The 56,751-nt window shown below is 60.8% G+C and carries 40 protein-coding genes and 1 pseudogene; 20 read left to right on the forward strand and 21 right to left on the reverse strand.

From position 1 onward, the window contains the following. Window positions 1-164: 164 nt before the first annotated feature. From PMI30_RS10365 to pvdM, 6 genes and pseudogenes are all read right to left on the reverse strand, one after another. Entirely contained in the window at window positions 165-4,307 is a 4,143-nt protein-coding gene (locus PMI30_RS10365) for an amino acid adenylation domain-containing protein (protein ID WP_008011470.1), read from the reverse strand. Between the two features lie 38 nt (window positions 4,308-4,345). Then, the gene (locus PMI30_RS10360) at window positions 4,346-6,004 is read right to left on the reverse strand and encodes a cyclic peptide export ABC transporter (protein ID WP_008011473.1); all 1,659 of its coding nucleotides are present in this window, start codon (window positions 6,002-6,004) and stop codon (window positions 4,346-4,348) included. An 80-nt stretch (window positions 6,005-6,084) separates the two neighbouring features. After that, complete coding sequence (pvdO, locus tag PMI30_RS10355; RefSeq protein ID WP_008011474.1) at window positions 6,085-6,972, reverse strand: dihydropyoverdine dehydrogenase; 888 nt, start codon at window positions 6,970-6,972, stop codon at window positions 6,085-6,087. Between the two features lie 34 nt (window positions 6,973-7,006). Next, window positions 7,007-7,123 (reverse strand): annotated as a pseudogene (locus PMI30_RS31735) (metal ABC transporter ATP-binding protein); the annotation flags it as partial. 10 nt (window positions 7,124-7,133) lie between these two features. Then, entirely contained in the window at window positions 7,134-8,414 is a 1,281-nt protein-coding gene (gene pvdN, locus PMI30_RS10350; RefSeq protein WP_008011475.1) for a pyoverdine-tailoring periplasmic protein PvdN, read from the reverse strand. Then, window positions 8,411-9,781, reverse strand: a complete 1,371-nt coding sequence (pvdM, locus tag PMI30_RS10345) for a pyoverdine-tailoring dipeptidase-like protein PvdM (RefSeq protein ID WP_008011476.1) — start codon at window positions 9,779-9,781, stop codon at window positions 8,411-8,413. Before pvdM ends, pvdN begins: the two co-directional genes overlap by 4 nt. Window positions 9,782-10,049: 268 nt before the next feature. Here pvdM and pvdP point away from each other — a divergent pair, with 268 nt between their 5' ends. Continuing rightward, the gene (gene pvdP, locus PMI30_RS10340; RefSeq protein ID WP_008011478.1) at window positions 10,050-11,678 is read left to right on the forward strand and encodes a pyoverdine maturation tyrosinase PvdP; all 1,629 of its coding nucleotides are present in this window, start codon (window positions 10,050-10,052) and stop codon (window positions 11,676-11,678) included. A gap of 126 nt (window positions 11,679-11,804) precedes the next feature. Here pvdP and PMI30_RS10335 read toward each other — a convergent pair whose 3' ends face one another. From PMI30_RS10335 to PMI30_RS10325, 3 genes are read right to left on the reverse strand one after another with little or no spacing between them, the layout of a single operon-like run. Then, window positions 11,805-13,199, reverse strand: a complete 1,395-nt coding sequence (locus tag PMI30_RS10335) for an efflux transporter outer membrane subunit (RefSeq protein ID WP_008011479.1) — start codon at window positions 13,197-13,199, stop codon at window positions 11,805-11,807. Between the two features lie 7 nt (window positions 13,200-13,206). Beyond that, entirely contained in the window at window positions 13,207-15,180 is a 1,974-nt protein-coding gene (locus PMI30_RS10330) for a MacB family efflux pump subunit (protein WP_008011481.1), read from the reverse strand. Beyond that, window positions 15,181-16,353: an efflux RND transporter periplasmic adaptor subunit gene (locus PMI30_RS10325; protein ID WP_008011482.1), complete on the reverse strand. Its 1,173-nt coding sequence runs from the start codon at window positions 16,351-16,353 to the stop codon at window positions 15,181-15,183. Between the two features lie 332 nt (window positions 16,354-16,685). Here PMI30_RS10325 and PMI30_RS10320 point away from each other — a divergent pair, with 332 nt between their 5' ends. The 5 genes from PMI30_RS10320 (at window position 16,686) to PMI30_RS10300 (ending at window position 23,432) form a co-directional block, all read left to right on the forward strand. After that, on the forward strand, window positions 16,686-17,168 hold the full coding sequence (locus PMI30_RS10320; protein ID WP_032835718.1) for a sigma-70 family RNA polymerase sigma factor: 483 nt from the start codon (window positions 16,686-16,688) through the stop codon (window positions 17,166-17,168). A 144-nt stretch (window positions 17,169-17,312) separates the two neighbouring features. Beyond that, a complete protein-coding gene (locus PMI30_RS10315) occupies window positions 17,313-18,650 on the forward strand; it encodes a lysine N(6)-hydroxylase/L-ornithine N(5)-oxygenase family protein (RefSeq protein WP_008011486.1) in 1,338 nt (445 codons plus the stop codon). A 327-nt stretch (window positions 18,651-18,977) separates the two neighbouring features. Beyond that, window positions 18,978-19,415 (forward strand): hypothetical protein, encoded by a 438-nt coding sequence (locus PMI30_RS10310; RefSeq protein WP_008011488.1) that lies wholly within the window; start codon window positions 18,978-18,980, stop codon window positions 19,413-19,415. Window positions 19,416-19,568: 153 nt separating this feature from the next. After that, a complete protein-coding gene (locus PMI30_RS10305; RefSeq protein WP_007907668.1) occupies window positions 19,569-20,189 on the forward strand; it encodes a response regulator transcription factor in 621 nt (206 codons plus the stop codon). A gap of 12 nt (window positions 20,190-20,201) precedes the next feature. Continuing rightward, window positions 20,202-23,432: an ATP-binding protein gene (locus PMI30_RS10300; protein WP_008011490.1), complete on the forward strand. Its 3,231-nt coding sequence runs from the start codon at window positions 20,202-20,204 to the stop codon at window positions 23,430-23,432. A gap of 3 nt (window positions 23,433-23,435) precedes the next feature. On the opposite strand, the gene dkgB is transcribed toward PMI30_RS10300, so the two are convergent. Next, window positions 23,436-24,239 carry a 2,5-didehydrogluconate reductase DkgB gene (gene dkgB, locus PMI30_RS10295; RefSeq protein ID WP_008011493.1) on the reverse strand — a complete coding sequence of 268 codons (804 nt, stop codon included), beginning with the start codon at window positions 24,237-24,239 and terminating at the stop codon, window positions 23,436-23,438. Between the two features lie 253 nt (window positions 24,240-24,492). Further along, window positions 24,493-25,401 carry a LysR substrate-binding domain-containing protein gene (locus tag PMI30_RS10290; protein ID WP_008011494.1) on the reverse strand — a complete coding sequence of 303 codons (909 nt, stop codon included), beginning with the start codon at window positions 25,399-25,401 and terminating at the stop codon, window positions 24,493-24,495. Between the two features lie 105 nt (window positions 25,402-25,506). Between PMI30_RS10290 and PMI30_RS10285 the strand changes: the two genes are divergently transcribed. The 3 genes from PMI30_RS10285 (at window position 25,507) to PMI30_RS10275 (ending at window position 28,829) form a co-directional block, all read left to right on the forward strand. Continuing rightward, window positions 25,507-26,373 carry a pirin family protein gene (locus tag PMI30_RS10285; RefSeq protein WP_008011496.1) on the forward strand — a complete coding sequence of 289 codons (867 nt, stop codon included), beginning with the start codon at window positions 25,507-25,509 and terminating at the stop codon, window positions 26,371-26,373. Window positions 26,374-26,499: 126 nt separating this feature from the next. Next, a complete protein-coding gene (gene ycaC, locus PMI30_RS10280) occupies window positions 26,500-27,126 on the forward strand; it encodes an isochorismate family cysteine hydrolase YcaC (RefSeq protein ID WP_008011497.1) in 627 nt (208 codons plus the stop codon). 260 nt (window positions 27,127-27,386) lie between these two features. Continuing rightward, the gene (locus PMI30_RS10275) at window positions 27,387-28,829 is read left to right on the forward strand and encodes a mechanosensitive ion channel family protein (RefSeq protein ID WP_008011498.1); all 1,443 of its coding nucleotides are present in this window, start codon (window positions 27,387-27,389) and stop codon (window positions 28,827-28,829) included. Window positions 28,830-28,862: 33 nt separating this feature from the next. Here the strand turns inward: PMI30_RS10275 and PMI30_RS10270 are convergent, their stop codons facing one another. Beyond that, window positions 28,863-29,747, reverse strand: a complete 885-nt coding sequence (locus PMI30_RS10270; protein ID WP_238542003.1) for an isocyanide synthase family protein — start codon at window positions 29,745-29,747, stop codon at window positions 28,863-28,865. Between the two features lie 472 nt (window positions 29,748-30,219). On the opposite strand from PMI30_RS10270, the gene PMI30_RS10265 reads away from it, so the two are divergent. Beyond that, window positions 30,220-30,660, forward strand: coding sequence for a carboxymuconolactone decarboxylase family protein (locus PMI30_RS10265; protein WP_008011502.1), 441 nt, complete (start codon window positions 30,220-30,222; stop codon window positions 30,658-30,660). A gap of 9 nt (window positions 30,661-30,669) precedes the next feature. On the opposite strand, the gene PMI30_RS10260 is transcribed toward PMI30_RS10265, so the two are convergent. Together PMI30_RS10260 and PMI30_RS10255 are read right to left on the reverse strand one after the other, a co-directional pair. Further along, on the reverse strand, window positions 30,670-32,262 hold the full coding sequence (locus tag PMI30_RS10260; protein WP_008011504.1) for a DHA2 family efflux MFS transporter permease subunit: 1,593 nt from the start codon (window positions 32,260-32,262) through the stop codon (window positions 30,670-30,672). Continuing rightward, the gene (locus PMI30_RS10255; RefSeq protein WP_008011506.1) at window positions 32,259-33,380 is read right to left on the reverse strand and encodes an HlyD family secretion protein; all 1,122 of its coding nucleotides are present in this window, start codon (window positions 33,378-33,380) and stop codon (window positions 32,259-32,261) included. Before PMI30_RS10255 ends, PMI30_RS10260 begins: the two co-directional genes overlap by 4 nt. Window positions 33,381-33,619: 239 nt before the next feature. Here PMI30_RS10255 and PMI30_RS10250 point away from each other — a divergent pair, with 239 nt between their 5' ends. From PMI30_RS10250 to PMI30_RS10230, 5 genes are all read left to right on the forward strand, one after another. Then, on the forward strand, window positions 33,620-35,347 hold the full coding sequence (locus PMI30_RS10250) for a ShlB/FhaC/HecB family hemolysin secretion/activation protein (RefSeq protein WP_008011508.1): 1,728 nt from the start codon (window positions 33,620-33,622) through the stop codon (window positions 35,345-35,347). Window positions 35,348-35,439: 92 nt separating this feature from the next. Then, on the forward strand, window positions 35,440-39,951 hold the full coding sequence (locus PMI30_RS10245) for a hemagglutinin repeat-containing protein (RefSeq protein WP_008011510.1): 4,512 nt from the start codon (window positions 35,440-35,442) through the stop codon (window positions 39,949-39,951). 276 nt (window positions 39,952-40,227) lie between these two features. Further along, complete coding sequence (locus PMI30_RS10240) at window positions 40,228-40,728, forward strand: sigma-70 family RNA polymerase sigma factor (protein ID WP_032835720.1); 501 nt, start codon at window positions 40,228-40,230, stop codon at window positions 40,726-40,728. Window positions 40,729-40,768: 40 nt separating this feature from the next. After that, complete coding sequence (locus tag PMI30_RS10235) at window positions 40,769-41,743, forward strand: FecR family protein (protein WP_008011514.1); 975 nt, start codon at window positions 40,769-40,771, stop codon at window positions 41,741-41,743. Window positions 41,744-41,840: 97 nt separating this feature from the next. After that, a complete protein-coding gene (locus tag PMI30_RS10230; protein ID WP_008011518.1) occupies window positions 41,841-44,264 on the forward strand; it encodes a TonB-dependent siderophore receptor in 2,424 nt (807 codons plus the stop codon). Window positions 44,265-44,321: 57 nt separating this feature from the next. Here the strand turns inward: PMI30_RS10230 and PMI30_RS10225 are convergent, their stop codons facing one another. Both PMI30_RS10225 and PMI30_RS10220 read right to left on the reverse strand, forming a co-directional pair. Continuing rightward, window positions 44,322-45,836: a hypothetical protein gene (locus PMI30_RS10225; protein WP_008011520.1), complete on the reverse strand. Its 1,515-nt coding sequence runs from the start codon at window positions 45,834-45,836 to the stop codon at window positions 44,322-44,324. Window positions 45,837-45,928: 92 nt separating this feature from the next. Next, complete coding sequence (locus PMI30_RS10220; RefSeq protein WP_008011521.1) at window positions 45,929-47,080, reverse strand: MFS transporter; 1,152 nt, start codon at window positions 47,078-47,080, stop codon at window positions 45,929-45,931. 168 nt (window positions 47,081-47,248) lie between these two features. On the opposite strand from PMI30_RS10220, the gene PMI30_RS10215 reads away from it, so the two are divergent. Beyond that, window positions 47,249-48,238: a diaminopimelate epimerase gene (locus PMI30_RS10215; RefSeq protein WP_008011524.1), complete on the forward strand. Its 990-nt coding sequence runs from the start codon at window positions 47,249-47,251 to the stop codon at window positions 48,236-48,238. A 104-nt stretch (window positions 48,239-48,342) separates the two neighbouring features. Here the strand turns inward: PMI30_RS10215 and codA are convergent, their stop codons facing one another. The 5 genes from codA to PMI30_RS10190 form a co-directional block, all read right to left on the reverse strand. Further along, window positions 48,343-49,587, reverse strand: coding sequence for a cytosine deaminase (codA, locus tag PMI30_RS10210; protein ID WP_008011526.1), 1,245 nt, complete (start codon window positions 49,585-49,587; stop codon window positions 48,343-48,345). Window positions 49,588-49,600: 13 nt separating this feature from the next. Continuing rightward, window positions 49,601-50,872 carry a cytosine permease gene (gene codB / locus PMI30_RS10205; RefSeq protein ID WP_008011528.1) on the reverse strand — a complete coding sequence of 424 codons (1,272 nt, stop codon included), beginning with the start codon at window positions 50,870-50,872 and terminating at the stop codon, window positions 49,601-49,603. Window positions 50,873-51,121: 249 nt separating this feature from the next. Then, the gene (locus PMI30_RS10200) at window positions 51,122-51,952 is read right to left on the reverse strand and encodes an alpha/beta fold hydrolase (RefSeq protein WP_008011531.1); all 831 of its coding nucleotides are present in this window, start codon (window positions 51,950-51,952) and stop codon (window positions 51,122-51,124) included. A gap of 276 nt (window positions 51,953-52,228) precedes the next feature. Beyond that, on the reverse strand, window positions 52,229-52,585 hold the full coding sequence (queD, locus tag PMI30_RS10195; RefSeq protein WP_003173033.1) for a 6-carboxytetrahydropterin synthase QueD: 357 nt from the start codon (window positions 52,583-52,585) through the stop codon (window positions 52,229-52,231). 75 nt (window positions 52,586-52,660) lie between these two features. Next, complete coding sequence (locus tag PMI30_RS10190; RefSeq protein ID WP_008011533.1) at window positions 52,661-53,740, reverse strand: patatin-like phospholipase family protein; 1,080 nt, start codon at window positions 53,738-53,740, stop codon at window positions 52,661-52,663. Between the two features lie 254 nt (window positions 53,741-53,994). On the opposite strand from PMI30_RS10190, the gene PMI30_RS10185 reads away from it, so the two are divergent. From PMI30_RS10185 to PMI30_RS10170, 4 genes are read left to right on the forward strand one after another with little or no spacing between them, the layout of a single operon-like run. Next, entirely contained in the window at window positions 53,995-54,303 is a 309-nt protein-coding gene (locus PMI30_RS10185) for a PepSY domain-containing protein (RefSeq protein ID WP_008011535.1), read from the forward strand. After that, window positions 54,303-54,623, forward strand: coding sequence for a PepSY domain-containing protein (locus tag PMI30_RS10180; protein WP_008011536.1), 321 nt, complete (start codon window positions 54,303-54,305; stop codon window positions 54,621-54,623). Before PMI30_RS10185 ends, PMI30_RS10180 begins: the two co-directional genes overlap by 1 nt. A 3-nt stretch (window positions 54,624-54,626) precedes the next feature. Next, window positions 54,627-55,295: a response regulator transcription factor gene (locus tag PMI30_RS10175; protein WP_008011538.1), complete on the forward strand. Its 669-nt coding sequence runs from the start codon at window positions 54,627-54,629 to the stop codon at window positions 55,293-55,295. After that, the gene (locus PMI30_RS10170; RefSeq protein WP_008011539.1) at window positions 55,292-56,605 is read left to right on the forward strand and encodes a sensor histidine kinase; all 1,314 of its coding nucleotides are present in this window, start codon (window positions 55,292-55,294) and stop codon (window positions 56,603-56,605) included. The genes PMI30_RS10175 and PMI30_RS10170 overlap by 4 nt, the downstream gene beginning before the upstream one ends. The last annotated feature ends 146 nt before the right edge of the window (window positions 56,606-56,751 follow it).

Here is a 56,751-nt window from a genome sequence, read left to right on the forward strand (position 1 = left end):
TGCTCGCGAAGACGGCAGCACAGTCAACATTAATGTCGCCTGACATACCGCTTTCGCGAGCAAGTCGGATCGCCGCACCGCCGCTCCCACAGGTTTTGTGCCTTGACTGACTGGCATTAAAGGCAACCCGCCGGCGTCTGCCGGAGGGTTGCCATGGGGGAAGATCAGCGAGGGGCGATGCTGGCCAGGAAGGCTTCGATCAGTGAGTCGATCAGTGCGTCATCAAAGATCATGCTGCGGTGCAACAAGGGTGAATGGACCGAACATTTCAGCTCGCCCGCCGGGCTGTAACGCTGGATCAATGCCTCGCAGAACGCCAGTTCCTGCACGGTTTTTTCCGGCACGGCCCACCAGCAACTGGGCTGGACCTGCACAGGTTTGAAGGTATAGGCCTTGAAGGCCTCCAGCAAACGGTCATGCACCGAGAACGCCTGGGCATTCATGACTTCGTTCTTCACGCTTTGCACGATCGACAACAAGTCGCCCTGGCCCGGTTCGACCAGGCTTGCTGCCCAGTCATAGAACTGCTTGACCGAGCTGTGTGGCGAGTCTTTCAAATACACCGCCGTACGGTCTGTCAGGGTCGGGAACAACAGATCGAAATAGTGAATGGCATCGAGGATTTCTTCCGAGGCCTCGCGGCTCTGTTCAGCACTGGGCAAACGTCGATATCGGGGCAAATCCTCGGGATACAGATGGTCCGGGATGGTGCTGTCCACCAGGCCGAGAAAGGCCACCTGATGACCCAGGCCTTCCAGCGTGGCGGCGATATCCAGTGCAATCGCGCCCCCCAGCGACCAGCCCATCAAGTGGTAGGGGCCTTGAGGTTGTGCCTTGACGATTTCGTGGCTGTAATCGGCCACCATCTCGTCCCAGCTTTGGCTGCCATCGCCGAAACCGCGATGCATGACGCCACGGACCGAGGCATGGGCCTTGAGTTTCTTCGCCAGCGGCTGGTAACAGAACACGATGCCGCCGCTGGGGTGCAGGCAGAACAGGGTGGGTGCGCTGGCCGGGGCTGCATTCAACTCGACCACGCACTGAGCCTGCTCCCGATGCTTGCGCGAAATAAACGCCGCCAGCTCGCCGATGCTCGGATGGGCCAGTAACTCTTGCAGGCGCAGCTCGATGTTCAGGCGTGTCTTGAGCGTGGAAATGAACTGAATGGCCAGAATCGAATGCCCACCCAATTCAAAAAAGTTGTCGGTCACACCCACGCGCTCGATGCCCAGCGATTGCTGCCAGAGCTGGGCGAGTGCCTCTTCCAGCGGGTTGCCGGGCGCGACGTAGACTTGCTGCCACAGGCTGATATCCGGCTCGGGCAGGGCTTTGCGGTCGAGCTTGCCGTTGGCGTTGAGCGGGAAGTGATCGATAAACAGCAGGTGGCTGGGCACCATGTAATCCGGCAACTGCGCCTTGAGGTCGCTCAGCAGTTGTTCGCGCAGCTCGGCGCTGGCCGGCTCGCTGGCGATCACATAACCGACCAGTTGCAGACCACTCGGGCCTTCGTGGGTCAGGACCACGCAGTCCTGCACAGCTGGCAGGCTCTGCAAGCGTGCCTGGATTTCCCCCAGTTCAATGCGGAAACCACGAATTTTTACCTGATGGTCGATGCGTCCGACGTACTCGATGCTGCCATCGACGCCGTAGCGCGCCAGATCGCCGGTGCGATACAGACGCCCGCCGGGTAGCGGGTCGAACGGATCGGGAATGAAACGGGTGGCGGTCAGGTCGGTGCGTTTCAGATACCCACGTGCCAGGCCGGCGCGGCCGATATACAACTCACCGATGCAACCTTTGGGGACCGGGTTCAGATGAGGGTCGAGCAGGTACCACGACAGGTCGACAATCGGCTCGCCGAGGGGGCTGGCCGCGTCCGAATTCAGATCGTTCAGTGACAACGGTCGGTAGGTCACATGCACGGTGGTTTCGGTGATGCCATACATGTTGATCAACTGCGGCGCGCGATCGCCGAAGCGTTCGAACCATGGACGCAGGCTTTTCACATCAATTGCTTCGCCGCCAAAAATCACATAACGCAAGTGTTGCGTCAGCGACTGCCCGGGTTCGCAGGCGACCTGCATCAGCTGTTTGAAAGCCGACGGCGTCTGGTTGAGCACGCTGACTTTTTCCTGGCAAAGCAGCGCGTAGACCTCCTGTGGCGAACGGCTGACCGCGTGCGGCACGATCACCAATCGGCCGCCGTGCAACAGGGCGCCGAAAATTTCCCACACGGAAAAGTCGAACGCATACGAGTGAAACAGGCTCCAGACGTCGTCCTGGTTGAAGTTGAACCAGTTCGCCGTCGCCTGAAACAGCCGCATCACGTTGTGGTGCGGCAGCAGCGCGCCTTTGGGCTTGCCGGTAGAGCCCGAGGTGTAAATCACATACGCCAGGTTATCCGGGTGTACCACCACCTCGGGATTGTGCTCATCCGGGTGGCTGGACGGAGGCTGGTCGAGTAACAGGCAGTGAACTTCGGCCGGCAGCGGCAACTGTTCGCGCAGATGTGTTTGCGTCAGCACCAGTGCGATGGCGCTGTCCTCGATCATGTAGGCCAGGCGTTCGGCCGGGTAGGCCGGGTCCAGCGGCACGTAGGCGCCCCCGGCCTTGAGGATCGCCAACACGCCGATGATCATGTCTGGCGTACGCTCGACGGCGATGCCCACCAGCACATCCGGGCCGACGCCCTCGCTGATCAGCCGATGGGCCAATCGATTGGCCTGGCGATTGAGCTCGGCGTAACTCATGTGCTGCTCGCCAAAGCTCAGGGCGATGGCCTCACCGGCCTTGCTGGCGTGGGCTTCGATCAAGTGATGCAGGCAGTGTTCGCGAGGGAGGCGGGTGGGCTGACGATTCCAGTCGGCCAGGGTGTGTTGACGCTCGTCCGGGGTCAGCAGTTGCAGTTCGCCGAGGGCGCGATCAGGGGCTTCGATGAGGCTCTGCAACAGGTTCTGCCAATGCCTGGCCATGCGTTCGATCGTCGCCGGGCTGTAGAGGTCGCGGCTGTACTCGAAGGTGGCGACAAGGCCCTGGTGCGAGTAGTCGATGTCCAGTGAGAGATCGAATTTGGCCTGGTTCTCCCCTGAATCGAGAAACTCCAGCGCCAGCCCGCCCCAGTCCATCGCGGGTGGTTCGGCGGTGCCGGTGCGCCAGTTGAACAACACCTGGAACAATGGATTGGCCGTCTGGCCACCCGGTCGTTGCAGTTGATCGAACATCAGCTCCAGCGGGTAATCGGCATGCTCAAGTGCCGCCAGGGATTGCCCGCGCAGGTCGTGCAAAAAATCCACGGCGGTGCGGGTCGAATCGATCCGCGCCCGGTACACCTGAGTGCCGACGAAAAACCCCACTAGTTCTTGGGTTTCGCCACGGTTGCGGTTGGCGTTGGGCACGCCGACGGTGAAGTCGTGTTGGTTGCTGTAGCGGCCGAGCAGCAATTGCCAGGCGCCCAAGGCCAGCACAAACGGCGTCAGCCCCTGGCGCTGGCAGAAGGCGTTGAGCGCCTGGGACAGTGAGGTGGGAATACTCAATGTCCGGCGCCCGGCGAGATGCTGTTGACCAGCTGCGCGGGCAAAATCCTGGGGCAGTTCGAGCACGGGCAATTCGCTGCCCAGGTACTGGCGCCAGTAATCGCCGCTGCGCGCGCAAGCGGCACTGTCGAGGTATGCACCGCGTTGCCAGGTGGCATGGTCGGCGTATTGCATCGCCAGTGGCGGCAGTTGCGCGGTGTCGCCGAGGCGGGCCTGGCCGTAGGCGCGGGACAGGTCTTGCATGAGAATCGCATTGGACCAGGCATCGGAGACGATGTGGTGCATGTTCAGCAGCAACACATGTTCCCGGGTGTCGAGCTTGAGCAACGTGGCGCGGATCAGCGGCGCTCGGCTGAGGTCGAACGGGCGCAGTGCCTGGTTCTGGATACGCTGCGCCAATTCATCGGCACGGGCCTGGCTGTCGAGGGCCGAGAGGTCTTGCTTGTGCAGGGTCAGATGGGCGTGACGCTCAACGACCTGGATCGGTACGCCGTCGATTTCCTTGAACGCGCTGCGCAAAATGTCGTGTCGATCTATGACCCGGTCAAGCGCCACTTCCAGCGCCCGGGTATCCAGTTCGCCGGTCAGTCGCAAGGCGCGTGGCAGGTTATAGGCCGAGCTGGTCGGAGCCAATTGTTGCTCCAGCCACAGTCGTTGCTGGGCAAACGACAGCGGGGCTCGATCCAGGCGGCTGCGGGGCGACAAGGCCTGTACATCGTCTGCGGCATCGGCCAGTAAAAGCGCCAGCAGATCATCATCAAGAAGTTCGTTCATGGGGTTCTCGCAAAAGGCGGCAATGCGTCGGGCAGGGCTCAGGCCGTGGTGGCCGGAGCTTTTTCACTGATGACCTGACCCGCTTCCATGCGCACCAGTTGGTCGGCGACATCGAAGTAACGGTCGTCGTGGGAAATGACGATGATGGTCTTGCCCAGGTACTTCAGTTCCGGCAGCAGTTCGGTGTAGAAAATTCGCCGGAAGACCGGGTCCTGATCGGCCGCCCACTCGTCGAACACCAGCACCGGGCGTTCCTCCAGCCAGGCGTTCAACAGCGCCAGGCGCTTGCGCTGGCCGGTGGACAGATCAGTGGTGCTGAACGCGCCATCGCGGATGCTGACTTTGTGGGCGATTTCCAGGCGTTCCAGGTAACGGTTGGCGTCTTCGGGAACCTGCTGGTCGCCTTGCACCAGTTCGTCGAACAAGTAGTAGTCGGCAAAAATCGTGGTGAACAACTGGCGATAATCGTCGCGATTGCTGGCCTGCACCGGCGCGCCGTTGAGGATGATTTCACCGCCCTGTGGTGCGTAGAGGCCCAGCAGCAACTTGATCAGCGTGGTCTTGCCGCCGCCGTTCTCGCCGACGATGAAGACGATTTCGCCCTGGGCGATGGAGAGGTTGACCGGCCCGAGGGTGAAGGGTTTGCTGCCGTCCACCGGAGGGAACGCGTAATGCACGTCTCGCAATTCGAGGTGTTCGACGACTGTTTTGGGGGTGTTCTTGTCACTGAGCAGCAAGTGCGGCTCGGGCGAGGAAAACTGTTCGGCAAGGTCGGCAATCCGCTTGAAGGCGATGTTGGCGCGGCTGACTACCGGCAGGGTGATGACCAGGTATTCCAGCGGGCCTTTCATGTACAGCAACACCAGCACGAAACCGCTGAGGACCGCTTTATCGGTGCCCAGCCAGAACGATTGCAGCGCCAGTGCCAGGCCGATGACCACGAAAAACAGCATCGAACCGAAGGTCTTGGCCACCACGAACGTGTTGATCGAACGGATGTGGGTATTGCAGATGTAGTCGGCGGTGCCTTCGATGCGCTGGCTGAACATGCGCTGGCGGCGTGGGCGATGGATGCGCAGCTCCTTGGCGCCGGCCGCAATCGCGCTGTAGTGTTTTTGCAGTTCGTCTTCAGCCTCGCGAGCGGCTTCGAAGCCCTTGATGCCCTTGGCCCGGGCCACATATTGCACCACGGTGCCGATCACCAGCGCCACCAGCAACAGGGCAAACATCGGCAGCGACAGATAAGCCAGGTAGCTCAGGCAACCAAGGGTCACGGTGAAGGCAATGGCCAGCGGCGCAAAGGAGAAGGCGAAGCTGCTGACGGTGTCGACATCGTGGGTCAGGACCGGAATGAGCCGATGGCTGCGATACCGCTCGATCTGTTCGATCGGTGCCAACAGGACTTTCTCTCCCAGGGATTTACGCAGCCCGGCAATGATGCGCTGCCCGACATGATTGGTGCCGATATCCGACAGAGTCGACGCCACCAGGGCCAGCACACACAGGCCGACAAACGTCACCAGCACACTGGCGGGTGGGCTGCCTTCGGCGTTCAGGGCGTTATTGATGGTCGCAAGCAGGGCGGTAATGCTGAGTCCACCCAGCATGCCAAGCATGATCGACAGCACCACGACGACCCGGAAAGGCTTGAGCAGGCTGAGGACTTCACTGATGGCTCCGCGGGAATTCGAGGTCATGGGGGTTTCCGCTTCAAGTGCCGTTAAGGGCAGAAGTTCAAGGGTTGAAGTTCAAGAGTTGAGCTGTTCCTGGGCGCGCATCACAGGTCCCGCGCGACGCGAAAACCGATCCAGTCGCCACGGGTATCGGGGTAGGTGGCATTACGGTTGCCCGAACGCGAGAACACCGGTGCTTCACCCCAGTCATTGCCACGAATGCGCCGGGCCTTGCAGTCGCCGGTCAACCACGCGCTGCCATCGCTCGGTGCACCTGAGTAGTTCTCGTTGTAGCAATCGGCGGTCCACTCATAGACGTTGCCGTGCATGTCGTACACGCCAAAGGCGTTGGCCGGAAAACTGCCCGCCGGTGAGGTGAAGTTGTAACCATCGGCGGCGCCGTAGGTGTTGGCGTGTTTGGCGATGCTGTATTCCTTGCCTTCATCGAACGGGAAGGGGAACGGGCCGCTGCTGCCCGCGCGAGCGGCGTACTCACGCAGTGATTCGCTGACCAGTCGATAGTGCTTGCCGGTCTTCTTCGAGAGCCAGGCCACGTAGGCATTGACCTCGGGGAAGTCCATGCACACCGCTGGATGCCTCGCGGTGCGTTCATAGCGCGGCACGCCGGCCTTGCACTCGCGGCCCGGTCGGGTGTCGCCGTCGGGCATGACGTAACCGCTGTCGCGCAGGTACGCGTCCCACTCGCCGGCCAACACCTGAAAGCGGCTGATGGCCAGCGGTTTGGCGAAGGTCACCGGGTGCAACGGGCCTTCGTCGGGCTCGCGGCCCACCTCATTGTCCGGGGTGCCCATGGTGAAGGTCCCGGTGGGCAGCACCACCATCTCCGGGCAGTCCTTGCAGTCCTTGAAGACTTTCCCGGGCGGGGCGGGTGCGGCGGCCTGAGCGATGCCCGGCATCAGGCTTGCAACCACGGCGGCGAAGGCCAGTGTGGGGAGCGTCTTCAAGGAAAAACTACGCAGCTCACTGTTCATCATTGCACTCGATAAAAAGTTAAAAGGAAAGGTGCGAAACCTGTGGGAGCGAGCCTGCTCGCGAATGCGGTGTGTCATTTAACGATGATGTTGACTGACTGGACGCCTTCGCGAGCAGGCTCGCTCCCACATGGATTGCGCTATTCATCATGGGGTTGGGATCAGAGCTGTGTGCCGAGCAACGCGATGAAGCGGTCGACTTCAGCTTCGGTGTTGAGCAGCCCCGGCGCCGTGCGGATCACCGGACCCACGTCGCGCTCCACGGCATCGGCGATCACGCGGTTTTGCATCAGCCAGGCGGCGATCTTGTCGCTGCTCTGGCCCTTGACCCGGAAGAAGCTGAAGCCCGACGACAACTCGGGCCTCAGGGGGGTGACCAGTTCGATCTGCGGGTGCGCTTGCAGGCGTTTTTTCATGTAGCTGTTCAAGGCATGGATACGCGCCTGAACATCGGCCTTGCCCAATTGCAAATGCAGTTTGAAGGCCTCGTTCAGTGCCCAGCGGTACTCGAACGAGTGGTAGCCGCCCGGTGTCATGGTGGTGGAGAACGCCGTGGCTTCGGAGAAGGTCGGGATGATCGGCGTGACGTATTTGACCTCTTCACTGCGGCTGCAAACGATGCCCGTGCCACGGGGGCCGAACATCCATTTGTGGGTGCCGGCGATGAAGAAGTCGCAGTTCATGGTCGGGAAACTCAGGTCCTCGACACCAAAACCGTGCACGCCGTCGACCAGGTAAATGATGCGGTCCTGCTCGCTGCGGTGGCGGTTGTGCTTGTCCACCAGCGCGCCGATTTGCGCGATTGGCAGTTTCACGCCGCTGCCGGAGTGCACCCAGGTCATGCCCAGTACACGGGTTTCGGGTTTGATGTTCTGGTCGATCGAGGCAAGGATCTCGGCTTTGGAGGCCGTCTGCGGATCCTTGAACAGCCTGATCTTGCGCACCCGGGTGCCGTCCCGTTGGGCGCGCAGATTGAGGATCGTGTGGGTCGCGTAATGCTCGTGGGCGGTGGTAAGGATTTCCTGGTCCGGGCGCACGTGCACACCGCCGTAAATCATCGCCAGGCCTTCGGTGGTGCTGCCGGTCAACGCGATCTGTTTGGCATTGGCTTGCAGGTAACGACCCGCCCAGACGCGCACCTCTTCTTCACGCTGCTCGATAACACCCAGGTCCCAGTCCATGGCCAGCCCAGGGTTTTTATCGAGGGCGGCGCGGTGCATCTCGATCGCTTCACGCACCGGTTTGGGGTGCGAGGTGATCAGGAAGTTGGAGAAGTGCAGGTAGTCCGGATCCTGGTCGAACAGTTGTCGCAGTTGCGCCCATTTGTCCCCTGGCAGCGAGGGCTGTGGGGTGGCGCTGGCAACGTTGTGCAGGCCGGCAGTCAGGGGCAGGCCGGCGGCGAGGATCCCGGCCTGTTTCAGAAAGGTTCGACGATCGCTCATGGTTTACTCGTGCCTTGATGTGAAATCAGCGCCGGTTTGGCGGCTTTCTGCACCTGGTCCCAGACCCGCAGGAAGTTGCCGCCCCAGAGCTTGGCGATGTCCGCCTCGGAGTAGCCGCGCGAGATCAGTTCCGCCGTGACGTTGCGAATTTCACCGACGTTGTTCCAACCCTTGACGCCGCCACCTTCGTTGAAATCGGAGCTGATGCCGACATGATCGATGCCGATTTTTCGCACAGTGTAATCGATGGCGTCACCGAGGTCCTTGAGGGTGGCTTTGGGTTCTTCTTCAAGAATCGCGTAGAGGCGGCTGGCGTACTGGCCGAATTTTTTCTCGGACCAGGCGGCGATGACCGGATCACCCGGCATCAGAGCCATGGAAAGGTTCGGCAGGGGGGGCAGGTCGAACTGTTTGCGCAGTTCGTTGAGTTTGTCCTGGGTGGTCTGGGTCAGCGGTCGCAGGTATTGGGAGAAACCGACCACCTGCACCACACCGCCACTGTTCTTGATCAGCTGCAATTCCTTGTCGCTGAGATTGCGCGGGATATCGACCATCGCCCGTGGCGCCGAGTGCGAAGCCACCATCGGCGTGCGGCTCAATTGCGCGACTTGCTCCAGGGCCTTGGTCGACATTTGCGACACGTCGATGATCACGCCCAGGTCATTCAAGCGATGCACGGCTTGTTTGCCCAGGTCCGAGAGGCCGTCGAGGGCATCCGGCGAATCGTTGAAAAACGGCAAGGGGCGCGAAGAGTCGGCCCAGTCGTTATTGCCGATGTAGCTGAAACCGAACATGCGCATGCCGCGTGCCGTCCACAGGTCCAGCAGGTTCAGGTCATGGCCCAGTGGATAGGCATTGAGCATGCTGATGAAAATCGCGAACTTGCCTTCTCCGTGCAATCGACGGAAATCGTCGGGGGTGTAGGCAATGGCGACCTGATTGGGAAAGTCGCGGACCATGCCGGAAATAATCTTGTAGCGGATCTCCTGCTGGTTGCGTGCCTCTTCGACGAAACCGGCGGTGGGCCTGTGCGGCGCGTTGGCGCCATTCCACAGTTCGGGCCAGCCGAAAATCGTCAGGGCCGCCCCGGACAGGTGTCCGCGGTTGGCCTTGACCAGGTCGAACTGGCCCTTGCCGTCCTTGTCGGCTTCGTTGCCCCGCGTGCCGAAGTTCTGCATCAGGCTGATGTGGCTGTCGAAGGAGAGCATGCGCTCGTGCAACTCGTCCGCCTGTTTCATGACCTTGATCGGGTAACCGAGGTTATCCTTGAACCCGTAATACCAGACCGCGAAACCTGCACCGGCGCTGATCGCCAGGGCCAGCGGCAGGCCGATGTAAAGAGCCTTTTTCGAACGTGGTTTTGTCATTGCCATCTCAGTCAGGTTCGCCGCCCCGGTACAGGTGCAGGGGCCTTTGCTATCTGGGAGGAACGAGTAGCTGGCGGGGAAATTTAGGTGACCTCGCGGGCCTCTTCGCGGGCAAGCCTCGCTCCTACAGGTTTTGTGTCGTCCACATCATTGTGATCCACCACCAATCTGTAGGAGCGAGGCTTGCCCGCGAAGCCTTTAAATTTTCGGACCCAACAAACGTTCTAGCTTGGATAAAGCCTGCTTCATGGCTGACACAGGTAGGGCAATGACGATTTCTCGACGATGGTTCATGGCAGGCCTGGCGCTGACCGGTGCTGCTGTGCCTGCGGTTTTTTATGGGCATCGCGAATGGACGAAGCCAGACCCGACGATCACCCCGGGTGAAGCGACCGTCGACCTGGCGGATACCGCGGGTCAGCAGTTGGCCAACTCGCTGCGAGGCATCTGGGATATCCGCTTCGAAGGTTCCCGCGCGGGCCTCGACGGTTTACCCCAGAGCGGGCTGGAACTGTTTCTCGACATCGCCCAGCGCGGCCGCGGCCTGCGTGGCTGCCTCGATACCGCGCAACGGTTACGCAGCGAAACCGAGCCGCGTTACAAGGTGATCGGCGATCTGGTTTCGCCTGACGCCAGCCAGCTGTACTGGCGCCTGGTCGATACGCACTCGGCCAACGGCGCACCGGCCTATGAACTGGCGGTCGTGCTCGATGAAGTCTGGGCTGATTTTGGCAATGCCGGCAGTGGCACACTCAGCGGGCGGGTCCTGCGCCTGGATCGCCCGCTCGGCTTGCCGGAACAGGACAATCGATTTGTCGCGCGCAAACGGCTGTTTCCCGAAGCCCGCGAGCGTGTCGGTCTGAATCCACCGTTGCTGGCGTGGCTGATTTCCCCTGAACACCGCTTGTTCCACCAGCTCTGGCACGCCACGCGGGACAAATGGCACAAACTCTCCGAAGACCAGCGCGGTGCCTTGCGCGGCATCGGCTGGCAGCCGGGCCCGCGGGGCGAGGAGCGCGATGCCCGTGGGCCGCGCAAAGACCGTAATGGCTCTGGGGTCGACTTTTTCTTCATGCACCGGCACATGCTAGGCACTGCGCGTTCGATGCAGGACCTGCCGTCCTGGCCGAGCTTCCCGATGCCGCAGCCGGAGCTTGAACGCGACCGTCAGGGCTTCGCCCGCTATTTCGACAACCACGATGGCACGGCGCTGCCGCCCACCTGGCTGGCCGCCGAAGATACCGAGTACACGCGGTGGGTCAGCGACATCAAGACCGCCGAAACCTATCACAGCAATTTTCAGGTTTGGGAATCGCGCTACCGTGATCCGCGTTATCTGTCGAAGCTGACCCTGGGGCAGTTCGGCTCAGAAATTGAGCTAGGCCTGCACGACTGGCTGCACATGCGCTGGGCCTCGGTGCCGCGCGATCCATCCAACGGTCAGCCGGTTCCTTTTGCCCGGGATCCAGCGGACTTTTCCGCGCGTTGGTATGCACCGGAAAACGACTTTCTCGGTGACCCGTTTTCATCCCACGTGAGCCCGGTGTTCTGGCACTTCCACGGCTGGATCGACGATCGTCTGGAAGACTGGTTTCGCGCTCACGAGCGCTTCCATCCGGGGGAGGTCAGTCGGCTTGAGGTCAATGGCGTGCCTTGGTTCGCCCCTGGGCGCTGGGTTGAAGTGGATGATCCGTGGCTCGGCCCGAGTACCCACGGTTGCAGCACCACGCCGGGATTGCAGGCCGGCAAGTCGGTGGAGATGGACCCGGAAACCATGAAGCTGGCGCTGCGCATCACCTTCGGCACTGACGAAAAGAAACTGGCGGACTTGTTCCGTCGGGTGCCGCAACGGCCTTGGTATGCACGGAATCTGAAGGTCAAGCCGATTACCAGTTAAGACCGAGTCATCGTTCAATCGCGAGCAGGCTCGCTCCCACAGGTTATGTGTCGTACCCAAATCATCCGGCATACACAAACCTCTGTGGGAGCGAGCCTGCTCGCGATGGCGGACTCGCTGGCAACGCTACAAAACCTGCCACCCTCCACCCAACGCCTTGTACAACGCAATGCTCGCCTGCAACCTCGACAACCGCAGCTGCACATTCGAATCTTGTGCCGCATACAACGTGCGCTGGGTTTCCAGCACCGTCAGCAAATCCTCGGCCCCAGCCTGATAGCGGCTTTGCGCAATGTTGAACGCGGTCTGTGCCTGGTTCAGCTCTTCGCGTTGCCACTCCCGCTGTTCATCCAGGCCACGAATGCTGTTGAGGGCTTTTTCGACGTCGGCAAAACCGTTGATGATCGCGCCTCGATAGGTTTCCAGCAGTTCTTGTTGACGGGCCGTGGCCTTGTCGCGCTCAGCGCCGAGGCGGCCGTTATTGAAGATCGGCGCGACCAGCCCGGCGGTCAGGTTGTAGAACGGGTTGCGCAGAATGTCGTTGGCCGTGTTGGCGCCCGAGCCGATGCTGGCGCTCAGGGTCACGGCGGGCAGCATCGCGGCGCGAGCGACAGTGACGTCGGCCTGGGCGACGGCCAGTTGCGCTTCGGCGCGGGCAATGTCCGGACGGCGGCTGAGCAATTCGCTGGGCAGCCCGGCACCGATGGCTGGCCACTGCAGTTGATCGAAGGACTCCTGGCTGGGCGGCAGTTGCTGGACCGGCCGGCCAAGCAGGGCGGCGAGGCTGATCCATGCGTCCTCGGCTTGCTGTCGAATCAGCGGCAGTTGCCGTTGTTGCGCCGCCACCAGGCTTTTCTGTTGCGCCAGTTCCAGTGCGGTAGCCGAGCCTGAGTCGAAACGGGTCTGCACCAGTTTCAAAACGTTCTGAGCATTGGCCAGGTTCAGCTCGGCAATGCGACTCTGTTCACCCAGCGACAAGGCTTGCGCGTAGCTATTGGCAACCCCGCTGAGCAAGGTCAACTCAACCGTGGCCTGATCGAACTCGCTGGCTCGCAGCCCATATTGCGCACTGTCCCGGGACGCGCGTTTGCCGCCCCAGAAGTCAATTTCGTAACTGGCGCTGAAGTTGGCGTCGAAAAAATCCACGGCCTTGTCGTTGCTGTCGACATCAAGTTGACTGTAGCCCTTGCCATGCAGCAGTTTCTGGCGGTTGGCGTTCATGCCGGCCTTGATCTCCGGCAGCTGCGAGCCGCCGGCAATCACCGTGTCGGCCTGCGCCTGGCGCACTCGCGCGATGGCGGCGGCCAGGTCATGACTGCCGACGCGGGCCTGTTCGATCAGACGATCAAGCTGCGGGCTGCCAAACTGCGTCCACCATTGCCGACTGGTCTGAGAAGTACTCTCGCGGTGCGGCGATTGCCAGGCCGACGGTGGTTGAATGCCACTGTCCGGGCGCGGGGCAGGGTGGCTGCAGGCGCCGAGTAACAGGCAAAGGGTCAACAGGCTCAGTTGCGGTTTCATAGGTCGATCATTCACTGGTAAGGGCCGTGACCGGGTCGAGCCGGGCAGCTTTGCGGGCCGGCATGAAGCCGAAGACAACGCCGGTAATCAGTGCGCAGGCGAAGGCGCCGATGACGGCCGCCAGGGAAAAGGCGACCGCGACTTCGCTGAGCACCAATACGCCGCCGACGATCAGCGCCAGGGCGATTCCGGTGATCCCGCCCACCACCGAGAGCATCACTGCTTCAGTGAGGAACTGGCGCAGGATGTCGCGCTGACGGGCGCCGGTGGCCATGCGGATACCGATCTCCCGGGTCCGTTCACGCACGGTCATGAGCATGATGTTCATCACCCCGATCCCGCCCACCAACAGCGAAATCGCCGCAATCGAACCGAGCATCAGCGACAGCGTATTCTGGGTGCTGGCCTCGGCCTGAATCATCGCGGCATTGTTGGTGAGTTCGAAATCATGTTTGCCGTTGTGCAGGCGCAGCATCAACTGCTCGATGGCTTTTTCGGTCTCTTTGACCTTGCGCGCATCGGCTGCGGCAATGGCTACGTATTCGGGGTTTTGGGTGCCGAACAGCCGGACACTGGCCGCCGAGTAAGGCACGGCAATCCGGTTGTCGCTGTCGGAATCGCCGGAACTGGCGCCCTTTTCAGCGAGCACACCGACGACCTGAAAGGGCACGTTTTCGATCAGGATGTATTGGCCGATGGGGTTGGCGACATCCTTGAGCAGCTTGGTGCGAACTTTATGGCCGATCACCGCGACCGCCGCCGCGTTGCGTTCATCGGCCTCGGTGAAGTAGCTGCCCTGGACCACCGGCCAGTTGAAGATCGCCGGAAAGTTGGTGTCGTTGCCGCCGACATAACTCAAGTGGTCTAGGTTGCCGAACCGCACCCCGGCCTCCGCGCCATTGACCGGCATGATCCGCATGACCTGCGGCAGGCTGGCCAGTGCCGCGACGTCATTCAGGGTCACAATGCCCGGTGGTGTGCGCGGGTTGGGGGCCGAGCCGCTGAGGTAAATGATGTTCGAGCCGAAGGCGCCCATCTGTGCCATCACCTGACGTTTGCTGCCTTCTCCGACAGCCAGCATCACCACCACCGAGGCGACGCCGATGATTATTCCCAGCAACGTCAGGGCGGTGCGGAAGCGATTGATCCACATCACCCGCCAGGCCGCGTGTACGGCATCCACCAGTTCGCCTTTCCAGGCACCGGTGGACTCGGCGCCTTCGGCCAGCCGCTTGCGCAAATCCACCGCTTGCAGCGCACCGGGATTGGCCGAGGTCTGGGCGGTGGGGTTGTTGCTGGCGCTGTCGCTGATGATCAGGCCGTCACGGATTTCGATGACGCGTTTGGCCCGCGCCGCCACGTCACGGTCGTGGGTGATGAGGATCACCACGTGCCCCTGGCTCGCCAGTTCATCAAGCAGGGCCATGACCTCGGCGCCGCTGTGGCTGTCGAGGGCGCCGGTGGGTTCGTCGGCGAGAATGATGTGGCCGCCGTTCATCAAGGCGCGAGCGATGGACACCCGTTGCTGCTGCCCGCCGGAGAGCTGGTGCGGACGGTTGCCGGTGCGTGACGCCAGGCCGAGCCGATCGAGCAGGGCGGTGGCGCGAGCGTGACGTTCGGCCGCTGGGGTACCGGCGTAGATCGCCGGCATCTCAACGTTTTCCTGGGCTGAGCCGGACGGGATCAGGTGATACCCCTGAAACACGAAACCGAACGCTTCACGGCGCAGCCAGGCCAGTTCATCACTGTCGAGTCGGGCGACGTTTTCACCTGCGAACAGATACTCGCCGGACGTCGGCCGGTCGAGGCAGCCGAGGATGTTCATCAGCGTCGATTTGCCGGAACCGGAAGCGCCGACGATCGCCACGAATTCCCCGGCATGGATCGACAGGTCGATGCCGCGCAATACGTGAACTTCGGGCGCGTCGCCGCCACCGTAGGATTTACGAATGTCCTGCAGGTTGATCAGAGGCGTTTGCATTCAGCCTCCGCTGCCGTCGGTGGGACCGATCAACAGGTGATCGCCTTCATCCAGACCGTCGAGGATCTGCACCTTCAGGCGATCGCTGATGCCGGTACGCACGGTGCGTTGCTCGATGTCACCGTTTTGCGCGACGACCCGAGCGGATTGACTGTCGGCCTGCGGGCCGCCCTGCAAGGCTGCGACCGGCGCGGTAAGGACGTTTTTTGCCTGATTGGAGACGAAGAACACTTGAGTGGTCATTTCCGCCATCAGCGCGTTGTCGGCGTTGTCGACGTCCAGCAGCACCGTGTACAGCACCACGCGGGCAGTGCCGCTTTTACTGGAACTGGCCGGGCTGCCGCCGCCTCGGCTGGTCTGATCCAGCGGTTTGGGCGGTATCGGCAAGATCTGCCGTACCGTGCTGCTCCAGCGCCGATTGCCACCGCTGAGCGTGGTGAACCAGGCGGTCATGCCGGGTTTGACGTGTCCGATATCAGCCTCCGAAACCTCGGCCCAGACTGTCATGGGCGACAGTTTGGCGATGCGCAGGATCAGCGGTGTTTGTTGCTGGGCGTTGAGGGTCTGGCCTTCCCGGGCATCGAGGGCGACGATCGTTCCGCTCATCGGCGCGTAAATGCGCGTATAGCCGAGTTCGGCCTGATCGCTGCGCAGGCTGGCCTGGGCCTGGCGGATCTGCGCCTCGAACATGTCGATGCGCGCCTGGGTTGTACGCAGTTCGGCCTGGGCCGTTTGCACATCTTCGTCGCGCGTGGCACCGCCGGCGGCGAGGTTCTGTTGGCGTTGATATTTCTGCCGGGCCAGATCGTGCTGTGCCCGTTGCTCCTGAAGCTGCGCCTTGAGGTTGTCGATGGAAAAACGCCCGGCGTCGAGTTTGGCCTGTTGGGTGGAAGGGTCTATTTCCACCAGCAACTGGCCTTCCTTGACCACGTCACCGACCTCCACATGAATCTTGTTAATCTGCCCCGAGGCCTGGGCACCGACATCGACATAACGCCGCGGTTGCAGAGTCCCCAATGCCGTGACGCTGCTTTCAATGTCGCCGCGAGCAACCTGGACCGTGGCGAACCGATCTCGACCGGGAGGCAGAACCTGCCAGGCCGCGACGGCGATAACGGGGATCAGACAAAGGGCTACAAGCAGGGCGCGTCGGGTGTGACGGGGACGTTTCATGCAGGGTTCCGGCCAATAGGAATCGGCCCGTCGTTCAGCTGAGGCGCAAATCTGGCGACAGCCGAACGCTGTCGGAGGGCCGACAGACACGGGGGGCTGTCCTGTAAACGATGAAAGAAGCGGGGAATTTAAGCGTGGACACGTAGTGTTACAGACAAGGGTTACAGGTATAGGACAGCACTATTTATCAGGCAAATAGAAACAGCGCTTTAAATCTATATGAGAATTACTATAAATTACACGCTCGAAATTGCCACCATCGTGCCACTGCCTGCCTGGCGGTCGCGGATCTGGCTCAAGGATAGAAACCGCACCCTGTGCGGCCGGGAGTCATGTTGGAAAACTACTATCGCGAGCTGGTGTGTTTCCTGAACGCCAAGCTAGGCAACCGTCAGGTGGCCGAAGATGTGGTGCATGACGCTTATCTGCGGGTGCTGGAGCGTTCCAGTGAGACGCCGATCGAACAACCCCGGGCGTTTCTTTATCGCACCGCGCTCAACCTGGTGATCGATGACCACCGACGCAATGCCTTGCGGCAGGTCGAATCCCTGGACGTGCTCGACAGCGAAGAGCGCTACTTCACGCCATCCCCCCACAACAGCCTCGATCACGGCCAGCGCCTGGACATGCTCCAGCGCGCACTGGCGGAGTTGCCACGGCTGTGTCGCGAGAGTTTTCTCTTGCGCAAAATCGACGGTTTGTCGCACCCGGAAATCGCCGAGCACCTGGGGATTTCCCGGGCGCTGGTGGAAAAGCACATCGTCAATGCCATGAAGCATTGCCGGGTGCGCATGCGCCAGTGGGACGCCCATTGATCGCAACCGTTTAATCAGGCCTCGCTAAATTTTTTTTCATTGTCCTCGTTCCTATTCAACAGACGATCTGCTGCCGCACAAGGCCGGTCAGGTCACCCAGGCTTTATCCCCGCTGGTCCGGGGTTCATCCAGAGGACACTGGAAATGACACAGGCAATTGCATCGCCCATCGTTCACGACCTGATCGGCGTCGGTTTCGGCCCTTCGAACCTGGCTCTGGCCATCGCCCTGCAAGAGCGCGGGCCGAGCCAGGGCGAACTGGATGTGCTGTTTCTCGACAAGCAGGCGGACTACCGCTGGCACGGCAATACCCTGGTCACCCAGAGCGAACTGCAGATCTCATTCCTCAAGGATCTGGTGACGCTGCGTAACCCGACCAGCCCGTATTCCTTCGTCAACTACCTCAAGCAGCACGGTCGTCTGGTGGACTTCATCAACCTCGGCACCTTCTATCCGTGCCGCATGGAGTACAACGACTACCTGCGCTGGGTCGCCGGGCAATTTACCGAGCAGAGCCGCTACGGCGAGGAAGTGCTGGCCATTGAACCGGTGCTGCACCACCAGCAGGTCGAAGCACTGCGGGTGATCTCGCGTGATACGCAAGGTCAGCAGCATGTACGCACCACTCGTTCGGTAGTGGTCAGCGCCGGCGGTACACCGCGCATTCCCGAAGCGTTCAAGGCACTGAAGGATGACGGCCGGGTGTTCCACCACTCCCAGTACCTGGAACGCATGGCCAGGCAGCCATGCGTGAACAACCAACCGATGAACATTGCGATCATCGGCGGCGGTCAGAGTGCGGCGGAAGCCTTCATCGACCTGAACGACAGCTTCCCGTCGGTGCAGGTGGACATGATCCTGCGTGGCTCGGCCCTGAAACCGGCCGATGACAGCCCCTTCGTCAATGAAGTGTTCTCGCCGGAGTTCACCGACCTGGTGTTCCAGCAGGCCAGCAGCGAACGCGAGCGCCTGGTCAACGAGTACCACAACACCAACTATTCGGTGGTGGACATCGACCTGATCGAACGCATCTACGGCATCTTCTACCGGCAGAAAGTCTCGGGCATCGCACGCCATGCGTTCCGTACCCTGACCACCGTCGAAAAAGCCACCGCCACGGAGCGCGGTATCGAGTTGGCGACGCGCAACAACGCCACTGGCGAAGTCACGGTTAGTCGTTACGACGCCGTGGTACTGGCCACCGGTTACGAGCGTCAGATGCACCGCAAGTTGCTGGCGCCGCTTGCACAGTACCTGGGCGATTTCGAGGTCGATCGCAACTACAAACTGATCACCGACGAGCGTTGCAAGGCCGGTATCTACATGCAGGGCTTCTGCCAGGCCAGCCACGGCTTGAGCGACACCTTGCTGTCGATCCTGCCGATCCGCGCCGATGAAATTGCCGGCTCGTTGTATGAACATGGCAAGTCGCGTGGGCATGGTCGGTCGGTGATGGATTTGTTGTTGGCCACAGCGAGCTGAGATTTGTGGCGGCTGTGAGGCCGCCATCGCGAGCAGGCTCGCTCCCACATTTGATCTCCGTCTTACACAAATGCTGTGTTCACTGAGGATCCACTGTGGGAGCGAGCCTGCTCGCGATAGGGCCCTGCAAAGCACCACAAATCTAAAATCCTGAACCCTCCTGAAGAATCCCGCGCTGCAACGGCGCGGCGAACCCCGGCCCGTCCCTGTGAACCACATGCCGATGGGATAAGTGACACAGCTTTTAGGAAACGTCCTACAGAACGCTTCCTTGGTCTTGCGTAGTCTTGCCGCCTCACTCATCAGTCATTGAACTGGAGGCACGCGATGACCAACAAAGCCTTGCGTATCCTGATCGCCGACGAACAGCATTTTCACCGGATGAAAACCGAACGGCTGTTCAATCAGCTCGATTACTACCGGGTAGCGCCGGTGCAAAACCTTGCGCAAATGCTGATTCTGGTCGAGTACGGCTGCGAGCCATTTGATCTGGTGGTCATCAATGCTTCACTGGCGGGAGGGGCATTGGACCTGCCCGGGTTCTTCCTCGATAACCGCCAGGTTCACCACGCCTTGATTTACGATGGCCTGCCGGCACAACTGGCGCCAACTTCTGCCGTCGGTGTTGAGCAGAAGGTTCAGATAAGCCACGCGGCGCTGCCGGATTTTGCGTCCATTCAACGGCTGATGGCGTTCATCGATCCGCCTGCGTGTGAAGCTGCACAGCCCCCGGTGTATGCGCGGTATCTGCATCAGATCGGTTGATTCCGGGGTTACCGTTCGTCGGTACTATCATTTCTGTCAGGTACATTCTTTCTGCCTTCCATGCAAAAGTCTTAGCGCAGCCGTTGCGTCCGGTTCGTCGTTATCCGGCGTGCATTGGTGCGCAATCGTCAGATCTTTGCACAGGGAATTACCATGAAGTCAGTGCTGATTGTGGACGATCATCCGGTGGTACGCGCCGCAGTCAAAATCGTATTGGAGAAGGAGGGTTTCAAACGGATTTATGAGGCGTCCAGCGGTAGCGAGGCGTTGTCGATGCTCCGAGAGCATTCACCCACGCTGGTGGTGCTGGATCTGGTCATGCCCGAGGGCGATGGGCTGGATGTGCTGGAGCGGATCAAGGCCTGTGACTTGTCGTGCCTGGTGCTGGTGTTCTCGTCGCTGGACCCGTGGTTCTTTCAGGAGCGTTGCATGCGCGCCGGGGCCATGGCGTATGTCGCCAAGACCAACGTCCTGAGTCAATTGCAAAAAGCCGTGCATGCGGTCATGACCGGTTACACCTATTTTGCGCGGCTGCCTTCGGGATCGCAGGACGCCCTGCAACGCAGCGAAAAACAGATGATCGACAAACTCTCCAACCGCGAACTGACCATCCTGCAATACCTGGCCCGGGGCACGAGCAACAAGGCCATCGCCGAGCTTATGCACCTGAGTCACAAGACTGTCAGCACCTATAAAACCCGCTTGATCGAAAAGCTCGGGGTGAACGCGGCGGTGCACTTGCGCGACTTCGCCAAGCGTAATCATCTGATCTGAGTGAACCCGATCATGCGCATGTTGCTGTTGGCCTTGGCACTGAGTCTTTTAACGCAGTTGCCTGCGGCGACGGCCGACGAGCCGCAGCGGTTGCAATTGCTGGGGCGCTCCACAGCGGAGGGTTTTCAGGTCAAGCTGGATGAAAAGGACTGGCAATGGCTACGCGATAAACGGGTCCTGCGCCTGGGGGTGACGGGGGCGGACTACCCACCATTCGAGTTAACACGCCACCGCGATGAGCTGGAAGGCATCACCGCCGATTACGCCGAGCTGCTGGGGCAACTGCTGCACGTCAAGATCGTCGTGCTGCGTTATGCCACTCGTGAGGCCGCCATGGACGCCCTCAAACGCCATGAACTGGATCTGCTCGGCACCTCGAACAACTTCGAGGCGGCCGACCCCGCGCTGACCCGGTCCCGAGCCTATGCCGAAGATCAGCCGATGCTGGTCACTCGACTGGACGAGCGAATGCCCGGCGACCTTGCCGGCAAACGCATCGCCATGGTCGAGGACTATTTGCAGGCGCAGACGGTTGAAGCGTTTTATCCCGATGCAAGTTTGCAGCTCTATCCTTCGGCACTCGACGCGCTCGGAGCAGTAGCGTTCGGGCCAGACGATGTGTACCTCGGGGATTTCATCAGCGCCAATTATCTGATCAACAACAACTACCTCAATAACGTTCATCTGGCGGGGCCTTCCGGTCTGGATGCCAATCCGTTCGGCTTCGCTTTGGCGGTGGATAATCCGCATCTCAAAAGCATCGTCGACAAGGCTCTGGCGGCGATTCCGATGGACCAACGCGCGGTCATCGAGGTGCGCTGGAGTGCCGGCAGGGCTAATACGGCCGGTCAACAGCCGGTGCGTTTGAGCCCCAGTGAACAACGTTGGCTGGAGCGGCATCCGACGGTCACTGTCGGCGCGATTGATAACTTTGCCCCGCTGACGTTCTACGATGCCCAAGGTCGGCTCAGCGGGTTGACCGCGCAGTTGCTGACGCTGATCAGCCAGCGCAGCGGCTTGAGTTTCCAGGTGCAACGCGGCCACTCACTGGACCGGCAAATCGAGCAACTGCGGGACGGCGAGATCGACCTGTTGCCCGTGGTCACGCCCAGTACAGAGCGTGAAGACGCGTTGCTCTTCACCCGCGCCTATATCAGCAATCCGTTTGTGCTGGTCAGTGCAACTACCCAAGGCAGCCCCAGGACGCTGGACGATCTGGCCGGTAAACGCCTGGCAATTTATCGTGGTCATCCGTTGTTCGGGTTTATCCAGGCCCGGGCGCCGCAAGTGCGTCTGGTCGAAGTGCAAAGCCCGGCCGAGGGCATGGACCGGGTGAACAAGGGGCAGGCTGATGCGACACTCAGTTCGTTGATCGTCGCCCGTTACCTGATCGCTCGGCATTACCGTGATCGTCTGCGCGTCAGCAGCACCGTGGGTGATCAACCTGCCCGCATTGCCTTGGCCACCGACCGCGGCGCGCTGGAGTTGCACTCGATTCTGAACAAGGCGTTGTTGAGCATTTCGCCTCAGGAAATGGACGATCTGGTGGCCCGCTGGAGTCATGATGTGGTGCTGGATGACAGCTATTGGCTGCGCCATCGTCAGGGCATTCTTCAAGCGTTTGCCGTGGCTGGCGCCTTGCTGTTGCTCGCCATGGGCTGGATCGCCTGGCAGCGTCGGCAGATCCGCCAGCGTCAGCAGTGGTTGCAGCAATTGCAGGATGCCAAGAACGAGGCGGACGATGCCAACCGCGCCAAAACCACCTTTCTGGCGACCATGAGTCATGAGATTCGCACACCGATGAGCGCCCTGATCGGCATGCTCGAACTGGCCCTGAAACGTGCGGACGAGGGCGTCACCGATCGTTTTGCCATTGAGGTAGCGTCCGATGCTGCACAACAATTGCTGGCGCTGATCGGTGACATTCTGGACATCGCCCGCATCGAGTCCGGGCATTTATCCCTGACACCTGAGCGGGCCAATCTTCGGCGGCTGGTGGAATCGGTGTGTGGGGTTTTCGAAGGCCTTGCACGGCAGAATGGGCTGGCGTGGCGAGTCGATCTGGATGAACACAGCGACTGCGACGTGTTGCTCGACCCCACCCGTTTCAAGCAGGTGCTGTCCAACCTGCTGAGCAACGCCATCAAGTTCACCCGTGAGGGCGAGGTGAGCCTGACGCTGCGGGTGACGCCTGTTACGCCGGGGCATCTGGCGGTCAGTGTGCGCATTGAAGACACTGGCATTGGCATCAGCGACGTTGACCGGCAACGGTTGTTCAGCCCGTTCGCCCAAGCCAGCAATAACCAGCAGTCAGCTCGCGGCGGCTCCGGGTTGGGCCTGGTAATCAGCCGTACCCTGTGCGAAATGATGGGCGGCCAGTTGCAACTCGACAGCGTCCTTGGGCAAGGCACACAGGTCGACATCACCCTTGAGCTGATCGCACTGCAACCGTTGCCTTCCATTGCGCCAGTGGGCAGCGGGGTGCAGATGCCGACGCGGCCACTGACGATTCTGGTGGTCGACGATCACCCGGCTAATCGTTTGTTGCTTTCATGGCAACTGAGCCACCTGGGGCATCGTGTTCTGGAGGCTGAAGAGGGTGCCCGGGGGCTGGAGCTGTGGCGCGAACATGAGTTCGATCTGGTGGTTACCGACTGCAATATGCCCAGGCTCAGTGGTTATGAACTGGCGGGTGCAATCCGCGATGAAGAGCGCGCCCAGGGATTACCGTCGACGCTGATTCTGGGGTTTACCGCCAATGCGCAGCCCGAGGAAAAAGTCCGCTGCCTGGAGGCAGGCATGGACGACTGTCTGTTCAAACCCATCCTGCTGGCAGACTTGAGCGCATGGCTGGCGTCCAGGTTTGTGAGCCAGTTGCCAGAGACGCTCGAAGAGCAACCCACGCCCGAGATGGACCTGAGCGGCCTGGAGCAATACGTCGGTGTGGACCGCACGCTGCTCGATCAGCTGGTGCGCGAACTGGCGGTGACCAACCGGGTTGATCGGGATGATCTGCTCGAGGCGCACGCCAGTGGCAATCGTCATGACCTGCAAGCCTTGGCGCACCGCATCAAGGGCAGTGCGCGCATGGTCCGGGCGGTGCGTTTGATCGAGCAGTGCGAGCAACTGGAGCGTGTCATCGATGAGGGGAACACGGTGCTGCTCGACGAAGCCGTCGATCAGCTGCAGCACGCTATGTCATCGCTGGACAAACACTTGAGCCCGGATTTGAGCCAGGGCTGAAACTCAATCCCACTGCGGCGCAATGCCTTTGGGGCTGGTCAGCCGCTGACCGCGATCCAGGCCCGCGATCAGCGCCATGTCGGCGTCGCTCAGGGTCAGGGCGCAGGCCTGCAGATTGCCTTGCAGGTTGGCGCGTTTGGTCGAGGAAGGAATCACCGCGTACCCAAGCTGCATGGCCCACGCCAGCGTGACTTGGGCCGGTGTCGCCTGAAGGCGATCGGCGATCTGCTGGATGAGCGGATCCTTCAGCACTTCGCCGTAGGCCAGGGTCATGTAAGAGGTGATCCGGATGCCTTGGCTTTGGGCGAATTCGACCACCTTGCGGTTTTGCAGGTACGGGTGCAGCTCGATCTGGTTGGTGGCGATGTTCTCGGCACCGATGGCAGCAATGGCCTGTTGCATCAGGTCGACCGTGAAGTTGGATACGCCAATCTGTCGGGTCAGGCCCAGTTGTTTGGCTTGGAGTAAGGCGCCCATGAATTCTTCGACCGGGACCTGATCTTCCGGCGACGGCCAGTGGATCAGCGTCAGGTCCAGGTAATCGGTTTGCAGCTTGTTCAGGCTCTCTTTGAGGCTGTCGATCAACCGGTCTTTGGCAAAGTTGGCGACCCAGATTTTGCTGGTGATGAACAGCTCGTCGCGAGCAATGCCGCTGGCAGCGATGGCCTGGCCAACCTCGGCTTCGTTTTCGTAGATTTGCGCGGTATCGATGACTCGGTAGCCCAGCTCAAGACCGGTGCTCACCGAATCGATGACCACTTGGCCTTGCAAGCGAAAGGTACCAAGACCGAATGCGGGGATAGACATCAATGACTCCAGGGGTTGCAGTGGGAATGAGCGGGAGTATCCCCGGCTGGACCCTTGAGAAAAACCGCTGGTTGGGCAAAGCACTGTTTACCGCAAGTCATGAATGGGTGACATGTCAGGGGTATTGATGGTGCCTGATCTGACGCTATCGCGAGCAGGCTCGCTCCCACACTGGATCTACGTAAACCACAGATCCCTTGTGGGAGCGAGCCTGCTCGCGATAGCCACGACTCGGTGTCGGGTTTTAACCCGCCTAAGCAATATCGCTATGACTGAATTCCTCGCCCAGAAAGTCGATCAAGGTCCGTACCGACGGCAACAATCCGCGTCGTGAGGGGAAGATCGCGTGCACGATCCCGCACTTGGGTGTCCAGCCCGGCACCAGTTCCACCAGGTGGCCGGCGGCAATCTCATCACGCACTACCACACTCGGCAGGTGGGCGATGCCGATGCCGGCGAGCACCGCGTGACGCAAGGCCAGCAAGTCGTCGGTGACCATTCGCGGGGTATGACGAATCAGCGCGCTGGCGCCATCGGCACCGAACAACTCCCACTGATATTCACGCTGCGCGCCACCCCAATGCACGCTCGGCAGACCGCTGAGATCAGCCGGCGTGGCCGGTGACGACAAGCGCTGCACAAATGCCGGACTCCCCACCAGGCATTGGGTGCTGTTGCCCAGCACTTTCATCACCATGTCGGTGTTTTCCAACGGCGGAAAGCGCACGCGCAGCGCGATATCGAACCCTTCGTGGATCAGGTCGACCCGGCGGTTGGTGCTTTCGATGAACAACTCCACCAACGGGTATTTGAGCATGTAGCGGGTCAGCATCGGCCCGACCCAGGTGTTCAGCAGCGCGGTCGGGCAACTGATGCGCACCAGGCCCTGGGGTTCGGAGCGATTGCGTTCGATCAGCTCGGCGGCGCTTTCGGCTTCGACCCGCATGGCCAGGCAACGCTGGTAATAGGCCTGGCCGATTTCGGTCAGCGAGCAATGCCGGCTGCTGCGGTGCAGCAGGCGCACGCCGAGGCGTTCTTCGAGCTCGGCAATGCGTCGGCTGAGCTTGGATTTGGGCATGTCCAGCGCGCGCCCGGCCGGGGCGAAACCGCGGTGCTCCACCACTTGGGTGAAGTAGTACAGGGTGTTGAGGTCTTCCACCATCGTTCTCCAAATAGAACGCTAAGGCCGATTTTTGCAGTTTAGCGCACCAAAGGCGCCGGTTTTAAGCTTTGTCCATCGCGTCACACAACAGATTTGGAGGAAAAGATGAAAAACATCATCGGTATCTACACCAGCCCACGACCTCACTGGGTCGGCGACGGTTTTCCGGTTCGCACACTGTTTTCCTACGACAACCTGGGCAAACACATCAGCCCGTTTCTGCTGCTGGATCACGCTGGCCCCGCCGAATTCACCCCGACCACCGAGCGTCGTGGCGTTGGTCAGCATCCGCACCGCGGTTTCGAAACCGTGACTATCGTCTACAAGGGCGAAGTGGAACACCGCGACTCTACCGGCAGTGGCGGCAAGATCGGCCCCGGCGACGTGCAATGGATGACCGCGGCTTCGGGGATTCTCCATGAAGAGTTCCACTCCGAAGGTTTCGCCAAGAGCGGCGGCACCCTGGAAATGGTGCAGCTGTGGGTCAACCTGCCGGCCAGGGACAAGATGGCCGAGCCCGGTTACCAGACAATTCTCGACGCTGACATTCCGAGCATTCCACTGAAGAACAACGCTGGCAGCCTGCGCTTGATCGCCGGTGAGTTCGAAGGCCATCGCGGCCCGGCGCGCACTTTCACGCCGATCGACGTGTGGGACGTTCGCTTGAACGCCGGCAAGTTGCTGACCCTGGATCTGCACGAAGGGCGCAACACCGCACTGGTGGTGCTGCGCGGCACGGTTCAGGTCAACGGTGTGGAACTGGTGCGAGAAGGGCAGTTGGCGTTGTTCGAGCGCGACGGTGATCAGCTCAGTCTGCAAGCCAATAACGACGCCGTGGTGTTGCTGCTAAGCGGCGAGCCGATTGACGAGCCCATTGTTGGCCACGGTCCGTTCGTGATGAACACCGAGCAAGAAATTCACCAGGCCTTTGCCGACTTCCAGTCGGGACGCTTTGGTCGGATGAGTGATTGAAATCATTGTTGTAGCGCTGTGGCGTGCCGGGTTTGGCTGACTACGCTTGCCTGGCCACGTTTAAACGAAAAATCAGAGTTCACTTCCGCCGGCCTGTTCGGCATCGAAAAAAGCGAGGATTACCCCATGACAACTTCCTACAAACGTCTCGACAAGGATAACGCCGCCGTTCTGCTGGTTGATCACCAGGCGGGCCTGCTTTCTCTGGTGCGCGACATCGATCCGGACCGTTTCAAGAACAACGTGCTGGCCCTGGCCGACCTGGCCAAATACTTCAAGCTGCCAACGATTCTGACCACCAGTTTCGAAACCGGCCCCAACGGCCCGCTGGTGCCGGAACTCAAGGCACTGTTCCCGGACGCGCCGTACATCGCTCGCCCAGGCCAGATCAATGCCTGGGACAACGAAGACTTCGTCAAGGCGATCAAGGCCACTGGCAAGAAACAACTGATCATCGCCGGTGTGGTGACCGAAGTCTGCGTGGCGTTCCCGGCGCTGTCGGCCCTTGCCGAAGGTTTTGAGGTGTTCGTGGTGACCGATGCTTCCGGCACGTTCAACGAACTGACCCGTCAATCGGCGTGGGATCGCATGTCTTCGTCCGGCGCCCAACTGATGACCTGGTTCGGCCTGGCCTGTGAACTGCATCGCGACTGGCGCAACGACGTGGAAGGCCTGGCGACTTTGTTCTCCAACCACATCCCGGACTACCGCAACCTGATGACCAGCTACAACACTCTCACCAACAGCAAGTAATTAATGTGGGAGCAGGCTTATGTGGCGAGGGGGCTTGCCCCCGTTCGGCTGCGAAGCAGTCGTAAGCCGGGTCACCGCGTTCTAATTCAAGATCGCGGTGACTGGTTTTAGGGGGGCTTCGCGCCCCAACGGGGGCAAGCCCCCTCGCCACACAAGCCCGCTCCCACAGTGTTTTGTGTTGTTCTCAGGCCATCAATTGCTCCTACACTGTGCCCAATCTGTGAGATCTTCGCGCCATTGGCCCTTGCTGGAGTTGCTTGATGCTGTCACTGCTCACCGATCATCCGTTGTTCTGCGCGTTTATCCTGATTCTGATTGATCTGGTGTTGTGGCGTTTGATCGCAGCCAGCGGCAGCAATTGGAAACTGGCGGTGCGGCTGGTGATTTTCGCGCTGTTCAGCATGCTGCTGTTCAACGAAGGCTTGAACCCCATGGAGCCGGCGCCCTGGGCCGACAATGTGCCATTGCACCTGGCGGCGACCGGTTTGCAAATTGGCTGGTGGCTGTTCGGCGCGCGCACCCTGACGGTGTTGATCGGCGTGGGGATGATGCAACGGGTCGGGCACACCGGACGCTTGTTGCAGGATCTGCTCGGCGCAGTGATTTTCCTGATCGCGATCATCGCCGCCCTGGCGTACGTTCTCGATCTGCCAGTCAAAGGCGTGCTGGCAACGTCCGGCGCGTTGGCGATCATTGTCGGCCTGGCCTTGCAAAGCACCCTCAGCGACGTGTTCTCCGGGATCGTCCTGAACACAACCAAACCCTATCAACTGGATGACTGGATCTCCATCGACGGCACCGAAGGCCGGGTCATCGACATTGACTGGCGCGCCACGCGCCTGCAAACCGCGCAAGGCAGCATGGCGGTGATTCCCAACTCCCTGGCGGCCAAGGCCAAGATCATCAACTTCAGCCGGCCCAGTGACATTTTCGGGGTGTCGATCAGCTTGCAAGTGAGCCCCCATTCTCGTCCGCAAAAGGTGATCGATGCACTGGAGCGGGCCATGCAGGGCTGTCGCCTTCTGTTGAACAAACCAGCGGCGAGCGTGACGTTGAAAACCTCCTGCGGCACCGGCGCGGAATACGAAATCAGCGGTTTCGTGGTCTCTATGGATCAGAAGCGCGCGGTGCGCAATCAGCTGTTCGACTTGGCATTCCGGCACTTGCAGGCATCGGGTATCAACTTGCTGTCGAGCACCGAGCCCAACACGCCCGCTGCCCTGTCACGGCCGCTGGCACTGCTGGAAAGCTCGAGCATTTTCTCGACTCTGCGTCAGGAGGAGAAAGAAGCCTTCAGCCAGAACATGACCCTGCAAACCTTCCGCGCCGGGGAAATGATCTTGTCGGCGGGGGAGGTCAGCGATCATTTGTTCATCATCGAATCAGGCGTGGTATCGGTGGAGCTGAGCCGTGGCGGGGTCAAGTTCGAATCCGGGCGCATGGGCCCGGGAGAGGTGATTGGCGAGGCCGGGATACTGTCAGACTCGTCAGTGCCGGCGGACATCAGCGCCAAGACTTTTTGCAGTTTGTACCGGATCGAAAAGGAATACCTCAAACCGTGCCTGGAGGCGCGGCATGACATCAGCGAAGCGATGAAGACATTGCTCGATTTCCGTTTGCACAAGGCTCAGACCTTTGCTCAGGAAGTGCCGAAGGCAGTGGCGAAAAAGGGCTTTTTGCAGTGGTTGCGTAGCCACACTTGACACGCTGATTGCATTGGCGGGCGATGGGGCCTATCAGTCTTCGGTTGCTTGCGCTGGCTGGGTGTTGGCGTAGCGACGCAGGACATAGTAGAACGGCCGGCCATTCTGATAGACCAGGTTGACCGGCAGTTTCTCGATGTCAGCCCGGGACATCAATCGGTATTTCTGGCCGTCGTCCAGCACTGCTCCATGCCACGGTGTGCGCCAGATGTTGTCGCAATCCATCAGCTTGATGCCGATTTTTTTACTGTGCGGTGGCTGAGGGTGGATCGACAGGCGAATGGCTTCGGGAAACACTTCTTCCACCAATGCACTCCAGGCGTTACTGCGAATGATCACCTGATAGGCGAGCGCCTTGGATTCTTCTTTGAGTTTGTTTTTACTGCAGTCCGGTTTGCGGAATTTGAGATCGGTAAACATGAAGCGGTGAATGCCGTTAAACAGGTTGGCGGTTTCCGGATCGGTTTTAACGGCGGCCTTCAAGATTTCCAACGGACGACCGTAGAGTTCGACAAGTTGCTGGCGAATATGCTCGAAGTCATGGCTGTTGAAGTGGTCCTCAAGGTTGAACAGTTGAATGTTGTTCAGGTGATGCTCGTCCAGGATATGGCGTATGGCCTGTCCATAGTGGGTCACCTCTTCATCACGAACCCCCACGCAGTCAGAAAAGGCCCGACCGTCCGAGCAGATGATGATGTTCGCGCCGGGGGGATAGACTGCGGTGATTTTCAGGCACAACTCGTTGAGTTGCTGCAGGCTAAGGTGTTCGCCAAGGTCGGGAGCGGAGCCCAGGACCTTTGACAGATTGGGCGACTTGGCGGGGAAGGCGGGCAGAATAAAGCGGATGGGGGCGCCTTGCTCCATCGCGGCCACGATCTTGTGAATATGCAGTTGCAGGCAAACTTTGCAGGGGAACATCAGGCAACGGTCATGCTCCTCGGTCAGCCGGCGTTGTCGGTAGATAATTCTAAGAATACTTCTGGCTGTTTGTTCATGTTCAGGCAGTGGCAAAGAACTTGCGACAGGCAAGGGGTGGTCGGTATTCGAGTCCATTCGAATTTTTCCTTGTGAAAATATTTAAGTTTGATGAGACGAATTGCCTCTGGAGTGTAACGTTATTGATTTAGTTGGCGAGATGGGTCGGCACGGGGATTTGTTTTCGTTTATTACGCTTGAGGTGTTGTGTCGCTAGCGGGCGGCTGTTCATTGTTGCCAAGGCGTCCTGGCCTGGGTGCAATTAAGTGGCGTGGACCGAGATCTGGAAATTCTCAAGCCGCAGGTTGTTTTTTCACGGCGCCCAATGGCCTCCTCGACTTTTGCAATATTGGCTATTTGGCAGGTGGGCTCGGGGGATTAACGTAGCGTCAACCCCACCCACTGGAGTTCCACCATGCAACCTCGTATCGATTTCTATACAGCCTCCCCAGACGCCCTGAAAGCCATGATGGCCCTGGAAGCCGCCGTCTCGAAGCTGCCGCTGGAAAAGTCGCTGATCGAACTGGTCAAGCTGCGCGCTTCGCAGATCAATGGCTGCGCCTTCTGCATCGACATGCACACCGCCGATGCCATCAAGGGTGGGGAAACGCCACGCCGGCTATTTGCCGTGACGGCCTGGCGCGAGGCACCGTTCTTCACTGATCGTGAGCGCGCTGCGCTGGCCTGGACCGAATCCTTGACCCAACTGAGCCTGACCCACGCCCCGGACGAAGACTATGCGCTGCTCAGCGCCGAGTTCAGCCCCAAGGAAATGGTCGACCTGACCGTGGCGATTTCCACCATCAACAGCTGGAACCGCCTGGCCGTGGGTTTCCGCAAAATGCCTCAAGAGTAAGAATCGGGCTCAATGCGCATCAGCGCTCGGCGCGGCCGGTGGTTGTACCTTGCGCATCAAGGGCACCATCGCCGTGGCGAGGATGAAGCAGACCATGATCATCAAAAAGGCGTCGCCGTAGGTTTGCGTCTGCGCTTCGCGGTAGGTCAACAGCCACAGCTGACGCAGGCTGGCGGTGACGCCGGCGTCACCGCTCTGGCCGAGGGCGGCGAAGTTATGGCCGACCTGGGACAGCCACTGATTCAGCGCTTCGTTGGTGCTGTTGAGGTTCTCCGCCAACCTTGTGAAGTGCAGGTTGGTGCGGTCATTGAGGATCGTGGCGCACGCGGCGATACCCATCGCGCCGCCGAGGTTGCGCATCAGGTTGAACAACCCCGAAGCATGTTTGAGCCGCGCCGGTGCCAACCCGCCGAGGGTCAGGGTCACCGCCGGCGGCACTGCCAGTTGTTGAGCGATCCCGCGCAAGGCCTGCGGCAGCATCAACTCTTTAGCTCCCCAGTCATGGGTGATCGGGCTGAAATCCCACATCGACAAGGCGAACAGCCCAAGACCAGTCATCATGATCCAGCGCAGGTCGATACGGTTGGCCAGAAAGGCGTACAGCGGAATCGCCAGAATCTGGAACACCCCGGTGGAAAAAACCGCCAGGCCAATGTCCAGCGCACCGTAACCGCGCACCCGGCCGAGAAACAGTGGCGTCAGGTAAATCGTCGCGAACAGGCCGATCCCCGTGACGAATGAAAAGAAACAGCCGAGGGCGAAGTTGCGGTCTTTCAAGGCACGCAGATCGACAATCGGATTGGCCACGTGCAGGGTTCGACCAATGAAGGCCAATCCGGCCAGGCCGCTGATCCAGGCGGTGCTCAGAATCGTGTTGTCGCTGAACCAGTTCCAGCGCGGGCCTTCTTCGAGGGTGTATTCCAGGCAGCCGAGAAACACCGCCATGAACAGCATGCTCAGGTAGTCGGCGCCCTTGAGCAGCGACAATTCCGGCTGGTCGATTTTCACCAGCATCGGCACCGCCACCGCGACGAAAATCCCCGGCACCAGGTTGATGTAGAACAGCCAGTGCCAGGACGAAATGTCGGTGATCCAGCCACCGATCACCGGCCCCAGCGTTGGTGCCAGCGAGGCCACGGCGCCGATGGTCGCGGCGGCGATTACCCGTTGTTTGCCGGTGAAGAAAAAGAACGCGGTGGTGAACACTAGCGGGATCATTGAACCGCCAAGAAAGCCTTGCAGGGCACGGAAGGCGATCATGCTCTGGATGTTCCAGGCCGCGCCGCAGAGCAGGCTGGCCAAGGTGAAACCCACCGCCGAGGCGCAGAACAACCAACGGGTCGAGAACACCCGGGACAGCCAGCCCGACAGTGGGATCACGATGATTTCGGCGATCAGGTAACTGGTCTGCACCCACGCTGTTTCGTCGGTGCCGGCCGAGAGCCCGCCGCCGATGTCACGCAGCGACGCCGAGACGATCTGGATATCCAGCAGCGCAATGAACATGCCGATGCACATCGTGGCGAAGGCAAACACCTTGGTCGCCGTCGCCATGTTGGCGGCATTGAACGGCTGCGCGGGGGCGGCGAGGGCGCGGTTCATGGCGCGCTGGCCACGGTCGGGATTTCAGGTTCGGCGCGGGTGTCCACTTCAGCAGTCACCGACAGGCCGGGGCGCAGATGACCGAGCACGCCGTCGGCCGGGTCGAGCAGGATTCGCACCGGCACCCGCTGGACGATTTTGGTGAAATTGCCGGTAGCGTTTTCCGGTGGCAGCACGCTGAACTGCGAACCACTGGCCGGCGCGAGGCTGTCCAGATGACCGTGGAATTCACGTCCCTTGAGCACGTCCGCATGAACGATCACGCGCTGGCCTGGCGTCATCCGCGACAGCTGATCTTCCTTGAAATTGGCATCAACCCAGAGTCCGCTGGCCGGCACCACCGACAACAGCTGCGAACCGGCCTGAGCGTAAGCGCCGACCCGTGCCCGACGATTGCCGATCACGCCGTCGACGGGGGCTTTCAACTCGGTGTAACCGACGTTCAATTGCGCCAGATCACGCTCGGCCCGCGCCTGGATCAACGCGGCGCGCGCTTGCTGCTTCTGGGTTTCGATCACGTTCAATTGGCGTTGCGCGGCCAGCAGTTCGGCCTGGGCCCGGGCACTCTGCGCCTGTGCAGTCTTGAAGGTAGCGTCGGCCCGTTGCGCGCTTTCCACCGAGACGGCATTGCTGCCGACCAGTTTTTTGTAGCGCGCATTGTCATCCCGCGAACGGGCGGTTTCGGCGCCGGCGGCATCGATACCGGCGCGGGCCTGGCCGATCACTGCGTGTTGCAGTTGTTCGGTAGCGTCGAGGTTGGCGAGCAAGGCTTCTTCGGCAGCCACCGCACCTTCGGCCTTGGCCAGGTTGGCGCGATAGTCACGGGCGTCGAGCCGGATCAACACATCGCCAGCCTTGACCCTCTGGTTGTCGGTAACCAGCACTTCTTCGATATACCCCGCAACCTTCGGCCCGATCACCGTGACGTCGCCGCCGATGTAGGCATCGTCGGTTTCTTCGATGAAACGCCCGGCGGTCCACCAATGGGCTGCGTACAGCCCGATAACCACCAGGGCTGCGATGGCCGCGGTTAACAAGACCAACCGTTTGAGCAGGGGAGGCCTGGGTGGGTCCACCGCAACAGCAAGATCAGGTTCAAGGTTGGACATGCTGGTCATGGAGTAGTACCTGTGGGAAACGTAATCCTTATTACGGATGTAATATGACGCAGGTAATATTTAGTGACAATGGATTTCTGCTACCGATCGTCAGTTGGCGTCGGTGGAAAGAAACCTGACCAATTGTTTAAGAAATGTAAGCGTTGTAGGACGCGTCTTGCATTTGCGTAGGAACGATCTGACTATCACTCGCATTAATGGAGTGGCATTAAGCCATTTAATGACCGCAAGGATGTTGAGTGCCGTATTCGTTTTGCGCTGTTCCTCGTCGTAGTCCCACGCCTTGCACGCTGTTGTCGGCCTTGCTGCTGAGCCTGAGTGTTTCCTCGCTCAAGGCGGCCGAACCCTCCGCTCCAGGCCAGGAAGTGCTGCGCCAGCAGCAACAGCAACAGCGCGACTTGCAACAACTGCAACTGGAACAGCGTCGCCGACAACTGGAGCGCGGCAGTTTCGGTGCGGTGCCGGTCACGCCTGTCGTTCCTGCCACGGTGCCTGCCGATGAGCGCTGCTGGCCCCTGAGCGGAACGCGCATTGGTGGCGTGACGCTGATCAGCCGCCAGACACTCAATGAGCGAATCAAACCGCAGTTGTCGTCGTGCATGGGCGTCGGTCAGATCAACCATCTGCTGGCGACCATCACCGGCCTGTATGTCGAGGCGGGTTACATCGCCAGTCGGCCGTACCTGCGCAGCGCGCCAGCGGCGGGGCAGTCGCTGGATATCGTGGTCGATGAAGGCTACGTCGAGTCCATCGAACTGGCCGACCAGAGCCTGCCGGTGTCCTTGGGCGGTGCGTTTCCCGGAATGCTTGGCAAGCCGTTGAACCTGCGGGATCTGGAGCAAGGCCTGGATCAGTTGAACCGGCTGCGCTCCGTGGATTTGACCGCCGACATCGCCCCCGGCAGCCAGCCCGGCGCCTCACGGCTGATCCTGCGTTCGCGCACCCACGGGCAGTCGCGCTGGGCATTGGGCCTGGGCGTGGACAACCTCGGCAGCGCCAGCACCGGGCGCGATCGCGACACCTTGAACCTGAGCCTGGACAGCCCGCTGGAGCTCAACGATGTGCTCAATCTGAACGTCAGCGACACCCTCAATCAGGGCGACCGCTACAGTCGCAACGCCAGCCTGTACTACGCCATTCCCTACGGTTACTGGACCTATAGCCTGTTCGCCAGCCACGCCGAATACCGCGCGCCGTTTAAACTCAGCACGCTGACATTCCACAGCACCGGCATCACCGATCAACTGAGCCTGCGCGCCGACCGAGTGCTGTGGCGCGATCAAAGCCATCAACTGAGCGCCAATCTGCAACTGGCCCACAAGGACGTCGACAGTTACCTGGAAAACATTCGCCTGGGCATCCAGAGCCCGACCCTGACCGTGGCCGAAGCCGGGCTGAATCTGTTCTGGCTCAACAGCGCGGTGTGGAACCTGGACATCAATTACGCCCAGGGGCTGCGCTGGCTCGGTGCCGATGACGATGCCCAGCGTCAGGTCAACAACCTGCCCAAGGCGCAGTTTCGCAAATACCGCGCCGGCCTCAGCCAGTGGCGCAACGGCCAGTTCGGCCAGCAGGCCTGGCAATGGCAGAGCCAGTTCAACGTGCAATACAGCCCTGATCCGCTGCCGGCCATCGAGCAATTGCTGGGCACCGACGATTCCGCGGTGCGCGGCTATCGGGTCAGCAGTGCGTCCGGTGCCAGTGGCGCGATCTGGCGCAATACCTTGCGCCTGCCATTGCGCAGCGCGCTGCCAGTGCAGATCACCCCACGTTTGGGCCTGGACAATGGTTGGATCAAGGCCGACCACGGCGCTCAAGGGCAACGCCTGAGCGGCGCCAGCGCCGGGGTCAATCTGAACTGGAAAAACCTGCAAGTCGACGTCGATTACCAACGCAGCCTCAACACCCCCAGCGGTTTGCAACATGAGCCAGAGACCTGGCTGATGCGCGTGGGGTTGCAGATATGAACAGCGACAAACAGCCGTCGGACCTGAGCGCCACAGCCACGGCCAACAACTCAGCGCGCAACGTGATGCCGCACTTTAATTGAGAGGTTTTTATGCCTGCACAGACATTTGCGTTTCATCTTTCCCCTCGGGGCAAACTGCGCTGGGCGATTGCCAGCCTGTTCCTGATTGCTCACCTGCCCAATGCTTTGGCAGGGGGCGTAGTGGTCGCGCCAGGCCCCGGCGGCACCGCGCAATTGCAAACCCAGGGCGGCGTGCCCATCGTCAACATCGTTGCGCCTAATGGTTCCGGCCTGTCCCATAACCAGTTCCTGGACTACAACGTTGACCGTCAGGGCCTGGTGCTGAATAACGCGCTGCAAGCCGGGCAGTCGCAACTCGCCGGGCAACTGGCAGCCAACCCGCAATTCCAGGGCCAGGCCGCGAGCGTGATCCTCAATGAAGTGATCAGCCGCAACCCGTCGGCCCTCAACGGTGCCCAGGAAATCTTCGGTCGCGCCGCCGATTACGTGTTGGCCAACCCCAACGGGATTTCGGTGAACGGCGGCAGTTTCATCAACACCCCGAACGCCAATCTGGTGGTCGGTCGCCCCGAACTGAACGACGGCAAGCTGCAAGCCCTCAGTACCCGAGACGCCAGCGGCACCTTGCAGATTCAAGGTGCGGGCCTGCAAAACCGCGAAGGCTCGGTCAACCTGATCGCCCCACGCATCGACAGCCAGGGCCGGCTCAGTGCCCGGGATCAATTGAACCTCACCGTTGGCCGCAACCAGGTGGATTACGCCAGCGGCCAGGTTAAAACCGTGGACCCGGCCGGCAACACTCAAGACCAACGCATCGACGCCAGCCTGTTCGGTGCGATGCAGGCTGGGCGCATCAACATCGTCAGCACCGCTGAGGGCGCGGGCGTGCGGGTCGGCCCGGTACAGGTCGACGGTCGTGATGGCGTGCAGATTCGTTCCGCCGGTGACCTGAGTATCAACGGTCAGGCTGTTCCCGACAGCCTCGATGTGGTCCGTGCAGGCGTGCGCAGCAGTCAGGGCGATGTCGGTCTGCACAGCGGCAAGGACCTGCTGCTGGCTGCCGCCGACGTCAGTGGCCGTGACGTCAAGGTCGACGCCAAACGCAACCTGACCTTGACCACCGTCGAAAGCCGCAAGCTGCAAGAGAAGCGCGAAAACTGGAACAACAGCACCATCGGCATCACCTGGGAAACCTACGATCGGACCCAGACCGACAGCGATTCGCGCCAGCACGGCAGCCAGATTCTCGCCAGCCGTGACGCGCAGTTGTCGTCCGGTGCCAACACCGAACTCAAGGCGGCCAAGGTCGACGCTGCCAACACTCTCAGCGTCCAGAGCGGCGGCGATCTGCGCCTGACCGCCGCCACCGAAAGCCACACCCAGACCGATCAGGGCAACCACCGTAAACACCTGTGGAAGGCCAACTGGGACACCAGCAGCGAAGAGCAGCGCAGCATCACCACACAGTTGAAGGGCGGCAATATCGCTTTGGCCACGGCGGCGTTGTTACGTGCCGAGGGCGCGGAGTTGAGCAGCAAGGGTGATATCCAGCTCGCCGGCAAACAGGTCGAGATCACTAGCGCCAGCCGCACCCAGCGCAACAGCGACAACCGTTATTCCGGTGACTTGGTGGGCGGCGGTTTCTTCGGCAAGACCGGCGACGCGGATCAGGGCAAAACCCTGAACCAGGGCAGCAAGGTCAACGCCGGCGGCAAACTGATCGTCAAGGCCGACGATGTACGCATCAGCGGCAGTCAGGTGCGCGGCGGCAGCGAGGCCAGCGTGATCAGCGACAAAGGCTCGCTGATCATCGATGGCGTGCAAGACACCTCCCATGCCAATAGCCACGACAAGGACAGCAAGTTTTTCGGCATCACCAAGGATGAAACCCGTCTGAACGCCAAGGACAGCACCACGGTGCGCAGCGAGCTGACCTCCGACAGCAACCTCAAGCTCAAGAGCGCCAAAGACATCGAAGTGGCCGGCTCCACGGTCAAGGCTGGCGGCACCCTCAGCGCCGAGGCGGTGGGGGATATCAATGTGCATTCCGCACAGAACACCCATGAGTCCGGCAAAACCACCGAAACCCGTGGCTTCGATGCCTATGCCAAGGAAAACACCCCGGGCGCCGGGCAGTACCGCGCCGGCGTGCATTATGAAGACAAGCAGCAAACCGCGAGTACCCGTGATGTCAGCCAGCAAGGCTCCAGCCTCAGCGGCGCCAACGTGCAACTGGCGGCAGGCGGTGATCTGACCCTTAAAGGTGCCGAGGTCAAAGCCACAAACGGCGACGCGACCCTGAGCGGTAAAAACGTGTCGCTGCTGGCCGAGCAGGACAGCCACAGCACGTCGACGGACACCACCAGTACCAGCGGCGGCTTCTACTACACCGGCGGCCTCGATCGTGCCGGCAGCGGAGTGGACTTCACCCACAGCACGTCCCAGGACACCACGAACAAAACCATCGCACAAACCACCAACGTCCAAACCAGCGGCAACCTGAATATCAACACCGGCAAACTCACCACTGAAGGCGCGCGTCTTGATGCCGGCAAAGGTCTGGATGTCGCCGCCACCGAGGTCGACAATCGGGCCGCGAGCAACACCGACAGCAGCACTCATACAGAGAGCAACTGGTCGGCGGACATCGGTGCCAACGTCGAATACAAAGACATCGCCCGGCCGATCGCCAAAGCCGTCGAAGGCGTGCTGGACGGCAAGGTGCCGGACAAGGACGCACTGGCCAACCTCGGCCAGCCGAATGTCGGCATCGACGTGGCGATCGGTCATCAGAACGGCAGCCATACCGGGCAAAACAGCAACGCCGTGGTCAGCCAGTTCAAGGGTGGCACGGTGGACGTGAATGTCGCCGGCACGTTGCAGGATCAGGGCACTCAGTACCAGGCGAGTGCGGGCAAAGTGAACATCAGTGCCGACACGTTGGTGGCGAGCGCCGCGAGCAATACCCACAGCAGCACCGATCAGGCGCTGGATGCCAAGGCTGACGTGCGGGTCTACACCAAAACCGGTGAGGACGTGAACGTCGCCGGCAGTGGCGCGGGCGGCAGCAGCCAGACGCGCAAAGACAACTCCACCGCTGTGGTCGGCGGCTATGCCGGTAGCCAAGGCGTGAACATCAACCTGCGTAATGACGGCCAGTTTGAAGGCAGCCATTTCGATGGCGGGCAGGGCGGTGTTTCGATTAAAACCGGTGGTGAGCTGGCGTTGAATCAGGCCAATGACCGCCAGAGCAACGACAGCTCCAGCCTGCGTGGCAATGGTTCGCTGAGCGTCGGCACGGCCCCTGGCACCGACGGCACTAACGTCAACCTCGGCGCCGGTTTCCAGCTCGATCACAAAGGCAATCAAATTCAGGACAGCCAGGCTCGCGTGGCAAGTATCGAGGGCAAAGGCCCGGTGCAGTTGAGCAGCGGCGGCGACCAGGTCCTGCAAGGGACGACAGTCGATACCAACGGCGCCATCGACCTCAAGGCCGGCGGCAAACTCGACCTGCAAGCGGCCACCGACATCCATAGCGCCACCGGCAGCAATCTCGGTGGCGGTTTGAAGGTGGGCGGCAGCAAAACCAGCACCGAGAAAAGCCTCGATCAGGGCGGCAACCTGAGCGCCAATTTCAACATCGGCCGGGTCAATGAAAGCAGCCAGACCCTGACTGGCGGCAAGCTCAACAGCCAGGACAAGATCCAGCTCAGCGGCGATTCGATCCATCTGCAAGGCACTCAGGTCAGCGCGTCGAACGTTGCCCTTGATGCGCAGAACGGCGGGGTCTATCAGGAGTCGGCCCAGTCCACGCAAAACCGCACGAACTGGAACGTCGGCCTGAATGCCGGCGGTAATCTGAGCAACAGCACACCGACGGCCACCAACGAAAAAGACGTGGCCAAGAGTGATCATGGCTTCAATGCCGGGGCCAAGGTGGGCGTGGATTACCTGCAAGGCACGACTCAGCAGAACAGCCAGATCAAGGCTGACAGCGTGGTATTGGACAGCGCGGGCGATGCTCATCTTGCGGGCGCACGGATCGATGCGACGACGGTCAGTGGCAAGGTCGGTGGCGACCTGACCGTGGAAAGCCGTCAAGACAGCCAGACCAGCGCCAAGGTCGATGTTGACCTCGGTTTGACCGGCAAGAAAGCAGCGCCAGTCGACAAGGACAAAGTAGCCGACAACACTAAACCGGGCGGGACGGACTACAAGCCGACCCTGAAACTGGATGCCAGCTACGCCCATAAGGACAGCGTCAGCCAGGCCTCCGGCATCAACGGCACACAAGGCGTGAATCTCAAGGTTGGCGGTGCAACGCAATTGACCGGCGCACGGGTTGCTTCATCTGAAGGTCGTGTGGATTTAGCGGGCTCCAAGGTCAGCATTACCGACCTGAGCAACCGCGATTACGGGGTCAAGGCTGGACTCGATCTGCCAGAGAAACCGCAAACCGAGGGCAGTAAACCCGACGTTTCCGCCGCCGGGGAGCACAGTGTCAAACTCGGTCCCGTGACCGTGGGTGGTCATTACGATAGCCAATCGCTACAGGCCGGGATCGACGAGAAAAACATCTAAGCCCACATGCATCCCCCTGTGGGAGCGGGCTTGCTCGCGAAGGCGGTGGGTCAGTCGACATAGTGTTGCCTGATACACCGCCTTCGCGAGCAAGCCCGCTCCCACATTGGAGTACCGCCGTACACATATTTTGTGTTCACAGAAGATCTACTGTGGGATCACCTATTCTGATGGGACGAGGTTATCCAACGCTCGATTTACCCAGCAGGTGGAATGCATTGCTTCTGCTTAATAGGAAGCATTACTATTCACGCTTCCTCCCCACAGCACACCGCAATGACCCCCAAGCTGCCCCGCAGACACGGCTTTTTCGAGCATTACGAAGAGTTGATCGGCACCTGGACCCGTCGCCTGAGAAATCGTCAGCAGGCCGAGGACCTGGCCCACGACACCTTCGTGCGGGTGCTTGAGTCCGATTCGGCGGCGGTGCAACAACCTCGGGCGTATTTGCACCAGACCGCGCGCAACATTGCGGTGGACGGTTATCGGCGTGAGGACCGGCGCAGTGCCATGGAGTCCGAGGCGATCGATCACAGTGTGTCGTCGTCCGGCGACCCGGAGCATTTCATGCACGCGATCCAGTTGGCCGATTCCATTGAACGGGCGCTCACCGAGTTGCCGGTCAACTGCCGCAAGGTGTTTGTCTGGCAGAAGATCGAAGGTCTGACCCAGGCCGAAATCGCCGAACGCCTGGGGCTGTCCAAGAACATGGTGGAAAAGTATATGATCCGCACCCTGCGGCACCTCCGTGATCGCCTGGACGGGTTGCAACCATGATTCGCCGCGGCTTCTCATCCCCAGCCAAACAGGACTTTCCATGATGGATACTCGTGATTGTGCGTGCGGGCAAACAACGGTTCGCGACGACGCGGCGCGGTGGTTTGTGCGTTTGCAGGAACCTGCCGTCAATGCCGAAGACCGGCGAGCCTTCGAGATCTGGCGGGACGAACACCCTCAGCATCGCGACGAATATCAAATGCTCCAGAGCCTGTGGGCGGCGGCCGATCTGTTGCCGGCCAAGCGCTTGCACGCCTTGTGCGAGACCCCGCCGGCACGCCGCACACGTTATCCACGGGTGCGTTACGCGGTGGCCGCCAGTGTGTTGGCGGTGGCGCTCGGCCTGGGGCTGTTCAGTGGCTTGAACCATCCGGCGACCTACACGGCTGAATATTCCACGGCCCTTGGCGAGCGTCGTCATGTGGCGTTGCCGGACGGTTCGGTGATCGATCTGAACAGCCGCAGTAGGGTGCAGGTGCGCTATGAAAAAGATCGTCGCGGCATTGAGTTGACGCAAGGCGAGGCGATGTTCAGCGTCGAGCACGACAGCAGTCGACCGTTCGTGGTCGAGGCGGGCAGCGGCAAGGTTACGGTCACCGGCACCCGTTTCGACGTGCGTCGCGACAGCACCGAAACCCGCGTCGTAGTAGAGCAGGGCACGGTCAAGGTTCAAGGTAACGGCGCTGATTTCATCAGCCTCACCGCCGGCCTCGGCACTCGCGTCGATGCACTGGGGAAGGTGGCCGCCGCCTATACGGTCAACCCTGCAGAACTGACCGCATGGCGCAGCGGCAAACTGGTGTTCAACAATGCCAGCCTCAGCGAAGTGGCCGAAGAGGTGTCGCGCTATCGGCAAAAACCGCTGACGGTCGGCAGCGCCAAAGTGGGCAATCTGCGCCTGACCAGTGTGTTCAAATCCGACAACACCGACGCACTGCTCAAGGCCTTGCCGAGCATTCTGCCGGTGGCCATACGGACCCTCGATGACGGCAGTCAGGAAATAATTGCCCGATAGATTCAGGTTTTTTTCGAGTTCTTCGTCTACTTGTCCAACTGCAACTGGTTTGCATTAACAGCCGCACACTCTTGCGATCCACAGGACAACGTTCGACGTGAAAAAAACCATCGCTAAAAATAACAAATCATCCTGGCTGCCCCTCGCTCTCGCCCTGGCGGTCAGCTCAGCGCTGCCCCAGGCGTTCGCCGCCGATGCCATTCATATTCAGGCGCAGCCACTGGGCCAGGCCTTGAGTCAGCTGGGCCAGCAAACCTCGCTGCAGGTTTTTTTCAGCCCGGAACTGGTGGCCGGCAAACAAGCCCCGGCAGTCGACGGTAATCTCTCGCCGGAACAAGCCTTGCGCCAATTGCTGCAAGGCAGCGGTCTGCAATACCAGATCGATGAAGGCTCGGTGACCCTGATGCCAGCCCCGACTTCCGCCGCCAATGGCCCGCTGGAGCTGGGCGTGACCGACATCAAAGTGGTCGGCGACTGGCTCGGTGATGCCGACGCCGCTGTGGTGCAAAACCATCCCGGCGCGCGTACGGTGATCCGCCGTGAAGCGATGGTCGAGCAGGGCGCGATGAACGTCGGCGACGTATTGCGTCGCGTACCCGGCGTGCAAGTGCAGGACGCCAACGGCACCGGCGGCAGCGATATTTCCCTGAACGTTGGCGTGCGTGGCCTGACCTCGCGCCTGTCGCCACGCTCCACTGTGCTGATCGATGGCGTGCCGGCCGCCTTCGCCCCTTATGGCCAACCGCAGTTGTCCATGGCGCCGATTTCCTCCGGCAACCTCGACAGCATCGACGTGGTGCGCGGTGCCGGTTCGGTGCGTTATGGGCCGCAGAACGTCGGTGGCGTGATCAACTTCGTCACCCGCGCGATCCCGGAGAAGGCCACCGGCGAAATCGGCACCACCCTGGAAACCACCCAGCGCGGCGGCTGGAAACACATCGACACCGCGTTTCTCGGTGGCACCGCCGATAACGGCATGGGCGTGGCGCTGTTGTATTCCGGGGTGAACGGCAACGGTTATCGCAAAAGCAACAACAGCAATGACATCGACGACGTGATCCTCAAGACCCATTGGGCTCCCACCGATCAGGACGATTTCAGCCTCAATTTCCATTACTACGACGCCAGCGCCGACATGCCCGGTGGCCTGACGCAGAAGCAGTACGACGCCGATCCTTTCCAGTCCGACCGTGACCATGACAACTTCAGCGGCCGCCGCAAGGACGTGTCCTTCAAGTGGATTCGGCAGATCGACGACCGCACCCAGGCCGAAGTGCTGACCTACTATTCCGACAGCTTCCGTGGCAGCACCATCGCCGCCCGCGACCAGAAAACCCTCAGCTCTTATCCGCGCACTTACTACACCTTCGGCATCGAACCGCGGGTGTCCCATGTATTCGATCTGGGCCCGACCACTCAGGAAGCCAGCGTTGGTTATCGCTACCTGAAAGAAGGTATGCATGAAGAGTCGAGCCGTCTGGCGTTGGTGAACAATCAGCCGGTGGTCACCAAAACTTCCGATGGTCATGTGTTCCAGGACCGCACCGGCGGCACCGAAGCCCACGCCGTGTACATCGATGACAAGATCGACGTCGGCAACTGGACCGTGACCCCCGGCATCCGTTTTGAAAGCATCAGCACCGAATGGCACGACAGGCCGGTTCTCGACACCGCCGGCAAACCTGTGCAGGAAAAACGCCGCAGCATCGACAGCAACGAACCGCTGCCGGCCCTGAGCGTGATGTATCACATGTCCGAGGCCTGGAAGCTGTTCGCCAACTACGAAACCTCGTTCGGCAGCCTGCAATATTTCCAGCTCGGTCAGGGTGGTTCGGGTGACAACACCGCCAACGGCCTGAACCCGGAAAAGGCCAAGACCTACGAGATCGGTACGCGCTACAACGATGACGTGTGGGGCGGGGAAGTGACGCTGTTCTACATCGACTTCGATAAAGAACTGCAGTACATCAGCAACGATGTGGGCTGGACCAACCTCGGCGCCACCACGCACCAGGGCCTTGAAGCCTCGGTGCACTACGACATGGCGGCGCTGGACCCACGGCTCGACGGCCTGACCGCCAACGCCGGTTTCACCTACACACGCGCGGTTTATGAAGGCGAGATTCCAGGCTTCAAGGGCCGCGACCTACCGTTCTACTCGCGTCAGGTGGCCACCGCCGGGCTGCGTTACGACATCAACCGCTGGACCTACAACCTCGATGCCTTTGCCCAGTCCAGGCAGCGCTCGCCGGGCACCGCGGTGAACGCTGATGGCAGTTTCAGCGGCAACTACATCACCGAAGGTTCAGCAGACGGCCAGTACGGCGACATTCCGGGTTACGTGACCTGGAACGTGCGTGGCGGTTATGACTTCGGCTCGCAACTGTCGAACCTGAAAGTCGGCGCCGGGGTGAAGAACATTTTCGACAAGCAGTACTTCACCCGCTCCAGCGACAACAATTCGGGGATGTACGTCGGCGCCCCACGCACATTCTTTGTGCAGGCCAGCGTCGGGTTCTGAGGCGGTGATGGCGCTGAACCGGCTATGGGTCGGTTCAGCGATAACCGGTTCAGGTGTTCACTCGGGAATCCTGAAATCGATGATCGGCCCCGGATTGCCCGCTAGATCTGCGCCCTTGACGCAGACCTTCTGCGGGCCTTCGGCAGCTGAGACATGAAACACCCCGGTGGATGCCGAGACTCGTTGATACCCTTGCGCTGAATCGCAGTCGACGTTCTGTACCCGTCCGTTTTTGTAGCGATACTGATCGGGGGCGAGATCCGGTGAAACCGGAAATACCCTGATGTCAAAATCATTACCGTGGGCCAATTCAATCTTATAGGTGGGCGTCAACGGTGCCGGTGCTTCCATCAGCCAGCGCCAATACACACTGGGGGTTCGCCCCTCCCATTGGCCTGGCACGTCCGTTGGTCGCTGTTGGCCGACAAGGCAAAGAAAATACAGCCCCGCACCGTCCTTCAGTTCGCGACTCAATTGATTGGTGACGCCCGGTTGAGTGACTTGAACCTGGCTGTAGCTATCAAGTGTCTGGCAATCGGCCAAGGTGCGCGTGTAGCGATATCGGTAATAAGGGGCATCCAGGGTAAAGGGCTGATGCCACTGCCAGGGCACGATCTGGCCCTGCTCGTCACGTTCGACCTTGATGTAGTCGCTCGACTGCGATGACGCGGGGAAAGACCAGGCGGAGCCCATTGGGCAGGTGCCCAGGCGCGAGTTGAAGCGGCCCGCGATAAAGCAACCGTTCAGGCCTTCGGCGGCGGAGGCATAGTTGGTGTCGGGGTGCTTGTCGACCGTGCCATCAACCACTTCACAGGGTGCTCCTCTGTCGCAGCGATTACGGCCGCTGCCGCGTGTAGTAGTGCCTAATACGCCCACGATTTCATTGCTGTAGCGTGAGAGTTGCGGTGAACCCGAGAGCCCGTTAACGACGTCGAGACAGCGGTTGCTCGTTTGCCCGACCCAACGCCACGGGCCTTCGAGAATCGCCGCCGAGTGTTCCTGTTTGCACGCCATGCGCTGGATGAAACCGTCGACCGGCGCGCCGACGATTAAAATGTCGGTGTCGGGCGTTAGCGTGTGTTCGGCAAGCTTCAGCGGATGTATGCCATCGCTGATCAATTGCCCAAGCGTCTGATCCAGTTCAATGATGGAAATGTCCTGGCCACGCAGAGTACTCCAGTTGATCCGGCTGACAGCGTAAGAGCGGCTTCGCGTCTGGGTGTCATGAAAAAAATTGAACGTCACGCGACCGGTTGCAGGCTGATTGACGATGACCTCGTTGTCGCCTATTTCCGGGTGAGTGCAGTGCCCGGAGGTCAACACGTAGGCCGGTTGTGTCAATGCGTCGGGATCTCGCGTGTCGATGAGCGTACCGGAGCAGGTCATGCCGCTGTCCACCTCGACACGCCCGATAGCCTGCCAGTGGGAGTAACGCCCTTCGGCGTTGGACAGCCGCTCGGCCGGGGCAAAGTTGGGGGCGCCTTCGCCCCAATCAAAATAATCGACCGATGCACAGCCTTGGAGCAGGCCGATCAGGGTAACGGTCGATCCCAAGCCAGCGAGCATGTGCATGTTCGATTCCCTCAGTCAAAGGACGAGGGTTCAACATGCTGCATACAAGATAGCGTGTCTACTGTCAGATCTGACAGGTGTGTGCTGAGTGTTTAAACCTTCAACACCTTCCCGCCAATCGCCACGGCCACCAGCAACACTGCCATCAACCCAAAGGCAAAACTCAAACTGCTGCCATGGGCGATAAAGCCGATCACCGCAGGCCCGGCGAGAATCCCTGCATAGCCCAACGTGGTAATGGCCGGCACGGCGATGCTTTCCGGCATGACGGTCTGTTTGCCGACGGCGGTGTACAGCACCGGCACAATGTTCGAGCAGCCAGCCCCCAGCAACGCATAACCCACCAGCGCCGCCTCCCACGCCGGTGCGAATGTCGCCAGTGCCAGGCCCGCCGCGGCCGTCAGCCCACCGAACACAATCACCCGCGTATAACCAAGGCGGCGAACAATCCTGTCGCCGGTCAAGCGCCCGACGGTCATGGTCAGCGCAAATGCCGCATAACCCAGCCCCGCATACGCGGTGTCGATTCCGCGCTCCTGCGCCAGGAACACCGCGCTCCAGTCGAGCGCCGCGCCTTCGGCCAGGAACACGATGAAACACATCCCGCCGATAAACAGCACGATGCCATGGGGCACGGCGAATGCCGGGCCGGAGCTTTCACTGCCGTAAGGCAACAGGTGCGGCGCGGCTTTAAGCAATGCCAACACTAGAATCACGATCACCACCAACATCGCCCCCAGCGGCGAAAAACCCAAACCGAGCAGGGCGCTGACACCCGCCGCGCCGACGATCCCGCCGAGGCTGAACAGCCCATGAAAACCCGACATCATGGTCTTGCCGCTGGCCCGCTCGACGATCACCGCTTGCAGGTTCACCGTCGAATCCACCGTGCCCAGGCCCGCGCCGAACATGAACAACGCCGCGATCAACGCCGGAATCGTAGACACCGTTGCCAACAGCGGTAGCGCCGCACAGATCAACAAAGTCCCGCCGCTCAACACCCGACGGCAGCCGAAGCGCGTCGCCAGAATCCCGGCCATCGGCATCGCCAGAATCGAGCCCACTCCCAGGCACAACAGCAACAGCCCAAGGGTTCCTTCATCCAGCCCGGCCCGTGCCTTGGCGTAAGGCACCAGCGGCGCCCAGGCCGCGATGCCGAAGCCTGCGATGAAAAAGGCGATGCGGGTGGACATCTGTTCCAGACGTCCGGGGACGAAGGTGGCTTGGGTGTTGAGGTTGGTCATATCAATCCTTGGCAAAAAACGTCGCGTCCCCAAGGGACAGTGAACAACCACAAAGGGTTCGATCATCACGTCCGGGCGGGTCGCAGTCAGGCAGGGTGACATCCTTGCACAGCCAGCCGCTGTTTCGCGATATCGTCGACACTCAATTGTTCATAGAGAGGGGGCGCCATGACGCGGATGTACGATGCCCGGGGCAATATCTATGCGGTGGTGACGCCTGACACCCTGCGTGGTAACGGAATCGAATTGCCTGCGCTGGCCAGCGATGCCGCGCAGGCCCGTGAAGTCTGGGCAATGTCCGCCATTGAGGCATTCTGCGGCTGGGCTCCCGGGACACAACCACCCGGCAGCAAGGCGCATCGTTGCGATGGACTGCTGGTGGGGCCGTTTCAATCGTCGCCGCCGTTTGACCTGCTGATCGTCAACACCGACGGCAGCCTGGCCGAGCGCAGTGGCAACGGCCTGACGATTTTTTCCCTGGCCCTGAGTGAACAAGGGCTGATGCCGAAAGAGGCCTGTCAGCTGCGGGTTCATCACGACAAGAGCGACGCGGTTTCGCCGGTGGAGACTTCAGTGAAACCCGCTGAAATCGATGGTGTGCAAGGGTTCTGGCTGGATTTGGGCAAACCTTCGTTCGGGCCGCAAGCGGTGCGCGCGCGCGAGGTTGAACGCGTGACACTGAATGATCGTGAAGTCAGCCATGTGCAGCCGTTGTCAGCGCTTGATCCTGTCTGGAACCGGAGCCAGTTTGTGCGCATCGGCAATCCGCATTGCGTGACGCTGCTGGCGAATGCCGACGCGTTGCCGAGCAATGAGCAGATGCGTGAGCCGCCATTGGCGCAAGACTTGATGCGTATTGCCTATGCCATGCCGACCGGGGCAGGGCAGCCGTGTCCGGCGGGTGTGAACCTGCAATGGGCAATGCTTGAATCCGAGGGCCGAATCGTTGCGCGGGTGTTCGAGCGTGGCGAAGGGCCGACCGCCTCGTCGGGCACCAGCGCCAGTGCGGTGGCGTGTGCGGCGTGGCGAGTGGGTTGGGTGGCGGCCGGGGCAGTGAAGGTGGTCATGCCTGGCGGCACGGCGCCGATTTTGCTGGAAGAAGTGGATGGTGAATTGAGTCGGGTGAGGTTGTTTGGTACAGCGCGGTTGATGGGTTGAATTCAAGATCGCCTTCGCGGGCAAGCCTCGCTCCTACAGATATCCGCGCTAACCCTGTAGGAGCGAGGCTTGCCCGCGAAGAGGCCCGCACTGTCAGCGAAAACTCAGAGCTGATCCGCCCATTCCACCACCGGCATCTGCCGCTTCATCAACACCTTGCCCCCGCGAACCGAGTACAGCGGCAGCCCCTGGCTGCGGATCACCTCGTAATCGCTGTCCGCCGACAGAATCAGCAGATTCGCCGGCCGTCCCTGTTCCAGCCCATAGCGATCGCCCAGGTTCATGGCCTTGGCACTGTTGTCGGTCACCAGATCCAGCGCGCTCTGCAGATTGCGATAACCGAGCATGTGGCAGATGTGCAAACCAGCCTCGAGCACCCGCAGGATATTGCCGTTGCCCAGCGGATACCACGGGTCGACAATCGAATCCTGGCCGAAGCACACATTCATCCCCGCTTCGAGCAACTCATTCACCCGGGTCACGCCACGGCGTTTCGGAAAGCTGTCGAAGCGTCCTTGCAGGTGAATGCTTTCGGTGGGGCAGGAGACAAAGCTGATCCCCGAATGCCCGAGCAGCCGAAAGAGCTTGGCGCAGTAGGCGTTGTCGTAGGAGCCCATGGCCGTGGTGTGGCTGGCGGTAACGCGTGAACCCATGTCGCGGCTGCGGGCCTCTTCGGCCAGCACTTCAAGGAAACGTGAGTGCGGGTCGTCGGTTTCGTCGCAATGCACGTCCACCAGGCAACCGGTGCGTTCGGCCAGGTCCATGAGGAACTTCACCGAGCTCACGCCCTGATCCCGGGTGTATTCGAAATGCGGAATACCCCCGACTACATCGGCGCCCAGGCGGATCGCTTCTTCCATCAGCTCCCGACCGTTGCGGTACGACTCGATGCCTTCCTGAGGGAACGCGACGATTTGCAGGTCGATCAGATGACGGCTTTCCTCGCGGACTTCGAGCATTGCCTTGAGCGCGGTCAGCTCCGGGTCAGTGACGTCGACGTGGGTGCGCACATGCTGGATGCCGTGGGCGGCGAGGGTCTGGATGGTCTTCTTGGCGCGGGTCTTGGTGTCTTCGTGGGTGATGGTCGCCTTGCGTTCGCCCCAGCACTCGATGCCTTCGAACAGCGTGCCGCTCATGTTCCAGCGCGGCTCGCCGGCGGTCAGGGTGGCGTCGAGGTGAATGTGCGGCTCGACGAAGGGCGGCACCACCAGATTACCGCCGGCGTCCAGGTCGTCAGGCCCCAGTGATGGGGCTTCGGTTTGCCGGGCGATGCTGTGAATCAAGCCGTTTTCCAGGTGCAACTCATGCAGGCCTTCTTGGTTACGCAGGCGGGCGTTGATGATGTGCATCAGGCAATCCTTCTTATATATCTTGGAGTGGCGCGTCGGCGGTACGGGCACCCAGTACGCCGGTCAATAACACATACGTTAGCGCGGCAGCGGCAATCCCTACCAGCGGCGCGACCCATGGCGAGTTGAAGGCGGCGACCGTGCCGACCGCATAGGCAGTCAGGCCAGACCAGTTGAACGCGGGCAATTGCGTATCCGCCAGGCGGGGATAGTGACCCCGATAGCGGAAGAAAAAATCCGCCATGATCACCCCGCCAATCGGCGGAATCACCGTGCCCAGCAGAATCAGGTAAGGCACCAGCATGTCGTACATGCCCAGCAGTGCCAGCAGCGTGCCGATCACCGCGCCGGCCAGGGTCACGGTTTTGCGGCGGTCGGTGCGCAGCAGGTTGCAGCCAGCGACGGCGAAGTTGTAGATGGTGTTGTCCTGAGTACTCCAGATGTTGAGCAGCAACATCGCCATCGCGGCCATGGCGAAGCCTTGCAACAGCAGCACTTCGACCACGTCCGGTTGCTGATAGACGATGGCGCCGTAGGCACCGATCAACACCATCAGACCGTTGCCGACGAAGAAGCCGATCAGGCTCGCCAGCACCGCCACCCGCGCCGAACGGGAGAAGCGTGTCCAGTTGGTGGCCTGCGTCGCACCGCTGACGAATGTGCCGAACACCAGGGTAATCGCGGTCGACCAATCCAGCGTTCCCGTCGGCACCACCGCGAGCAAGCCCTCGAGGCCGCCGACCTTCACCGTCGCAACCCACATCGACAGCATCAGCAGCAACATCATGGCTGGCACCGCGATGTACGACAGAATCTCCAACCCACGATAGCCGATGTAGGCCGTGGCACAGAAGCCCAGGCCAAACAGCACCATCAACCCCAGAACCGTGCCCTCGCTCAGTTCGAAATACTTGCCCAGCACCACAGCCGCCGTCGCGGTGCCCCAGGCGTACCAGCCGATCTGGGTGAAGCCGAGGATCAGGTCGCTGAGTTTGCTGCCCACTTCACCAAAGCAGAAACGCCCCATCAGCACCGAGTTGAGGCCGCTTTTGAAGGCAATGTAGCCCAGCCCCGCGGCGTAGATCCCCAGCAGTAGATTGCCGACAATAATCACCGCCATCATCTCGCCGAAACTGAACGCCACACCGAGCTTGCCGCCGGCAAACATGGTCGCGGTGAAGAAGGTGAAACCCAGTAGCACCATGGCGGTGGAGGCAAGTCCCTTGCGAGCATGCATCGGGACTTCGCTGAGGGGGTAATCGTTGCCCGAATCATTCTGCGTCATGTGGCGTTCCTTGCTGGATGGAGGACGCGGGGGGTATTGCAGTGGTCGTGCCAAAGCTGAGCTGGCGTAATTATTTATAGTCGAGCACGGAGATTTAGCGGGTGGCGGGCACGAAAGCGGTGCAATTGAAGGAACACAGCACCCATGTGGGAGCGAGCCTGCTCGCGATAGCGGTCCGCCAGTCACCTTGATGCTGGATGTGCCATTGCTATCGCGAGCAGGCTCGCTCCCACAGTAAATGCGCTGTTTTCAAGAGGGTTTTTGCAGGGGTAAAAACCGCAGCAGCGCCGCAACGATCGCCTCCGGCGCATCCTCCTGAACCAGATGCCCGGCATTGGCAATGGCGTGAAATTGCGACCCCGCAATCATCTGATGCAGCGCCTGGCCGCGCTCAATGGGAATCCACTGATCGTCCTTCCCCCAAAGAATCTGCACCGGGCAGCGAATCGTCGGGTACAGCCCTTCGACCTCGCGGGTATAACGTTCATCCATCTGCGCGATCTGCCGATAGAACGCCGCTTGTCCCGGGTCTCCCAACCAAGGCTGCACATAAGGCGCCAGCTCATGATCGGGAATCTCGCGCTTGATCGCGCCACGAATGTAGGTCGGCACAATCGCCCGCTGAATGTAATCGGGCGCTCCACTGAACGCGGCTTCATGCTGACGCACATGCTGTACGAACGGCGATCCCCAGGGCGACAGCGCCACCGGGTCGATCAGCGTCAGGCTGCGGTAATCCTTGCCATTGAGCAGGTGCGCGCGCAACGCGGTGGCGCCGCCGAAATCGTGGGCCACCACGTCTGGCCGTTCCAGGCCCCAGTGCTCCAGCAGTTGCGCCAACAGTTGGTTTTGTACGCCCAGCGACACATCGCCGTCCGGCTGTGTGGATTGCCCGTAACCCAGCAGATCGAAGTAGTGCACCCGGTGCGTGGTGATGAAGTGCGGCGCAATCCGGTGCCACACATAAGAAGAGAAGGGTGTGCCATGCACGAACACCAACGGTGGACCGTCGCCACGCACGGCGTAGCGCACGGAATGCCCGTTGAAACGATAGGTCTGAGCCAGCGGCCAGTCAGCCATGGTAGCGTCCTCTTGGCATGTGCGAGCCAAGAAGCATAAGCATAAAAAAACAGCCATTGAAGGCTGTTTCTCTATTCACTGACGAAACGCAGTTGCCCTTGTGGGAGCCCTGTGGCGAGGGGGCTTGCCCCCGTTGGGTTGCGAAGCAGCCCCAAGATCTTTGATACACCAAAGATCTTGTGAGTGCTACGCACTCAAACGGGGCGATGCGGCGTTCCGACAAGCCCCCTCGCCACAGAATCTCCCACAGGGGATTTTCGTTGTCTTTAGATCGGTTTATTCGCCGCGATAGATGCAACCGCTGGTGCAGGTCTCGTGGATACGAATCGCGCTGAGTTCCGGCAGCAGGGGTTTCAATTCATTCCAGATCCACTTGGCCAGCACTTCGCTGGTCGGGTTTTCCAGGCCGGGAATGTCGTTCAGGTAGTTATGGTCCAGACGCTCGTAGAGCGGCTTGAAGATCGCCTTGATTTCCGAGAAGTCGCGGATCCAGCCGGTGTGCGGATCGAGGTCGCCGCTCAGGTGAATCGCCACTTTGAACGAGTGACCGTGCAGGCGACCGCACTTGTGGCCGTCCGGCACGTGGGGCAGGCGGTGGGCGGACTCGAAGGTAAACTCTTTGAAGATTTCCACAGTGATGTTCAGCTCTGTCAGGTGGCGATCGCCGCGGCGATATGGGCAGGTGGCGAGTTTAACAGCTTGTCCTGACTAAAGGGTCAGCAAGCGCTCGCCCAAGCGACCGTTGGCGGTCAGTTCGAGGAATTCGTCACCCAGCCTGCGGCTTTCATCCATTGTCGCGCGCCAGTATTTCCGCCGGCTCGGGGCGTCGCCCATGAAGCGCTTGAAGTCGTTACGGTCCGGCAGTTTGCCGTAGGGCAGGCGCGACAGATATTCCTTTGACGGCGCCAGCAACAGAACATCCTGCAAGCGCGCAGGACAGGCGCGGCGCCACGGCAGTGTCTTGTCGAACCAGCCGGGGATCACTCGATCAGTGAAGTGCGGATACAGCACAATGTCGTTGCCGCTGTAGGGCAAGTCGAGGTGATAATCCAGCAGACCGCCATCGCGAAACGTCCCGGCGCCGGCACCCGGCAGGTCGCGCACGCCTTGCATGACCATCGGGATCGAACCCGAGGCGAGCAGGGCCTGGCGCAGGTTGCCGGCATCCAGCGCAACGAAGCGCGACGGGAAGTCATTCAGCGTGTTGACGGGTGGCGCCAGACGCGGGTCGTGGATGATCAGCCGCTCGAAATGCCGCGACAGCCGCGCGCGCCCGCGCAGGTTGTCGGCGATCACCGATGACAGGCCCAGCCCCAGCCGACCGCGATGATCGTCCGCCAGCAGGCCATGGCTTTTGACCACCATGATGTTCAGTCGGTAGTGGGCGTTTTCCAGAATCGACGCATCGCGGCCGTCGAGCAAGTCATCGAGCATGCGCTGGGAGCTCTGGCTGATCTGCGCCATGGTCACGCCCTTGGCGAAATTCTGCTCGGTGTACAGATGACCGAGGCGGCGGATGCCTTCGGCGGCATCCGGCAGGCTGGCGCTGGCGAACCGCCAGGAACCCACCGAGGCGCCGATCAGCGAACGCTCCCGGGGCGCCGCCGGCAGCCATTCGCCGAACAGCGCCAGATCCAGCCCCTGAATTCCCAACGCTTTCGGGCCACCGGCGGCGCCCGGCAACGTGCCCACATCGGCGGCGCTCAAGCCATTTGCACGGATGCGCGCCAAGGCCCGCGGGCCGGCCTTGAGGGTCAGGGAAGGGAACTTGATGTGGATCGCGGTCATACCGGTCTCGATGTCTGGCAGGCGGGGGATTATAAGCGCGTGTCAGACAGCGCAGCGCACAATCTGTAGGAGCCAGGCTTGCCGGCGAAGGCGATTTCGAGGACGCCTTCGCCGGCAAGCCTGGCTCCTACCGGGATTTGTGTGTGTCAGTAATGTCGCGTTGCAATCATCAATGATGGCAATTCAGTTTCAGTTAAGTTCGAATCACTAAGGTAGCTCTCGTAGCAACACATAAAAAAATACGGAGACACCCCATGAAAATCCTGACTGCCCTGTTCACCGCCTCCATTATCGCCATGACCGCCAGCATCGCTCACGCGCGCGACCTCGGCCCCGACGAAGCCCTGAGACTGCGCGACGCTGGTACCATTGTGTCCTTCGAGAAGCTCAACGCCACGGCATTGGCCAAACATCCCGGCGCCAAAATCAGCGAAACCGAGCTTGAAGAAGAGTACGGCAAGTACATCTACCAGGTGGAACTGCGCGACCCGCAGGGCCTTGAGTGGGACCTGGAATTGGACGCTGTCGGCGGGCAGGTTCTCAAGGATCATCAGGATACGTAATGAAGGTGTTTTCTTTAAATCGCCGCACCAGCAGCCGAATGGCGCTGGCGCTCCTGGCTTTTTGCTCGGTGGTCATGGCCCGCGACCTGGATCAGGACGAGGCCCTGCGCCTGCGCCAACAAGGTGTGATCCTGCCGCTGGAGCAGCTCTTGCAGCAAGCGCTGGACCTCTATCCCGGGGCCAAGCTGCTGGAAGCCGAGCTTGAGGAAAAACACGACGTCTACATTTACGAGGTCGAGCTGCTGACCACCGAAGGCGTGGTGCGCGAGCTGGACCTCGACGCCACCACCGGCCACTTACTGAAAGACAAGGAAGATTGACCGATGCGTTTGCTCCTGGTGGAAGACCACGTGCCGCTGGCCGACGAATTGATGGCCGGCCTCAACCGGCAGGGTTACGCCGTGGACTGGCTGGCTGACGGCCGCGATGCGGTGTATCAGGGCAGCAGCGAGCCTTATGACCTGATCATCCTCGACCTCGGACTGCCGGGTTTGCCGGGGCTCGACGTGCTGGCGCAATGGCGGGCCGGCGGCTTGGCCACGCCCGTGCTGATCCTCACGGCGCGCGGTTCCTGGGCCGAGCGGATCGAAGGCCTAAAGGCCGGCGCCGATGATTACCTGAGCAAACCGTTTCACCCCGAAGAACTGCACCTGCGAGTCCAGGCATTGTTACGCCGCTCCCATGGCCACGCCAATCAGCCGACGCTCAAGGCCGCAGGTTTGCATCTGGATGAGGGGCGCCAGTGCGTGACCCGCGACGGCGCCGACATCCAGCTCACCGCCGCCGAGTTTCGCCTGCTGCGCTATTTCATGCTGCACCCCGAACAGATCCTTTCCAAAAGCCATCTCGCGGAACACCTTTACGACGGTGAAACCGAGCGCGATTCCAACGTGCTGGAAGTCCACGTCAACCACCTGCGACGCAAGCTCGGCCGCAGCGTGATCGAAACCCGTCGCGGTCAGGGTTACCTGTTCGGCGGGCAAGCCCAGTGAGATCGATCCAGCGCCGTTTGAGCCTGGGCCTGATCAGCGTGATGGTGATCGTCGGCCTGGTGCTGGCGCAAACCAGCCTGTGGCTGTTCGAAATGGGTTTGCAGCGCTACCTCGAAGCCGGGTTGCGCAACGACAGTGAAAACCTGCTGGTGGCGCTGGTGCGTGGCCCGCAGGGGTTGCAGCTGGATGAACGGCACTTGGCGCCGGCCTATCAACGACCGTTCTCCGGGCATTACTTTCGTATCGATTTCGCCGACAGCCATTGGCGTTCCCGTTCGTTATGGGATCAGGAGCTGCCGCAGCTTGAACACCCTGGCCTGCATAGCAATCTGCAATTGGGGCCGGAAGGCCAGCAGCTGTTGGTATTGCGTTCGGACTACCGTCGGTTGGGCCAGGCGATTTCCATCAACGTCGCCCAGGACTATACCCCGGTGCGCGAGAGCTTCCGGCGCATGCAACAGGTCGGCCTCGGGTTGGGGCTGGCGGGGCTGTTGCTGATATTGCTGTTGCAACGGATCACCGTGCGCCGAGCCTTGCGCCCATTGGAAAAGGCCCGCGAGCAAATCGCCCAGTTGCAGCAGGGCCAGCGTTCGCAACTTGACGAAGAAGTGCCTCTGGAGCTGGAACCGCTGGTGGCGCAGATCAACCATTTGCTGGCACACACCGAAGACAGCCTCAAGCGCTCGCGCAATGCCTTGGGCAATCTCGGCCATGCGTTGAAAACCCCGCTGGCGGTGTTGTTGAGCCTGGTTTCAAGCGAAAAACTTGATGCTCACCCGCAGCTGCGCAAAGTCATGCAGGCGCAACTGGAACAGGTTCAGCAGCGGCTCAATCGTGAACTCAACCGTGCCCGGCTGTCCGGCGATGCATTGCCTGGGGCGTTGTTCGATTGCGATGCGGAACTGCCGGGGTTGCTGGCCACGTTGAACATGATTCACGGCGAACACCTCGACTTGAGCTACCGGGCTCCGGCCGGTTTGCAACTGCCATGGGATCGCGAAGATCTGCTGGAGTTGCTGGGCAACCTGCTGGATAACGCCTGCAAATGGGCGGATGCCGAGGTTCGATTAAGCGTGGTCGAAGCAGCAGAAAGGTTTGAGTTGAGCGTGGAAGACGATGGCCCGGGCATTCCCGAAGACCAGCGCGCTCAAGTGTTCAGTCGCGGTACCCGGCTCGATGAACAGACGGATGGGCATGGCCTGGGATTGGGCATCGTGCGCGACATCGTCGACACGTGGGGCGGGGTATTGAAGTTGCAGGAAAGCGAGTGGGGCGGGTTGAAAGTGACAATCGAGCTCCCCAAACGCTGACCCCGATCCAAAGAACGCCGCTTAACCTGTGGGAGCGGGCTTGCTCGCGAAGACGGTCCGCCAGTCACCTTGATGCTAGATGTGCCATTGCTATCGCGAGCAGGCTCGCTCCCACATTGGATCTGTGTTGCCTGCAAATTTTGTGG

The sequence above is a fragment of the Pseudomonas sp. GM50 genome (assembly GCF_000282375.1).
Lineage (GTDB): Bacteria > Pseudomonadota > Gammaproteobacteria > Pseudomonadales > Pseudomonadaceae > Aquipseudomonas.

Coding starts and splice junctions, on each gene's coding strand:
- dkgB (WP_008011493.1), bottom strand. CDS start 24,239: ATGTCTATCCCCGCATTCGGTCTTGGTACCTTTCGCTTGCAAGGCCAA.
- PMI30_RS10180 (WP_008011536.1), top strand. CDS start 54,303: ATGAAGGTGTTTTCTTTAAATCGCCGCACCAGCAGCCGAATGGCGCTG.
- PMI30_RS10270 (WP_238542003.1), bottom strand. CDS start 29,747: ATGTTCCCCTGCAAAGTTTGCCTGCAACTGCATATTCACAAGATCGTG.
- PMI30_RS10260 (WP_008011504.1), bottom strand. CDS start 32,262: ATGAACCGCGCCCTCGCCGCCCCCGCGCAGCCGTTCAATGCCGCCAAC.
- PMI30_RS10220 (WP_008011521.1), bottom strand. CDS start 47,080: ATGACCAACCTCAACACCCAAGCCACCTTCGTCCCCGGACGTCTGGAA.
- PMI30_RS10245 (WP_008011510.1), top strand. CDS start 35,440: ATGCCTGCACAGACATTTGCGTTTCATCTTTCCCCTCGGGGCAAACTG.
- pvdP (WP_008011478.1), top strand. CDS start 10,050: ATGACGATTTCTCGACGATGGTTCATGGCAGGCCTGGCGCTGACCGGT.
- PMI30_RS10240 (WP_032835720.1), top strand. CDS start 40,228: ATGACCCCCAAGCTGCCCCGCAGACACGGCTTTTTCGAGCATTACGAA.
- PMI30_RS10300 (WP_008011490.1), top strand. CDS start 20,202: ATGCGCATGTTGCTGTTGGCCTTGGCACTGAGTCTTTTAACGCAGTTG.
- PMI30_RS10290 (WP_008011494.1), bottom strand. CDS start 25,401: ATGGTGGAAGACCTCAACACCCTGTACTACTTCACCCAAGTGGTGGAG.
- PMI30_RS10305 (WP_007907668.1), top strand. CDS start 19,569: ATGAAGTCAGTGCTGATTGTGGACGATCATCCGGTGGTACGCGCCGCA.
- PMI30_RS10365 (WP_008011470.1), bottom strand. CDS start 4,307: ATGAACGAACTTCTTGATGATGATCTGCTGGCGCTTTTACTGGCCGAT.
- pvdN (WP_008011475.1), bottom strand. CDS start 8,414: ATGAGCGATCGTCGAACCTTTCTGAAACAGGCCGGGATCCTCGCCGCC.
- PMI30_RS10330 (WP_008011481.1), bottom strand. CDS start 15,180: ATGCAAACGCCTCTGATCAACCTGCAGGACATTCGTAAATCCTACGGT.
- PMI30_RS10360 (WP_008011473.1), bottom strand. CDS start 6,004: ATGACCTCGAATTCCCGCGGAGCCATCAGTGAAGTCCTCAGCCTGCTC.
- PMI30_RS10325 (WP_008011482.1), bottom strand. CDS start 16,353: ATGAAACGTCCCCGTCACACCCGACGCGCCCTGCTTGTAGCCCTTTGT.
- PMI30_RS10320 (WP_032835718.1), top strand. CDS start 16,686: ATGTTGGAAAACTACTATCGCGAGCTGGTGTGTTTCCTGAACGCCAAG.
- codB (WP_008011528.1), bottom strand. CDS start 50,872: ATGACGCAGAATGATTCGGGCAACGATTACCCCCTCAGCGAAGTCCCG.
- PMI30_RS10200 (WP_008011531.1), bottom strand. CDS start 51,952: ATGGCTGACTGGCCGCTGGCTCAGACCTATCGTTTCAACGGGCATTCC.
- codA (WP_008011526.1), bottom strand. CDS start 49,587: ATGCACATCATCAACGCCCGCCTGCGTAACCAAGAAGGCCTGCATGAG.
- pvdM (WP_008011476.1), bottom strand. CDS start 9,781: ATGACAAAACCACGTTCGAAAAAGGCTCTTTACATCGGCCTGCCGCTG.
- PMI30_RS10190 (WP_008011533.1), bottom strand. CDS start 53,740: ATGACCGCGATCCACATCAAGTTCCCTTCCCTGACCCTCAAGGCCGGC.
- PMI30_RS10310 (WP_008011488.1), top strand. CDS start 18,978: ATGACCAACAAAGCCTTGCGTATCCTGATCGCCGACGAACAGCATTTT.
- PMI30_RS10185 (WP_008011535.1), top strand. CDS start 53,995: ATGAAAATCCTGACTGCCCTGTTCACCGCCTCCATTATCGCCATGACC.
- ycaC (WP_008011497.1), top strand. CDS start 26,500: ATGACAACTTCCTACAAACGTCTCGACAAGGATAACGCCGCCGTTCTG.
- PMI30_RS10235 (WP_008011514.1), top strand. CDS start 40,769: ATGATGGATACTCGTGATTGTGCGTGCGGGCAAACAACGGTTCGCGAC.
- pvdO (WP_008011474.1), bottom strand. CDS start 6,972: ATGAACAGTGAGCTGCGTAGTTTTTCCTTGAAGACGCTCCCCACACTG.
- PMI30_RS10255 (WP_008011506.1), bottom strand. CDS start 33,380: ATGACCAGCATGTCCAACCTTGAACCTGATCTTGCTGTTGCGGTGGAC.
- PMI30_RS10315 (WP_008011486.1), top strand. CDS start 17,313: ATGACACAGGCAATTGCATCGCCCATCGTTCACGACCTGATCGGCGTC.
- PMI30_RS10215 (WP_008011524.1), top strand. CDS start 47,249: ATGACGCGGATGTACGATGCCCGGGGCAATATCTATGCGGTGGTGACG.
- PMI30_RS10275 (WP_008011498.1), top strand. CDS start 27,387: ATGCTGTCACTGCTCACCGATCATCCGTTGTTCTGCGCGTTTATCCTG.
- PMI30_RS10285 (WP_008011496.1), top strand. CDS start 25,507: ATGAAAAACATCATCGGTATCTACACCAGCCCACGACCTCACTGGGTC.
- PMI30_RS10225 (WP_008011520.1), bottom strand. CDS start 45,836: ATGCACATGCTCGCTGGCTTGGGATCGACCGTTACCCTGATCGGCCTG.
- PMI30_RS10335 (WP_008011479.1), bottom strand. CDS start 13,199: ATGAAACCGCAACTGAGCCTGTTGACCCTTTGCCTGTTACTCGGCGCC.
- PMI30_RS10265 (WP_008011502.1), top strand. CDS start 30,220: ATGCAACCTCGTATCGATTTCTATACAGCCTCCCCAGACGCCCTGAAA.
- PMI30_RS10175 (WP_008011538.1), top strand. CDS start 54,627: ATGCGTTTGCTCCTGGTGGAAGACCACGTGCCGCTGGCCGACGAATTG.